Here is a 57,671-nt window from a genome sequence, read left to right as displayed (position 1 = left end):
CGCGAGCGCGATCCCGCTCCGGGCGGTCGCCTGGATGTCCTCCAGGGTGTTGTCGCCGTAGGTGGACAGGCCCGAGGCCACGTAGGAGGACACCGGGCCGTGCAGGCTCTCCAGGATCGTCTCGAACCTGCCGCCGAGGAGGGCCATGGTCTCGGCGAGCAGCTCGGCCGCCTCCGCCTGGGGGAGGGCGTCGACACTCACGCCGGCTTCGTCGGACATGGGGATTCCCGGAGGATGGGGGACAGGAGTCACGCCGACCGTACTCATCGGAAAGCACATGAGGGAAGCGCTCCTCTGTCTCGCGTCTCTGCCCTGAGCTGCGGGGATGACTTCTCGATGGAGAACGCAAGACCGGGGCCGATTGTGGCCACCCGCCGGTGGGGAGGGACCAAGGCCCCTGGACGGGTTCCGCTAACCGGATCCGCCGCCACCCCCACCGGACGGGCACGAGTCGACATGACGACTCGACGCGGTGTCGACACAGCGACTGGTCGACCCGGTCAGTCCGCCTGCCCGCGCGTCCCGGGCCTGACCAGGAGCACGGCGATCACCAGGGCGACGGCCAGCAGACCGGCGCTGGCGAGGAGGGCGACCTCGTAGCCGTGGGTCAGTCCGGCTGCTGAGCCCGGGTGTACCTGACGGACACGGCCTGGGCGCATCGGAGGCTCCACGCCGCCCATCCCGGCCTCGCGAGGAGATCACCGGCCTGCGGATCACCGCACCGGCCCTGGTGCGCCGCAGCAACCGTGGACATGCTGGCCGAGCTGGTGACCCAGGCCTTCCTCGGGTCGCCTCCGCAGTGCAGGACCCCGGGACCCTCTTCGAGGAAGCGCAACGGCGCCGCCGGGAACTGACGGAGCCCTGGTGGGACCTGTACGACGAGCGCCTGCGCGAGCCACTGGCCGAGGCCATGTCCGGCCCGCCCTCGGCCTGGTTCGAGCGGAAGCTGGCCCTGTTCCTGGACGGCGTCGCCACCCGCCGTCCGGCTGACTGAGAACCCGGGACACGAAAAAGACCCACCAGCGATCTGGTGGGTCTCTCGTACGGTGGGCGTACCAGGACTTGAACCTGGGGCCTCATCCTTATCAGGGATGCGCTCTAACCGACTGAGCTATACGCCCGCGTTCCGTCAGGAACTCTACCGCATCCAGAGGGGCGGAGCGAACCGGAATCCTCGGGGTGGGGAGGAGGTGCGCGGCCCGGCCGCGTCCCTCTTCACCTTCGATTTTAGCGGGCTTCGGGAGTGCTCGGGACGCGTCGGGCCCGGCACCTCGGAGAGGTGCCGGGCCCGGACGGGGAGGCGGGCTACTCGGCCTCGGAGAGCGTGACGTCCACGCCGCCGACCAGGTCGGAGACCAGGTTGTAGAGCATCGCGCCCACCGTGGACAGGGCGGTGATCAGCACGACGTTCAGCGCGCCGATCACACCCGTGTAGCCCAGCACACGGCCCGGGGAGAACCAGGCGGCCGGGTTCAGGCCCAGCTCGTCCTCTCCGCCGTCGCCCTCCAGGAGGGCGCTGATCATGTTGGTGAGTTCGTCGAACACACCCAGCATCGACAGGGTCGCGTAGATCACCGCGACGGCGACGAACAGGATGATGAAGCAGACGAGGGAGACCACGAAGGCGAACTTCATGACCGACCACGGCTCCACGCGGGAGACGGTCAGGTGAGCCTTGCGGCTCGCCAGGGTCGCCTTCACCGCGCTCGGTCCCGCCGGGGTGGGATCCCCCTCGGGCTCGGACGCCGACTCGGTCACCTGGGGCTCCGCGATGGTGGCCTCCGAGGAGCCCTCAGCGGTCTCCCCCGCCGTCTCCACGTCCGCGTCACCGGCGGTGGCATCCGCGTCGGACTCGTTGCTGGTGTTCCGCTGGTTCTCAGACATAGAAGCGCTACCGCTGGACTTTCGTTGAGACGGGTCGATCCGTGTGTCCCGTGGGGCCGTCGAAACGCACCCCACGGGACGTACTGGTCTTAACGCGCAGTCTAGGCGTCAGGGTTGCCTTCGCCCGCGACCTGCTCGACCGTGTCGGCGTTGGCGGCCTCGACGGCGTCCGCGACCTCCTCGGCCTCGGCCTCCTCGGCGGCCTCGGCGTTCGCGGCGACGGCCACGATCTTGTTGCCCTTGTCCAGGTTCATCAGCCGGACACCCATGGTGGTGCGCCCGGACCGCTTGACCTCGGCGGCACCGGTGCGGATGACCCCGCCGGCGGAGGTGATCGCGAAGATCTCGTCCACCTCCGGGTCCACCATCAGGGCGCCGACCAGCTTGCCCCGGGCCTCCACGACCTTGGCCGTCAGCACGCCCTTGCCGCCGCGGTTCTGCACCGGGTACTGCTCCGAGGGGGTCCGCTTGGCGTACCCGTTCTCGGTGGTGACCAGCACGTCGGAGGAGCCGTCGTCGGGGCGGATGACGTCCATGGAGAGCAGGTAGTCGCCCTCCAGGAACCGCATGCCGATCACACCGCTGGTCGCGCGGCCCATGGGCCGCAGCGACTCGTCGGAGGCCGGGAAGCGGATCGCCTGGGCGTCACTGGAGATCAGCAGCAGGTCGTCGTCGGCGAAGACCAGGCGCGCCGCGATCAGCTCGTCCTCCTCGCGGAGGTTGATCGCGATGATGCCCGCCGCGCGCGCGGAGTCGAAGTCCTCCAGGCGCGACTTCTTCACCAGGCCCTCGCGGGTGGCCAGCACCAGGTACGGCGCCGCCTCGTAGTCGCGCAGCGCCATGATCTGCGCGATCTCCTCGCCCGGCTGGAAGGGCAGCAGGTTGGCGACGTGCTGGCCGCGGGCGTCGCGAGCGGCCTCCGGCAGCTCGTAGGCCTTCGTCCGGTACACCCGGCCCTGGTTCGTGAAGCACAGGATCCAGTGGTGGGTGGTGGTGACGAAGAAGTGCTGGACGATGTCGTCCTGCTTGAGCTGGGCACCCCGCACGCCCTTGCCGCCGCGCTTCTGCGCGCGGTAGTTGTCGATGCGGGTGCGCTTGGCGTACCCACCGCGGGAGATCGTGACGACCACGTCCTCCTCCGCGATGAAGTCCTCCATACGCATGTCACCCTCGAACGGGATGATGTGCGTGCGCCGCTCGTCGCCGTACTTGTCGACGATCTCGCCCAGCTCCTCGCGGATGATGGTCCGCTGGCGGGAGTCCGAGCCGAGGATGTCGTTGTAGTCGGTGATGAGCGCCATGAGCTCGTCGTACTCGGCGGTGAGGGCGTTGCGCTCCAGAGCCGCCAGCTTGCGCAGCTGCATGTCGAGGATGGCGCGGGCCTGGATGTCGTCGATCTCCAGCAGACCCATCAGGCCGGTGCGCGCGTCGTCGGCCGAGGCGCTGCTCCGGATGAGGCTGATGACCTCGTCGATCCGGTCCATCGCCCGGAGGAGGGCACGCAGGATGTGCGCCCGCTCCTCGGCCTTGCGCAGCAGGTACTTCGTCCGGCGGACGATGACCTCGACCTGGTGCTTGACCCAGTGGCGGATCATCTGGTCCAGGCGCAGGGTGCGCGGCACCCCGTCGACCAGGGCCAGCATGTTCGCGCCGAAGGTCTCCTGGAGCTGGGTGTGCTTGTACAGGTTGTTCAGCACGACCTTGGCGACGGCGTCGCGCTTGAGCACGATGACCAGGCGCTGACCGGTACGGCCGCTGCTCTCGTCGCGCACGTCCGCGATGCCGGTGATCTTGCCGTCCTTGACCAGGTCGGCGATCTTCAGCGCCAGGTTGTCCGGGTTGACCTGGTAGGGCAGCTCGGTGATGACCAGGGTCTGGCGTCCCCGGCCGTCCTCCTCGACCTCGACCACGGCGCGCATGGTGATGGAGCCGCGCCCGGTCCGGTAGGCCTCCTCGATGCCGCGCTTGCCCACGATGAGTCCGCGCGTGGGGAAGTCGGGGCCCTTGACACGGGCGATGAGCTGGTCGAGCAGCTCCTCGTCCTCGGCCTCGGGGTTGTCGAGGTACCAGTTGACGCCGTCCGCGACCTCGCGCAGGTTGTGCGGCGGGATGTTGGTGGCCATGCCGACCGCGATGCCCGAGGAGCCGTTGACCAGGAGGTTCGGGAAGCGGGCGGGCAGCACGACGGGCTCGGAGGAGCGGCCGTCGTAGTTGGGCCGGAAGTCGACGGTCTCCTTGTCGATGTCCCGGAGCATCTCCATGGCCAGCGGCGCGAGCTTGCACTCGGTGTAGCGCATGGCGGCCGCCGGGTCGTTGCCCGGTGAACCGAAGTTGCCGTTCGGGTCGACCAGCGGCATCCGCATCGACCACCACTGGGCCAGGCGGACCAGGGTGTCGTAGATGGCGCTGTCACCGTGCGGGTGGTAGTTGCCCATCACGTCGCCGACGACGCGGGCGCACTTGAAGTAACCGCGGTCGGGACGGTAGCCGCCGTCGTACATCGCGTACAGCACGCGCTGGTGGACCGGCTTGAGCCCGTCACGGACGTCGGGGAGGGCCCGGCCGACGATGACCGACATCGCGTAGTCGAGGTAGCTGCGCTGCATCTCGACCTGGATGTCGACGGGTTCGATCCGGTCGGTCACGCGCGAGAGGGACTCGACACTGGAGTCCCCGCCCTCAGGGGCGTCGGGGTTGTTCGCATCCGTCACGGATGTCGATCCCTTCTACGAGGCTTGCTTGGGGCACGGGTGGGAACGGGGGACCTAGATGTCCAGGAAGCGGACGTCCTTGGCGTTGCGCTGGATGAAGGCGCGCCGGGACTCGACGTCCTCACCCATGAGCACGCTGAACATCTCGTCGGCCTGGGCCGCGTCCTCCAGGTTGACCTGGTCGAGCACGCGGCGGTCCGGGTCCATCGTGGTGTCCCACAGCTCGTTGGCGTTCATCTCGCCCAGACCCTTGAAGCGCTGCACCATGTCGCGCGGGCGCGGGTCCCTCTTGCCCTCGGCGATCCCGGCCTCGATGACCCGGTCGCGCTCGGCGTCGGAGAAGGCGTAGCTCGCGTCGCTGCCCTTCTGGTCCCACTTGATCTTGTAGAGCGGCGGGCGCGCCAGGTAGACGTTCCCGGCCTCGACCAGCGGCTTCATGAAGCGGAACAGCAGGGTGAGCAGCAGCGTCCGGATGTGCTGACCGTCGACGTCGGCGTCGGCCATCAGGATGATCTTGTGGTACCGCAGCTTCTCGGCGTCGAACTCCTCGTGGATGCCGGTGCCCAGGGCGGTGATGATCGCCTGGACCTCGTTGTTCTTGAGGATGCGGTCGATCCGCGACTTCTCGACGTTCAGGATCTTGCCGCGAATGGGCAGGATGGCCTGGTTGTGCGGGTTGCGACCACCCTTGGCGGAGCCACCGGCCGAGTCACCCTCGACGATGTAGACCTCGCACTCCTCCGGGTTGGTGGACTGGCAGTCCGACAGCTTGCCCGGGAGGGAGGTGGTCTCGAGGAGGGTCTTGCGGCGGGTGAGGTCGCGGGCCTGGCGGGCGGCCACGCGGGCGCGGGCGGCCTGGCTGGCCTTGGACACGATGTCCTTGGCCTCGCCGGGGTTGCGCTCGAACCAGTCGCGCAGGTGCTCGTTGGTGACCTTCTGGACGAACGACTTGGCCTCGGTGTTGCCGAGCTTCGTCTTGGTCTGGCCCTCGAACTGCGGGTCCGCGAGCTTGACCGAGATGATCGCGGTCAGGCCCTCGCGGATGTCGTCGCCGGTGAGGTTGTCCTCCTTGTCGCGCAGCAGCTTCTGGTCACGGGCGTACCGGTTGACCAGAGTGGTGAGCGCGGAGCGGAAGCCCTCCTCGTGGGTGCCGCCCTCCGCCGTGTTGATGGTGTTGGCGAAGGTGTGCACGGACGAGGTGTAGGACTGGTTCCACTGCATGGCGATCTCGACCGCGATGCCGTCGCCGTCCTCCTCGAAGGAGATGATCGACGCGTGCGCCGGCTCCTTCTTGGCGTTGATGTGCCGGACGTAGTCCGACAGCCCCTCCTCGTAGTGGAAGGTGTTGACCACGGGACCGTCGTCGGTGTGGTCGGGCCGCTCGTCGCGGATGGTGATGGACAGCCCCTTGTTGAGGAAGGCCATCTCCTGCATCCGGCGGGCCAGCGTCTCGAACGAGTACGTGGTGGTCTCGAAGATGTCGCCGTCGGCCCAGAAGGTGATCTCGGTGCCGGTCTCGTCGGTCTCCTCGGCCTTGACGAGCTCACCCGTGGGCGCGGTCATCTCGTAGTGCTGGCGCCAGACGTGCCCCTGCTGGCGGATCTCCACGTCGAGCGCCGTGGACAGCGCGTTGACGACGGAGATGCCGACGCCGTGCAGACCGCCGGAGACCGCGTAGGACTTGCCGTCGAACTTTCCGCCCGCGTGCAGCGTCGTGAGGACGACCTCGACCGCGGGGCGCTGCTCCACGGGGTGGATGCCGACCGGGATGCCCCGGCCGTTGTCGGCCACCCTGATCCCGCCGTCGGCGAGCAGGGTCACCTCGATGGCGTCGGCGTGACCCGCCAGCGCCTCGTCGACCGAGTTGTCGACCACCTCGTAGACCAGGTGATGCAGACCCCGCTCACCGGTGGAGCCGATGTACATACCCGGGCGCTTGCGTACTGCCTCAAGCCCTTCGAGAACCGTGATTGATCCTGCGTCGTAGGCCAAGTGGGAACACCCTCCTGCTGGGGACGCCTGTCGGCAGCGGCCGAGCGGACGACGGTCAACCCACGACAGGGTGATCGGAGGGCCGACTTGCCGCGACACCTGGGGGATCACCGTTCGCCGCACGGGCCGTCCGCCCACCCTCTACATGGGAGCGTGATACCGGCTACAGGCGTCTGAAGAACCGTCTCCATGATACCCCGCCCAGTGCGACAAAGTGGCATTCGCGGCCCTGTGCCGCTCCAGAACGAACGTTCGGGGCGGGACCCGAGTCCCTACACGCGGGCGACCCCTTGCGCAAGTCCCGGCGCGGTTCAGTGGCCTTCGCAGGGCCCCGGCACCCCCACTGGGCCGTGTCGCGGGAGGAGAGGCGTCCCGCGTGACGGGGCACGTGCCCGGAACGGCCACCGAGGACCACACGGGACCCCCAGGTCACAGACGTGTCGGGGCGAGACGGGGCGAACCGGGCGGGGTCACCGACGGCGGAACCCCGGCCCCTTCACCTTGATCGCGATGACGGTGCCGTCACCGAGCTCCTCGTTCAGACGGCGCATCAGATCCCGAACCATCGCTCGCGCGTGGGCCGCCATCGTCGGCGAATCGGCCACCACGACGAGTTCACCCTCCGAATAACTCTCCGGGCGAAGGTGTTCGGCGTTGAAATCACCGACGATGTCGGCCCATCGGCCGAACACGCCGCCGATGGCCACCTGCTCCTGCCAGCCGTGCTCGATCAGCCAGGTGCGCACCGCGTCACCGAACAGCTGGGGCTCGTTCCGTGACCGCAACCGGCCACGCCCGCGCTTCCGGTTCATGCCCCGGGGAACGGCGCCGCGCTCGCGCGCCTCCGCCCGGGCCCGGGCCAGCGCCTGGCGGGCCAGGTCCGCCCCCGAGACCGGAGGAGGCTCCGGGACGTGCGGGGCGGCCGGGAGGTGCGGGGCGGCGCCGTCCACAGGCTGTGGACGGACCGCCTCGGTCGCGTCGGCCAGCGCGTCGCGACCGGCGCCGGTGTCCACAGGCTGTGGACGACCCTCACGCATCCTCGACCACTCCCCGCCGGACCCCGAACCGCGCGCCGTCCAGTTCCTTCGGGATGTCCTCCGCGACCGCCGCCGTCACCAGCACCTGCTCGGTGTCGCGCACCCGCTCGGTCAGCCTGCGGCGGCGCTCGGAGTCCAGCTCCGCGAAGACGTCGTCCAGGATCAGCACCGGATCGTCGCCCTCCTCCCGCAGGAGCTCGAACGCGGCCAGCTTGAGCGAGAGGGCGTAGGACCACGACTCGCCCTGGCTGGCGTACCCCTTGGCGGGCAGGTCACCGAGGTGGAGGTGCAGATCGTCGCGGTGCGGCCCGACCAGGCTGACGCCCCGCTGGAGCTCCCGGTCGCGCGCCCCGGCCATCGCCTCGCGCAGGACGTCCACGAGCTGGGGACGGTCGTGCGGGAGCTCCACCCCCTCCTCGACCGAGGAGCTCCGGTAGCTCGGAACGGCCGGGCCGCCGGAGTCGGTCAGGCCCGCGTAGGAGTGCGCGATCAGCGGGCGCAGTTCCTCCACCAGCGCCAGCCGCGCCGCCAGGAGCTCCGCCCCGGCCTCGGCCAGGTGGGAGTCCCAGACCTCCAGCGTGCTCAGGTCCGGGGTGGCCCGCTGACGCATACGCGCCGAGGCCGACTTCAGCAGGGCGTTGCGCTGCTTGAGCACCCGCTCGTAGTCGGAGCGCACCCCCGCCATCCGGGGGGCGCGCGCCACCAGGAGGTCGTCGAGGAACCGGCGCCGTTCCCCGGGGTCCCCCTTGACCAGGGCCAGATCCTCCGGGGCGAACAGCACCGTCCGCAGGATGCCCAGTACGTCGCGGGGGCGCCCGGCCGCGCCGCGGTTCACCCTGGCGCGGTTGGCCCGGCCCGGGTTGATCTCCAGGTCCACCAGCATGTCCCGGCCGTCACGGACGACCTTGGCGCTGACGATCGCGCGGGGAGCGCCCTGGCGCACCAGAGGGGTGTCCGAGGACACCCGGTGGCTGCTGAGGCTGGCGACGTAGCCGATCGCCTCGACGAGGTTGGTCTTGCCCTGGCCGTTGGAGCCGACGAACACGCTCACGCCGGGTTCGAGTCGCAGCTGGGCCGTCTCGTAGGAGCGGAAATCGGCCAGTTGCAGGTGGGAGACGTACATCCGGCCTTCCTCCTGGAACGGGGGAGCGGGAACGGTGGGGGAGGGGCGGTGGGAGAACGGTGCCGGGGTCGGTCCGGGGATCCCCGGACCGATCCCGGGAGGAGCGGGCGCGGTCAGCCCTGCTCGGCGTCCGTGGGCGCGGCCTTCGTGACGGCGTGGCCGCCGAACTGGTTGCGCAGGGCGGCCACGACCTTCATGGCCTGACTGTCGTCCTGGCGGGAGGCGAACCGCGCGAAGAGCGAGGCGGTGATCGCCGGGGCGGGGACCGCGAGGTCCACGGCGGCCTGGACCGTCCAGCGGCCCTCGCCGGAGTCCTGCACGTATCCGCGCAGCTCGGAGAGGTCCGGGTCCTCCTCCAGCGCGCGGCCCAGCAGGTCCAGCAGCCAGGAGCGCACGACAGTGCCCTCACGCCAGCTCTCGAAGGTGCCGGGAACGTCCTTGACGATCCCCGAGGCCACCATCAGCTCGTAGCCCTCCGCGAAGGACTGCATCATGCCGTACTCGATGCCGTTGTGGACCATCTTCACGAAGTGGCCCGCGCCGACCGCTCCGGCGTGCACGAAGCCGCCGCCGTCGTCGGGGGTCAGGGAGTCGAAGACGGGGCGCAGGCGCTCCACGTCCTCGGCCCCACCGCCGACCATGATCCCGTAGCCGTTCTGGCGGCCCCACACGCCGCCGCTGACACCGGCGTCGACGTAGCCGACGCCCTTGGCGGCGAGCGCCTCGGCGCGCGGCGCGTCGTCGACGTAGTGGGTGTTGCCGCCCTCGACGACGATGTCGCCCTCGGAGAGGAGGTCACCGAGCTCGGAGACGATCGCGGCCGTCGGTTCGCCGGACGGGACCATCACCCACACCACGCGGGGGGCGTCGAGGCGGTCGACCAGTTCCGACAGGGTCTCGACGTCGCGGGCGCCGGGGGAGACGTCGTAGCCGACGACGTCGTGCCCCTTCTCACGCAGGCGGGCGGCCATGTTGCCGCCCATCTTGCCGAGACCGATCATTCCGAGTTGCATGTGTACTCCCCTGGGGCACCTGTGGACATGTGGAAGCCGACCGGCCCGTGGCGCTGTGCACGGGCCGGGCGGCGGACGCTCGTCGGTGGAACGGGCGTTCCGGTCAGCCGGAGAGGCGGACCGGCATGATCAGGTAGCGGTACTCGGGGGAAGCACCCTCCTCAGCGGGCTTCCCGGTGAGGATCGCGGGCTTGGTCGAGGTGGTGAAGTGCAGGCGGGCCACGTCGGTGCCGATGGCGCCCAGCCCGTCCAGCAGGAACCCGGAGTTGAAGGCGATCTGGATGTCCTCGCCGTCGAGGTCCGCCTCCAGGGTCTCCACGGCCTGCGCGTCCTCACCGGTGCCCGCCTCCAGGACCAGCGCGCCCTGGGTGAAGGCGAGCCGCAGCGGGGTGTTGCGCTCGGCGACCAGCGAGACGCGCTTGACGGCCTCGACGAACTCGGAGCGGCTGACCTCCGCGACGGTGTTGAAGGTGTCCGGCAGCAGGGCGCGGTACTTGGGGAACTCACCGTCGAGCAGACGCGTGGTGGTGCGTCGGCCGCCGCCCTCGAAGCCCATCATGCCCTCGCCGGTCTCGCTGCCCGACAGGGCGATGGAGACCTCGGCGCCCGAGGTGAGCGACTTGGCGGTGTCGTGGAGGGTCTTGGCCGGAACCAGCGCGACCGCGGACAGGTCCGGGTTCTCCGGCTTCCAGTTCAGCTCGCGGACGGCGAGGCGGTAGCGGTCGGTGGAGGCGAGGGTGATGGTCTCGCCCTCGATCTCGACCCGGATGCCGGTGAGCATCGGGAGCGTGTCGTCACGGCCGGCCGCCACGGCGACCTGGCTGACGGCGGCGGCGAAGGCGTCGCTGCCGACGGTCCCGCTCACGCCGGGCATCTCCGGGAGGGACGGGTAGTCCTCGACCGGCATCGTGTTCAGGGTGAACTTGGCGCTGCCGCAGCTCACGACGACCTTGGGGCCGTCCGTGGAGATCTCCACAGTCTGTGGAGGAAGGTTGCGGGTGATCTCGGCGAGGAGGCGTCCGGAGACCAGGGTCTGCCCGGGCTCCTCGATCTCGATGTCGACGGAGACCTGCGCGGAGACCTCGTAGTCGAAGCCGGACAGGCGCACCCGCTGTCGGCCGTCGATCTCACCCGCGTCCAGCAGGATTCCGGCGAGGACCGGTACAGAGGGACGCGAGGGCAGTGTGCGCGCTGTCCAGGCGACAGCGTCGGCCAGTACGTCGCGTTCGACCCGGAACTTCACTCTCCGACTCACTTTCCGCCCGACCGGGGACCGGTCGCAGCCTCAACGTTGCAGCTCGTGGGTGTCTCGTGGATCCGCCGGGGGCGTGTCCCCAGGGTGTGGACAGCGTCCGCGACGAGGGCGGACCGTGCCGCTGGAGCGGTCTCGGACTCCGTAGGGGTCACCGCTCAGATCCGGGCGGCGGAGGACAGGGGCGAGACCACACGTTACCCGGATTCACCCGCTGCCGCTGACAGCTCGGGACTGACCCGCCGTCACCTCGATCTCAGGCGTTTGTCCACAGATTTTCCGCGAAGCTGTTTTGACGCCACATCTTGGTTAATGAAAGTGCGTCGTAGTAGTAGGGCCTGTGGATAGTGTGGATAACCCTTGTTCTCGCAGGTCAGACTGCGAATTTTTGTCCACAGGGCCTGTGGATGACCCTGTGCGTAACTCGGGCCCGCTGTGGACAACCAGAGGGCCCCTCAGCTTGTCCACAGAGCGTCCACAGGTTCGTCCACAGCTTTTCCCCAAGTTGTCCACAGTGCCTGGGGGTTCCGTGGTCCGATCATCGGTGGCCGTGTCCACAGGGCGACCCTGGGTTACCCACAGGCGCGGGGCTGTTGTCCACAGGTTATCCACAGGGTTGTCCACAGAATTCGACCCCTCTCTGTGGATAACTCCGCCGAGAAAACCCCAAACTTTTTTTCGGAGCCCGGCGCAGAGCGCGCGAACCTGGACAAAGAGTCTGTGCACAGGGTTTTCCACAGGTCCTTCGCGAAGCGCTGGTCCCGTTCCTCGTCACGGCCCCTGACCGGCGACCTTCACCCCCGCTGTGGCCAGCGCAACAGGCTCCGCACACCCGGGAAACCAGGGGAAACAGTGCGTGTCCGGTACGCACCGTACTGCTCGGCCATGACACGGACGTACCTCTCCCCAGGGTGCCAACACCCACACAAGCCTGTGGATAACTCGGCCCGGGTGGTTTCGGGGGAGCCCCGGAGACTGTGGACAGGCGCGAGCGTGCGCACGGAGGCCCACCGGCGCGGTCACGGGCCTCCCGACGGGCGCGGGACGGGGAGAGAAGTCGACACGTCGACTCGGGGACACGTCGACAGGCGGACACGGAGACACGGGGACACGGGGACAGGCGCACGGACCGGGGGCCCGCGGGTACCCGGAGACACCCCCGGACACGGCGGAGGGGCGGGCCGCCGCACTGGCGGGCCCGCCCCTCCGGTCGTCGTACGCCCGGCACGTCGGTCAGGTCAGCGAGGGCTGGTCCTTGATCCGGCTGGTCAGCTCGTGCACCTGGTTGTAGATGGAGCGGCGCTCCGCCATCAGCGCCCGGACCTTGCGGTCGGCGTGCATGACCGTGGTGTGGTCCCGGCCGAACTGCTGCCCGATCTTCGGCAGGGAGAGGTCGGTGAGCTCACGGCACAGGTACATGGCGATCTGCCGGGCCGTGACCAGGACCCGGGACCGGGAGGTCCCGCACAGGTCCTCCAGGCTCAGCCCGAAGTAGGCCGCGGTCTGGGACATGATCGCGCTGGCCGTGACCTCCGGGACCTCGGCGTTGGGGACCAGGTCGCGCAGTACCTGGCCGGTCAGGTCCAGGTCCACGGACTGCCGGTTCAGGCTGGCGAAGGCGGTCACCCGGATCAGCGCCCCCTCCAGCTCCCGGATGTTGGTGGAGATCTTGCTGGCGATGAACTCCAGGACCTCGGGCGGGGCCGCCAGGCCCTCCTGCGCGGCCTTCTTCCGCAGGATCGCGATGCGGGTCTCCAGCTCCGGCGGCTGGACGTCCGTCAGCAGGCCCCACTCGAACCGGCTCCGCATCCGGTCCTCCAGCGTGGTCAGCTGCTTGGGCGGCCGGTCACTGGAGATGACGATCTGCTTGTCGGAGTTGTGGAGCGTGTTGAACGTGTGGAAGAACTCCTCCTGCGTCTGCTCCTTGTTCTCCAGGAACTGGATGTCGTCCACCAGGAGCACGTCGATGTCCCGGTAGCGGCGCCGGAACCCGTCCGCCTTGCCGTCCCGGATCGAGTTGATGAACTCGTTGGTGAACTCCTCCGAGCTCACGTACCGCACCCGTGAGCCCTCGTAGAGCCGGTGCGTGTAGTGGCCGATGGCGTGGAGGAGGTGGGTCTTGCCCAGTCCCGAACCGCCGTGGATGAACAGCGGGTTGTACGCCTTCGCGGGGGCCTCCGCCGCAGCGACCGAGGCCGCGTGCGCGAACCGGTTGCTGGAGCCGATGACGAAGGTGTCGAAGGTGTACTTCGGGTTCAGCCGCGCGTGCTCACCGGGCGGGATCTCCTGGGACCGCCCGGGCGGAGAGGTCGGGGCGGGTGCCGGTGCGGACGGTGCGGCGGGTTCGCTCTCCTCCGCCGCCGGGGGATCAGCCACGGGCTCGACGGGCGCGGGGGCGGCCTCGTGCGCGCTCGGGGCCGGTTCCGCGACGGGCGCGGGCTCCGGGCCGGGCCTCGGGGCCGGGCTCTCCCAGCGGTTGGGCTCGTCCCACGACGCGTCCGACCAGCTCTGCTGCTGCCACAGCTGCTCCTGGGCGGGCTGTTCCCATCCGGTGGCCGAGGCCGCGGGGAACGCCGTCCGGTGCCCCTCCTGGGGGCGCGCGGGGGGATCGGGGAGCGGCTGCTGGGCGCCGTGCGCGGGGAGGTCCGTGGCGGGCCGTGCCGGTGCGGGGGCCGGGCCCTGGGAGGACCGCTCCGGAACGTGCGGGGCCCGGCCGTCAGCGGTCACGTGCCCGTGCTGCTGGGGCGCCGGTCCCTGCTGGGGCGCAGGTCCGCGTTCGGCGGGCCGCGGGCCCTGTGCGGAGGAGGCGGGGCCGAGCAGGTCGGCCTGCGCCTCCTGGGCACGCGCGTGCCCAGGGTGGGCGCCGAGCGCCTCGGACGGGTGCGGGGCCTGCGGCCGCTGGGGTGCGTCGAAGGGGTGCGGTCCGGCTGGACGGGCGTGCTGGCCACGGGGTTCGTGGACGGAGGGCTGGTCGGCGCGGCCCGGCGCCGGGGGCTGCTCGGGCGGCGCGGAGAGCGACGTGTGCGCGCCCGTGTCCCTGCTCACTCCGTAGGGGGAGGGAGTCGGGGGAGGGGTGGGCACGGCGGTGGGGTCCACGGTGACCGCGACCCGGATCTCCCGTCCCAGGTGTGCCGAGAGCGCCTTGCTGATCGCCGGGTAGAGGCGCGTCTCCAGGACCTTCTTGGTGAACTCGTTGGGCGCCGCGATCAGCGCCGTGTCCTCGATCAGACCCAGCGGACGGGTCTGCGGCAGCCAGGCACGCTGGTGTGCGGGGAGGGAGTCGTGGTCGATCCCGTCCAGCACGCTCGACCAGACCATTGCGAGGTTGACCTGTGCTTCAGCCAAGGTGACCTGCCATGGTTGCTGTCCCTTCGGTGCGGATCTGTTCGGTGCGGTGGGAGGCGGTGAGGGGACGGGGGCGTTCGGTCCGGCGTGTCTCTGGGGGCGGGGACCCCACGGGGCCCACACGTCCCATTGTCCTCCCCTGAGGGAGGTGCCGGGCCGGGGTTCCGGTTCGCGGGCGGTCGTTCGGGTCGTGCGCGGCCTGTGGACAACGGACGCGAAGTCTGGAGTCCAGGAGTGTGACTACCTTCGGGTATCCACAGCTTCCGGAGGTTGTCCACACCTTGTCCACAGGTTTATCCACAGGATGGCAGACCCCTGTGTGTATCGGGAGGTTATCCACAATCCCCAGTTCAGGGGGTGTGTACAGCGATTGTCCACAGGTTTGGGGTGGCTGTGGACAGTCTCGGGGGCGAGTTATCCACAGGTTGAGGTTATCCACAGCCCCCACCCCTTGGGGAAGTCTCACACGCTGTGGACAACCGGTTGTCCACAGGGAGGCGGGTAGACTGTGGCCGGTGGCGTCCGCCACCGGTCGAGCCGGGCCCGGCCTCCCCTCGCTGGACGGTCAGCGGGGCCGATTTGACCACGACCCGACCAGGTCGTATGTTCTTTATGCTTATGCCGACGATTCTGCCTGCGCTCGTGCCAGCCACGAAGTCGCGGCCTCGTCGCACGCACTGTAAGGCCCCGCATATCCTGGGGGTCTGTCGTAGTACTTTCCTGACACGCCCCTGGAGCCAGTAGTGAGCAAGCGTACGTTTCAGCCGAACAACCGGCGTCGCGCGAAGGTCCACGGCTTCCGGCTGCGCATGCGTACGCGCGCCGGTCGCGCCATCATCGCCTCGCGACGTCGCAAGGGACGCGCCGCGCTGACCGTGAGCCACTAGGCCACGTCAAGCCTCAAGTCTTCACTGGGACCGGTCCGGCCTTCTCGCCGGTCGGTCCCTTTGTCGTGGGGCACGGAACCGGTAGCCGGGGGCCGTGCCGCACCCCTCTCCCGGAGGAACCCCGATGTTGTCGCCGGAGAACCGGATGCGCCACAGCGCCGAGTTCGGAACGGTCATGCGTTCCGGTCGGCGCTCCTCGCGTGACGCTTTGGGCGTCATCTACCTCGCTCCCCGGAAACCGTCCGGCGACAGTGACCACACCGACGCACCGGCACCGCCGCGCGTCGGTTTCGTCGTGAGCAAGGCCGTCGGGGGAGCCGTCGTCCGCAAACGCGTGCAGCGGCGCCTCCGGCACCTGATGCGCTCACGGTTGGCTGTTCTGCCAAACGGTAGCCTGCTGGTAGTGCGGGCCAGGCCCTCGGCCGCGAACCTGCGGCAGGCGGACCTGGCGGTACAACTCGACAGCGCGATCGCCGCGGCGCAGCGTCCCCGTGGGGCCGACAAGCGTCGGCGCGGCCGCGGGGGCCCACGCCCCGAACCGGTCGGGTCGGCGAAGAGTGAAGCAGACGGTGACCGTCGCCCCCAGGAGGGCGCAGAACGGTGGGCGCAGCAATGACCGAGCACAGACCGACGTCGTTCGCACGGCTGCTGATCCTGCCCATCCGGGGGTACCAGCGCTTCATCAGCCCGCTCTTCCCCCCGGTCTGTCGTTTCTACCCCTCGTGCAGCGCGTACGGCGTCGAGGCGCTGCGCGTCCACGGGGGGCTTCGCGGGTTGTGGCTGACGGTCAGGCGCATCGCCCGCTGCCACCCGTTCAACCCGGGGGGTCTTGATCCGGTTCCGCCGCCCAAGGGGCGCCGGAACGAGGAGTCCGAGGAGTCTACGGGCGGAACCGGGCACACCGGCACCGCTTCCGGGGACCAGTAGCTGAACCGAATCACCGAGGAGTTGGCCGGTGCTGGACTGGCTTTACAACATCATCGGCCACGTGTTGGTCTGGATCCACTCGGGTCTGACCATCGTTGGCCTGAACCCCGACAGCGGGTGGGCGTGGGGCCTGTCCATCGTGCTGCTGACCTGCCTGATGCGTCTGCTGATGGTGCCGCTGTTCGTCAAGCAGATGAACACGCAGCGCAAGATGCAGGAAGTGCAGCCGAAGATCATGAAGCTTCGGGAGCGCTACAAGCACGACAAGGAGCGGCTCCAGCGGGAGTCGATGAAGCTCTACCAGGAGAGCGGCACCAACCCCATCATGGGCTGCCTCCCGCTGCTGCTCCAGATGCCGGTCTTCTTCGCCCTGTTCAGCGTGCTGCGCAGCGTGGCCGAGGGCAAGGTGCAGTTCGGCTTCACCCAGGAGCTCGCGGACAGCGCCCGTGAGGCGCTGATCTTCCACGCCCCGATCGCCGCCCAGTTCAACACCCCGGCGGACGAGCTGCGGGCGCTGGGCGCGACCGACCCCATCATGGCCAAGGTCGTCATCGCCATCGCGTGTGTGGTCATGGGCGTCACGACGTTCCTCACCATGCGTCAGAGCATCAAGCGCAGCATCGCGCAGCAGCCTGACAACCCGATGATGCAGACCCAGAAGATCATGATGTACATGGCGCCGGCCTTCGGGCTCTTCGGCCTCATGATGCCGATCGGTGTGCTGGTCTACTGGGTCACCTCCAACGTGTGGACGATGGTGCAGCAGCACTTCCTGTACCGGAACCAGCCCGCGCCCGGCACGGACACCGAGTCCTCGAAGGGCTCCTCCTCCAAGGGTTCGGCCAAGGGCATGCTCGGCCGCAAGAAGGCTCCGGAAACCGCTCCGGAGCCGGTGGAACAGCCTAAGATCGAACGCAAACAGCCGAAGAAGCAGACGCGTTCCAAGCGCGGCGGCGGCGCCAAGTAGGGCCTCCCTGTTTCGTGTCGGCGTTCACGACTTTCGAGTGCGCAGGCGAGAATGCCCCTGAGGCGTACGGCGGCCAGGGACTGACGGATAGAGGAGACGGGATCGCTGTGGGACGTAGCGAGGAAGAGAGCGGTGGTGTGGCGGTGGCTGACGCACCTGAGGCGGGAGTCGACGTCGAGGCCCTGGAGAACGAGGGCGACATCGCCGCGGACTACATCGAGGGTCTGCTCGACATCGCGGACTTCGACGGCGACATCGACATGGACGTCGAGGGCGACCGCGCGATGGTCTCCGTCGTCGGGGCGACCCTGGACGAGCTGATCGGTCAGGACGGCGAGGTCCTGGAGGCGCTCCAGGAGCTGACCCGTCTGGCCGTCCACCGGGCCACGGGTGAGCGCAGCCGACTGATGCTGGACATCGGCGGCTACCGCGACGGCCGCCGGAAGGTGCTCTTCCAGATCGGCGCCGAGGCGGCCACGAAGGTCAAGGAGACCGGCGAGGTCCACCCGCTGGAGCCGATGACGCCGTTCGAGCGCAAGGTGGTGCACGACGCGGTCGCCGCGGCCGGACTGCGCAGCGAGTCCGAGGGCGAGGAGCCCAACCGCTACGTGGTGGTCCACCCCGCCGACTAGGCGACGGACGGGCGGTCGAGGGGCGGTGTTTCACGTGAAACACCGCCCCTTCGTCATGCCCGGAGGGGCGGTGGGTCACCGGCGCGGGACCCACCCGGACGGAGGTCCCGGGACCGAGTCGGACGCAAGGGGTGTTTCACGTGAAACACCGGTGCGGCCCCCGCGTAGGATCGTCTGCGGGGACCTTCCCACCACGAGTCGTCCCACCCTCGGTACCCCCGGGGTGGCTCCGCGAGTGGAGTCGCGAACCACACGATCCGTGTGGGGGAGGGACGAACCCCCATGCGCGCGGTCGGCCGCGATCCGACGCGCGCTTCCCGCGTCGTTCGGTCCCTGTCCCCTTGTGGACAGGTCGACATGACGACCCAACGGTTCATGGAAGTGACGATGGACGAGTTCCGACAGGTGGTGACCGATGACCTCGGGCACTGAGGAGCCCGGCGCCACGCTCCCCGCCCCGCCCCCGGAGGCGGTCGCGGTCTTTGGCGACACCCTGCCCGTGGCGACCCGCTACGCCGAACTGCTCGCCGACGACGGGGTGCGTCGCGGGCTGATCGGCCCGCGCGAGGTGCCCCGCCTCTGGGAGCGGCACCTCATCAACTGCGCCGTCGTGGAGGAGCTGATCCCCGAGGGCGCCGAGGTGGTGGACATCGGTTCCGGTGCGGGCCTGCCGGGGCTGGTGCTGGGTCTGCTGCGCCCCGACATCAGGATGATCCTCCTGGAGCCCCTGCTGCGGAGGACGGTCTTCCTCGACGAGGCGGTCCGGACCCTGGGGCTGACCAACGTGGAGGTGCGCCGGGGGCGCGCCGAGGAGGCGCACGGCGAGCTGTACACCGACTTCGTGACGGCCCGTGCGGTGGCTCCGCTGGCCCGGCTGGCCGGTTGGTCGCTCCCCCTGCTGCGCAAGGACGGCAGCCTGTTGGCCCTCAAGGGGGAGCAGGCGGAGGCCGAACTCGCGGAGGCCCGGGAAGACGTTTCGAAACTGCGCCCTGGCGTGAGCGATGTGATCAGGGTGGGGCGGGGTAAAGTCGATCCCGCTACCACGGTCGTTCGCGTCACGGTGACATCCGACGGTGGCCCGCCCGCGTCGGGAGGCTCCCAGAAGAAGGCGCGGAACGGCAAGAAGAAGCGCGGACGGAAGAGGTGAACTCATTCGTGCCCCAGAACCCAGCCGACGACGCCGGTGTTTCACGTGAAACACCGGCGGGCGCCTATGGAGACCTGCTCGATGTTTCACGTGAAACACCGATCGACTCCACGGCGGGCCAGCCCCCTGTTTCACGTGAAACATGGAGTGGCGAGGCGGCCCCCGACAGCGTCCCCGACACTCCTCTCGCCCGGGCGGCCCGAGCCGCGATGACGGGCCGTGCGCACGAGGACCCCTGGCCTCGTCCCAAGGCCTGCCGGATCATCAGCGTCGCCAACCAGAAGGGCGGGGTCGGCAAGACCACCACGACGGTGAACATCGCCGCCGCCCTCGCCATGAACGGACAGCGCGTCCTCGTGGTCGACCTCGACCCGCAGGGGAACGCCTCCACCGCTCTCGGCATGGAGCGCGACACCCAGACCCGGTCCATCTACCACTGTCTCGTCGAGGACGAGGAGATCCGCAAGCTGGCCCAGCCGGTTCCGGACATCCCCAACCTGTGGTGCGCTCCGGCCACCATCGACCTCGCGGGCGCGGAGATCGAACTGGTCTCCCTCGTGGCGCGGGAGGCCCGACTCAAGCGGGCCTTCGCGGCCTACGACACCTCGGACCTCGACTACATCCTCATCGACTGCCCGCCCTCGCTCGGCCTGCTGACGGTCAACGCGATGGTGGCGTGCGACGAGGTCATGATCCCGATCCAGTGCGAGTACTACGCGCTGGAGGGGCTCGGCCAGCTTCTGCGCAACGTGGAACTGGTCAAGTCGCACCTGAACACGGGACTGTCGGTCAGCACGATCCTGCTGACGATGTACGACGGTCGGACCCGGCTCGCCCAGCAGGTGGCCGACGAGGTGCGCTCGCACTTCGGAGAGCTCGTCCTGAAGTCGCTGGTACCGAGGAGCGTCCGTGTCTCCGAGGCGCCCAGCTACGGGCAGTCCGTCATGACCTACGACCCGGGATCGACCGGCGCCGTGGCCTACCTGGAGGCGGCGCGAGAGATCGCCTTCCGGGCCGAGGGGCTCAACCCCGGCTGACGGTGGTTGTTTCACGTGAAACACTCCGCCCGGTCGGCGCGGCCGACCGGGCGGGCGGAAACTCACAAGGAGTGTGGAGGGAGTTGCCGGTGAGCCAGCAGCGGCGCGGACTGGGCAAGGGGCTGGGGGCGCTCATCCCGCAGGGGCCGGCGGCCCCCGCGCCGGTGGACGTCCGCGACACGGTGGTGTCCGTCCCCGAACCCCCTGCGGCCCAGGGGCCGACGGAGATGCCGGACGGGACCTACCTGGAGGAGGTCGAGCTCGGCTCGATCACCCCCAACCCCCGTCAGCCCAGGACCTACTTCGACGACGAGGCTCTGGACGAGTTGCGGGACTCGATCATCGAGGTCGGTCTGCTCCAGCCCGTCGTGGTCCGCAAGCTCGAAGGCGGGGAACAGCCCCGCTACGAGCTGATCATGGGGGAGCGGCGGTTCCGGGCGAGCAAGCTCGCGGAGTTGGACCGCATCCCCGCGATCGTGCGTCGGACGGACGACGACGAACTGCTCCGGGAGGCGCTCCTGGAGAACCTGCACCGGCAGCAGCTCAACCCGCTGGAGGAGGCGGCCGCGTACCAGCAGATGCTGGACGACTTCGGCACCACCCAGGGGGAGCTGGCCCAGCAGGTCGGGAAGTCGCGTTCGCACATCGCCAACACGCTGCGTCTGCTCAACCTCCCGGGGAGGGTGCAGACGCGGGTGGCGGCCGGGGTGCTGAGCGCCGGTCACGCGCGTGCCCTGCTGTCGATCGACGACCCGGAGGCGCAGGAACGCCTCGCGAAGAGGGTCAACGACGAGGGGCTGTCGGTCCGGTCCCTGGAGGAGATCGTCGCGCTCCGGGAGATCCCGGACGAGGACAAGCCCCGAAGGGCCTCCGCCGGGCGGATTGACAACCCCCCGCAGATCGAGGAGTGGGCCACCCGTCTGGGTGACCGGCTGGACACCACGGTGAAGGTGGACATCGGCCGGAAGAAGGGCAAGATCGTCGTGGAGTTCGCGACGATGGAGGACCTGGAGCGGATCATCGGTCAGATGGACCGCGAGAACTGACCTCTCCACCCTCGCGAGTGATGGCGGTGTTTCACGTGAAACACCGCCATCGTCGTGTCCGCCGTCAGGTGACGGCGGTGTTCGGAGGGCCTGTTTCACGTGAAACAGCCGGTCAGGGGGTCGCTGGCCCACTGATTGCGCCCTCAGGTCGCCCGTGAGTGGCCCAGGGGGTGCAACCCTGGGGTGAGTCCGACTGGACGCCAAAAGGCCCCCAGGCTTCGCCTGAGGGCCTCTCGTGCGTGTGTGCGGTGCTCCGGGTCAGAGGAACTCCGCCAGCTCCTTCTCCAGGAGTCGCTTCGGCTTCGCGCCGATGATCTGCTTCACGACCTCGCCGTCCTTGTAGACGTTCATGGTCGGCAGCGACATGACGTTGTAGGCGCGGGGCGTCTCGGGGTTCTGGTCGGTGTTGACCTTGACGACCTCGATCTTGTCGCCGTGCTCAGCGGCCAGCTTGTCCAGGACCGGGGCCATCTGCTTGCAGGGACCGCACCAGTCGGCCCAGAAATCCACCAGGACGGGCTTGGCGCTCTTGAGGACGGTCTCCTCGAAGGAGGCGTCGGTGGCGTTCTTCACGGTGGACACTGCTTGGTTCTCCTTGGTTCGACGAAACCGGGTGAGGGGGGCCGGGGAGTCTAGTTGCCGAGGGCTGCGAGGAAGCGCTCGGCGTCCAGCGCTGCGGAACAGCCGGTACCCGCGGCGGTGATCGCCTGACGGTACTGGTGGTCGACCACGTCGCCCGCGGCGAAGACGCCTTCGAGGTTGGTCCGCGTGGACGGGGCGTCCACCTTCACGTAGCCCTCCTCGTCCAGCTCGACCTGCTTCTGGAAGAGCTCCACGCGCGGGTCGTGGCCGATGGCGACGAACAGGCCGGTGACGTCCAGCGTGCTGGCCTCGTTGGTCTTGTTGTTGACGAGCTTGAGGCCGCTGACGCGGTCCTCACCGACGACCTCGACGACCTCGGTGTCCCAGAGGAAGCTGATCTTCTCGTTGGCGAGGGCGCGCTCCGCCATGATCCGGCTGGCGCGCAGCTCGTCGCGGCGGTGGATCACCGTCACCGACTTGGCGAAGCGGGTGAGGAAGAGGGCCTCCTCCATGGCGGTGTCGCCGCCGCCCGCCACCGCGATGTCCTGGTCGCGGAAGAAGAAGCCGTCACAGGTCGCGCACCAGGAGGTGCCCCGGCCGGACAGTTCCTTCTCACCGGGCACGCCGAGCTCGCGGTAGCCCGAGCCGGTGGCCAGGATGACGGTGTGCGCGAAGTAGGTGTCACCGCCGACGGTGACCTCCTTGACCGGCTTGGTCAGGTCCACGTCGGTGACGTCCTCGGGGACCAGCTCGGCGCCGAAGCGCTCGGCCTGCTTGCGCAGGTTGTCCATGAGGTCGGGGCCCATGATCCCGTCCGGGAAACCGGGGAAGTTCTCCACGTCGGTGGTGTTCATGAGCGCACCACCGGCCGTGATGGACCCCTCGAACACCAGCGGGCGCAGTTCCGCGCGCGCGGCGTACACGGCAGCGGTGTACCCCGCCGGTCCGGAACCGATGATGATGACATTGCGGACGTCACTCACGCTCTAGGCCCTTCACACAGTCGCTGCCCGGCCACGGTGGTGTGACAGGGAAAGATGGTTAGCACAACCGATGGTAGGCGCACGCCATTCCCGGTCCGACATCCGTGCAGCGTACGGGGGTGGGGTATGGGACTCAGCCCTTCCCGGACCCCGGCCACCGGACCGCCCGGACCGCGAGGGCCAGGCCCCCGGCGAGAGCCCCCCACACGGCGTTCACGGTGAGCACCGAGAGCACCGCGAGGGGGTGAGTGAGCGGCACCCGGAACCCCTCACCGAGGAGCGGCGACAGCACCGCGCCGAGCAGGACCGCGAGCACCCCGTAGGCGACACCCGCGCAGACGAGGGTGACGAAGGGCCGGGGCACGTGCGCCACGACCACGGCCGCAACCCACGCCACCGTCACCAGCAGCGTGACGCCCAGCTGTGCCCAGGGGGCACCGATCGTCTCCGTGACCCCGGTGACACTCATCAGGGGGCGTATCAGGGCCAGTGCCCCCAGGCTCAGGACCAGGGGCCAGGGCACGCCGGGCGGGGCTCCGGTGGCCGGGGCCGGACGGTGGTTCATGGGGTCCCCCTCGTGGATTCTGGGGCGGCGGACGCCGCGACGACCTCCCGCACGCTACGGACGGGGCCTGCTCGGGGCGTCCGTCGCGTATCCCCTCCGGGTACGTCGAAACGCGTAGCCGGACGCGCCCGCGAACAGGGGTGCCGACGGGGCCGGGCTCCGTAGAATCACGGCATGCCCGACCGCCCCGGCCCGCGCGGCCAGCAGGACCCGTCCGGCTCCACCGACCGCACCGGCCGCCAGGCCGTCGTCGTCGACGCCCTCCTGGGGTTCGCCGTCTTCGCGGTGGTGGCGATCGCGATCGGGGCCGGGATCGGCGGGGGAGACCTCCCACCGACCGTGGCCTACGCGTTCGCGACCGCGCTCGGACTCCTCATGCTGGTCCGGCGCCGCTGGCCCCTGGCGGTCCTCCTGCTCACCGCCGTCCTGCTCATCGTCTACTACGTGGCGGATCTGCCGGTGATCGGGCTGGCCGTGCCCGCGGCCGCCGCGCTGTACTCCGCCGCCCTCTTCGACCGCACCCGGTGGGCCGTCGGGACCGCGGCGGCGCTCGTCGTCGTCTCCACGACGGCGAGGCTGGCCGAGGGCCAGGACCCGGCCTTCCTCCTCGGGTACGAACTGGTGTCGACCGTGGCCATCATGGGTGCGGCGATCGCCCTGGGGGACGGGGTCCGCCAGAGGGCGGAGGGCGCCCGCCAGCGCGAGTTGATCGCCGTCCTGGACGCCCAGGCGAGGGAGGCGGAGTCAGCCGAACTCCTGGCCCGCGAACGCGCCCGGATCGCGCGGGACCTGCACGACGCGGTCGGCCACCACCTCTCCGTGGTCTCCCTGCACACCTCGGTGGCGGCCGAGGCCCTGGAAGAGGGGGCGGTGGACGCACCGGTGGCCCGGGCCGAGCTGGACCACGTCTCCCAGGCGGCCCGGGAGGGACTGCGTGACCTGCGTTCCACGGTGCGGGCGCTGCGCGACCCCGGGCCATGGAGCGACAACGGGGACGGGGTCGAACGGGTGGCCGGGCTCGCGCACCTGGACGACCTGGTGGCCTCCGTGCGCGCGGCGGGGCTGACCGTGCGGGTGACCGGCGAGGGTGGTCCCGAGCTGCCCGGTCTGGTCGACGCCACCGCCTACCGGGTGGTCCAGGAGGCGCTGACCAACACGCTCAGGCACGCGCGGGCCGAGACCGCCGAGGTGGTGCTCGAACGCGCGGAGGAATCGCTCACGGTGACGGTCTCCGACGACGGGACCGGGCCCCTCCCCGGCGGGGCGCGCCGGGAGCCGCTCGACGGCGGGCGCGGCGGAACGGGGCTCGCGGGGATGAGGGAGAGGGTCCGGATGGTGGAGGGGACCCTGGAGGCGGGGCCGGTGCCCAGGAGCGGGTACCGGGTCCGCGCGCGGCTGCCGCTCGGGGGCGGGGAGTGAGCGCGCCGACGAGGGTCCTGCTCGTGGACGACCAGGAGCTCGTCCGCGCCGGTGTGCGCTCCCTGCTGGAGCGCGAGGGTGACATCGAGGTGGCGGCGGAGGCCGAGGACGGCCGCGCGGCGCTGGTCGAGGTCGACCGCCACCGCCCGGACGTGGTGCTGCTGGACCTCCAGATGCCCGTCATGGACGGGCTCGCCGTGCTCCGGGAACTGGAACGTCGACGTGTCGACACGTCGGGCCGCCGACATGTCGACACCCGGGTGGTGGTCCTCACCACCTTCGGCGAGGACGCCAACGTGTTCACCGCGCTGCGCCTGGGCGCCGCCGGTTTCCTGCTCAAGGACGCCAGGCCCCGTGAGCTGCGGGACGCGGTCCGCACGGTGGCGGCGGGGGAGGCCCTGCTGTCGCCCGGCGTCACCCGGCGCGTCATCGAACGCCTCGCCGGGAGCGAGCCGCCGCCCGAGGCCGTCGCGCGGCTGGAGGCGGTCACCTTCCGGGAGCGCGAGGTGCTGGCCCTGGTCGGGCGGGGGATGTCCAACCAGGAGATCGGGGCGGAACTGCACCTGAGCCCGGCCACCGCGCGCACGCACGTGGGCCGCCTCCTGGCCAAGCTCGGGGTGCGTGACCGCGTGGGGCTGGTGGTGCTCGCCTACGAGAGCGGGCTGGTGCGCGCGGGGGACGGCCGCTGAGGACGGGCCGCGCCACCGGTGGCGCGGTCGCCTACAGGGGACGCTCGGAGAGCACGCCGCCTCCGGGGTCCCCGTCCGTGCAGCTGCTCGGGTCGAGGACCACCACTCCGGCTCCGTCCTCGTCCCGGGTGAAGAGGACCCACGCGGGTCCGGGACCGTCACCGGCGTCGTAGAGGGCGTCGTCGACCAGGGTGACCCGTGTTCCGGCGTCCTTCTCGAAGCGGGTGACGCACTCCTGCGCGTCGGCGGTCAGCTGCGTGAGCTCCTGGGTGCCGGTCTCCTCCTGGGCGCCCTCCGTCGCGCGCGAGGCGGCCAGGACCTCCGCCGCCTGGGAGCCGAGCCGGTCCTCCGTGTAGACCGTGCCGCTCGCCACCGAGGTCGCGGAGTAGGACTGGGCGGTGTCGGGTGCCGACTCGGACTCGGACTCCTCCAGCAGCGGCGACGCGGCGGTGGACTCCTGCTGGTCGTTCATCTGCCCGTTGAGGATCGCGGCGCCGCCACCGACCACGAACACGGTCACGGCGGCGATCGCCATCAGGTGGGGGAGGCCGAAGCCGCGCCGCCGGTTGAGGGGGACCACCGGTGCCAACGTCTCCGCCCCGGGGCCCTCGGACGCGTCCGACGCGTCGGAGGCCGAGGAGTCGGCGAGAGGGGGTTCCCCGGCCGCCGGGGTCGCGGAGCGTTCGCGCACCGCCTCGGCCACACGCCCGTCGAGGAGGTCCGCGACGTCCTGCGGCAGTGCCGGAACGGGCTCGTCGGCGAGGACGCGGGTGACCCCCGAGAGTTCGTCGAGGACCGTGGCACAGGACGCGCAGGTCTCTATGTGGGTGGCAACGAAGCGTTCCTCGTCGGGGTCCAGAAGGTCCTCCGCGAAGAAGGCGAGTGCCTCCACGTCAGGATGGGACGTCACGATGGGTTGGCACCTCCTCTCCCAGATGTGACGTCTCGGGGAGGCTGAGGGTTCCTTAGATGGGCCAGTGAGGGAAGAAGTTTGGCGCGACCTCGCGCACACCGGCTCTTGACGGTGCCCGACGCGACCTCGAGGATCTCCGCCGCCTCGTCCACCCGGTAGCCGAGCATGTCCACGAGGGTCAGCGCCATCCTCTGGTCCAGCGGGAGGAGTTCCAGTGCGGCGTGCACGTCCAGCCGGGCCTCGGTCTGCGCGGCGTGGTCGTGTCCGCCCCCGGAACGGCTCAGGCGGTCGTTGGAGATGACGTCGAGGGTCTCGTCCTCCGTCGGGGTCGCCGGACGCACCTTGCGGCGTCTGAGGCGGTCGTGGCAGGCGTTCACCACGATGCGGTGCATCCAGGTGCTCACCTGCGACTCGCCACGGAACCGGTCGGCGGCGCGGAACGCGGACATGAAGGCGTCCTGGAGGGCGTCCGAGGCCTCCTCGGGGTCGCCCATCATCCGGACGGCGACAGCCCACAGGCGCTCACGGTGACGGCGAACCAGTACCGCGAACGCCTGTTCGTCACCCTGAGCGTGCCTCGACAACAGCTCCGTGTCAGGAAGCTCCTGGGCCGCGTCCATCAGCGCTGATCACATACCCCACAAAGTAGAACTAGGTCCCGCGAACCTCGACCTCGTTAATGGTCCCACGGAAGCGTCCGTCGTCCGAGGGCAGGTCGGTGAACCAGACGAGGACGTACCGGCCGGTCGCGGCCTCGTCCAGGGTGACGGTCTGCTCACCGCTGACCTCGCCCTCCCACGCGGAGGGGAGGTTGGCGTCCAGGCTGGCGTCGTCGGAGACGGCGTTGCTGTCACCGACCCTGATCTGGACCCCGTAGGAGCTCGAGGGCACCACCAGGTCGACCTCGTGGACCTCCTGGCTGGAGCCCAGGTCCAGGAGCAGGCCGACACCGGACTTCTCGGTGCCCATCGGGTCGTTGTAGCCCTCGGTGTTCCAGGCCGTGCTGGGATCGCCGTCGTGGGCCAGCGGCGCGTTCTGCCCGTGCTCGGAGTTGTCGCCCAGCGGGTCGAAGCCGTCGGAGTCGGAGATGTCCAGGACGCTCAGTTCGGCGTCGGCCGGGGTGTCCTCGGTCGCGCTGACGCTGGGGTCGGCCTCGCCGTCCGTGCCGGAGTTCATCATCGAGCCGAACGACCAGGCGCCGACGACGACCGCCACGAACAGCACCACCGCGACCGCGCCGACCAGGACGCGTTTGGTGGACGAGCCCTCCTCACGGGAGGCGCGCTGGTCCATGCGGGAGGGTGCCGGGCGGGAGGCGCCGCGGGCCGGGGCGGCGGCGGTGCGGCTGGTGCGGCGCTGGTTGTTGGTGGCGTCGAACTCGCCCGTGCGCCGGGAGGTCCCGGGCTCGGGCGGCGCGGCCTCGGCCGGGGAGACCGGCAACGGGATGAGCCGGGGGACCTCCGCCATGGCGGCGCAGAACTCGGCCGGGCTGGAGATGGGCGGGCCGGGCACCATCTGACCCACCAGCTGCGGCAGGGCCGCGCGGGTGGTGATGGAGGCCAGGGGTTCGCCCACGCCCTGTCTGAGCTGACCGGGCGGGTAGGGGCCCATCGGCCCCTGGGGTGCGCCGGGCAGACCGCTCTGCGGACCGCCGGGCCAGTACCCCGTGAGGGCCGCGTAGAGCAGGTTGCCCAGGCCCTGGGCGTCGACGGCGGCGGGCTGGGGGACGTTGTTCCCCAGCAGGGCGGCGTCCACCCCGATACCGGTGACCTTGACCGCTCCGCCGCTGCTCCACATGAGCTTGCTCGGGGTCAGGCACAGGTGGTGCAGGCCTCCCGCGTGCGCGGCGGCGATGGCCTCGGCGGCCTCGGCCACCAGACCGGCGGCGCGCTCGGGCTCCATCGGGCCCTGCGCGAGGAGTTCGGCGAGGGAGGAGCCGATGACCCACTCCTCGACGACGTAGGGGACGGGGGTGGTGTCGTCGGCGTCGAAGACCTGGGTGACGCGGGCGTCGGGGATACGGCTCGTCGCGCGGGCGGCGCGCACCACTTCGGACGTACGGGGGAAACCCTCCGCGAAGGTCCACACCGCGACGGGGCGCGCGAGCGTCTCGTCGGTGGCCTTCCAGCGGGTCGCGCCACCGGTCTCGCTCACCACGGTGTCGAGTCGGTAGCGGTTGGCCAGCTTCGCCCCGGGTTCGATCAGGAAGGTGCTCATGATGGGAGTGACGGGTGACAGTGCCGTGGTTCGCGTGGCGCCGTCGCGGGCGCACGCGCGGGGGTTCGGCGCTGTCTGCTGTCCCCAGCCTCCCTTCGGGCAGCTCGGATAAACGATGCTCTGGCGGTAAAGCGGTGTCTGTCCATGCTAGGACGCTTGAACAGCCTCTTTGGAGGACACCGGATGGTCACGCTTCTTCCGGGACGTACCCGGGCGCGACCACCCAACGTCATCCATTACAGGTGATCAGCGGCGTCGTAGCCGGGTTCTGACCAAATCAAGGAATGCTGTGACTTCAGTCACATTGAGGAACTTGGCGGCAACCACGAACAGTACGGCACCGACCAGTCCTCCGGCCACCATCGACGCGAGGGCGGGCCACACGTCGCCCGGCAGGCCGCCGAGGGCGAAGATCATCAGGACGCCGAACGCCGCCGCCGGAACCGTGGCCACGTGCAGCTTGAACAGCGTCACCGCGGTCCGTCGGCCGTCGAGCCCGTTCAGCCTCCTGTTGAGGAGGTACCACATGATGGCCGAACCGACCACGTAGTAGAGACCGTAGGGCACCGGCAGCCACACGACGATGTCCTGCGGGTTGTCGGCCATGAAGTACAGCAGGCTGAGCGCCGTGACCGCGTGGGCGATCTCGGACGGGATCGACACCAGCGCCGGGGTCCGCGTGTCGCCCAGCGCGTAGAACACGCGCATCTGGAGCTGGAAGAGCGTGAAGGGGATCAACATCACGCAGAACACCATGAGGATGCGCCCGATCGCCGCCGCGTCCTCGGCGCTCGTGCTGCCCTGCGCGTAGATCATCACGCAGAACGGGACCGCGAAGACGATCATCGCCACCGCGATGGGCACGATCAGGACCGACGAGAGCCGGAAGCCCCGGGAGAAGTCGCTGCGCACCTGGTCCTTGCGCCCGGCCGCGACGTGCTCGCTCATCCGGGGCAGCAGGGCGGTGATCACCGAGACCGCGATGATCGCGTACGGAAGCTGGAACAGCATCGACGCGAACTTGTACGCCGCGATGCCCGAGCCGGTCTCGTAACCGAGGTCGGCCGCCATCGAACCTGCGCGCGTGGCGACGTTGGTGGAGACGAGCGCGCCCACCTGGGCGACGACGATGTAGAGCATCATCCACGAGGCCGCGCTGGCGGCCTCGCCCAGCCCGGAACCGCGCAGGTCCAGGCGGGGACGCCAGCGGAAGCCCGCGGCGGCGAGCGCCCAGACCAGCACGCCCGCCTGGACGACCTGGCCCACCGCGGTGCCGAGGCCCAGCAGGGCGAGCTCGCCGGAGGTGATGGTGTCCGGCGTCCGGCCCGGACCGGCCAGGGACAGGAACCACAGGCAGACGCCGATGATGACGACGTTGTTGAGCACCGGCGCCCACATCGGAGCGCCGAACTTGTTGCGCGCGTTCAGCATCGCGCTGGCCAGGCCGCTGGCGCCGATGAAGAAGATCTGGAGCACCAGGTAGCGGGCGAGGATCACGGAGACCTCGTACTGGGCCCCGCTGAACCCGCCCGCGTAGATCCGGATGAACCACTCCGCGATCAGCACCGACACCAGCGTCAGCACGAACAGCGCGAGCAGCATCAGGGTGACCAGACGCTGCTCCGTCCGGTCACCGCCGTCCGCGTCCAGCTTGCGCCGCTTGACCAGGAAGGGCACGAACACGCTCGCCAGCAACCCGCCGATGAGCAGGTCGTAGATCATGTACGGCACCATGCCGGCGGTCTGGTACGCGTCACCCAGCAGCTGGGTGCCGATCGCGGCGGCGAGCACGATGGTGCGGACGAAGCCCGTCACACGCGAGGCGATGGTGCCGACCGCCATGATCGCCGTCGACTTGGCGATGTTGCCCGGACCGGTGTGCGTCGCACCGCCGATCTCGTCGCCGTCCTCCAGGCCCGCGCGGTCCGCCGTGCCGACGTCACCGATCTCGCTGGGATCCCGGACCGTCCTCAGGCCGGTCTCCGGCTCGATCCGGGGTTCGGCGCGCTCGTAGGCGTCGAGCACGTCCTCGGGCATCACCAGGTGGTGCCGGGGCGCGCCCTCGTGGGTTTCCTCGGGTCCGGGCTCCGGACCGTCGGCGTGCTGGCGGGGATGATCGCTGGACACCGTGGGGTGGTCCTCTTCCTCTGACTCTTGCGGCTGGGGTGTCCGGCGGGGGCGGGGCCGGAAGGGCTCACGGCATCTATCGACGCAGGCGGCCGCGGATGAGTTCCACGGCGGAGCTCAGCTCGGGGACGCGCAGCAGTCGGGCGGAGAGCAGGAACAGCAGGGCGCCGACGGCACAGCCGACGAGGGGGGCGCCGACGTTGGTGGCCAGACCGGGTCCGACCCGCGTCTCGAAGAACCAGAGCACACCGAAGCCCGCCGCGATGCTGGGTACGACGGCCAGGTGCAGCCGCAACAATGTGCCCATCACGTGCTTTCCGTCAAGTCCCCCGATCCTGCGACTGAGGATCTGACCCGCGATGGTCAGGCCCGACAGGAACGAGAGCATGAAGCCCGAGGCGACGCCGACGACGACCAGGTTCGGCGGCAGGAGCAGGTAGGCGACGAGGGCCAGACCGCTGTGAACGGCGAGGTTGGCCAGGCCGATCAGGGCCGGGGTACGGGTGTCGCCCATGGCGAAGAACACGCGCAGCATGAGCTGGAACACGGTGAACGGCAGCAGGCCGAGCGACATCACGGCGAGGATCTGGCCGATGGCGGCCGCGTCCGCGACCGACACCGAGCCCCGGGCGAACGCCAGGATCGACAGCGGTTCCGCGAACATCGCGACGGCGAAGGCGATCGGGACGAGCACGAACGCGGAGATCCGCAGCGTACGGGAGAAGTCGGAGCGGACGGAGGCCCAGTCGCGGTCGTCCGCGTGCGCGCTCATGCGGGGGAGCAGGACGGTGATCAGCGAGACCGCGATGATCGCGTACGGGAGCTGGAAGAGCTGGTACGCCAGGTTGTAGGCGCTGATACCGGCACCGACGTCCAGGCCCTGCTCGATGCTGGCCACGTTGGCGGCGTTGGCGATGTTGGTGGTGATCCACAGGCCCGCCTGGGTCAGGAGGGTGTAGAGCATCATCCACCCGGCGGTGCGCAGCGCCTCACCGAGACCGGAGCCGCGCAGGTCCAGGCGGGGGCGCCAGCGGTAGCCGGTCCGCGTCAGGGCGACGAACAGGACCAGGGCCTGGAGCGCCATGCCGGCGGCGGTGCCCGCGCCCAGCAGGGTGAGCTCGCCGGTGGAGACGGTCTCGGGGGTGCGGCCCGGACCGGCCACGATCAGGAACATCGCGGCGACGCCCATGATGACGACGTTGTTGAGCACCGGGGCCCAGACCGCCGCGCCGAACTTGCCGCGCGTGTTGAGCATGGCGCTCAACAGGCCGCTCAGGCCCACGAAGAAGATCTGCGAGAGCAGGAAGCGGGCCAGGTAGACCGACGCCTCGAACTGCAGGGGGGTGAAGCGGGAGCCGTACAGCCAGATCAGGGCCTCGGCGGCCAGGATCGCGACCGTGGTCACCAGCAGCAGCGCCAGCACCATGGAGGTGAACAGGCGGTCCTCGGTGGCCTTGCCACCGTCGGCGTCGCGCTTGCGCCGCTTGACCAGGAACGGGATGACCACGGAGGCCATCAGGCCGCCGATGAGCAGGTCGTTCAGGATGAAGGGGATCGTGTGCGCCGTGTGGTAGGCGTCACCGAGCAGGTGGGTGCCGATGGCGGCGGCCAGCACGATGGTGCGGGCGAAGCCGGTGATGCGGGAGGCCATGGTGCCGACGGCCATGATCATGCTGGACCGCATCATGCCGCCGGAGTCGGAGCCCTCCGGCGGGGCGGGTGCCTCGGGCTCGGGGAGCTCGCCCTCCTCGTAGGAGGGGGTCGGGCCGCCGGTGGGGCGGACGGCGCTGTCACCGGGCATGGGGCCCTCGTGGGGAGGCCTGGTGTGTTTGGGCGTGTGACGGGGGGACTGCTCGTCGCCGTTCGGGGAGTCGGTGACCACCGTGGATCAGGGTTCCTTTCGTCTGCGGGGAGGGTTCGGGCCGCGACGCCGTGGGGACGGCGCCGCGGATCAGGGTGTGGCGGTCACTTTCCGGAGCCGCTGCCGTCCGGGTCGTCCTTGGTCGTGGGGGAGTCGGCCGTGGTGTCGCCGTCCGCCGTTCGGTCCCCGTCGCCGGGCGTCGCGTCGGAGGGCCGCCCGGCGGCGGGGGCGTTCGGGGTGGTGCCCTCCGGCGTCCCGTCACCCTCGGGTGCGTCGGTCTCGGAACCGGCGTCGGCCTGGGACGTGTCGGCGTCGGGTGCGTCGGTCCCGGGCGCGCGAACGTCGGGATCGGAGCCCGTCCCGGCCGCGTCGGTCTCGGAACCGGCGTCGGTCTCGGAGCCGTCGGCGGACCGCTCGCCGTCCGCCGTACCGTCTCCGGCCTCGGCCGCCTTCGCCCTGGCCGCCTGCTTGCGGGCCCACTTGCGCAGCGCGCGCGGGGCCAGCGCCGCGACCAGGATCAACAGGCCGATCCCGCTGATCAGCAGGGCCTGCGTGCCCAGACCCGTGGCGTTCACCTGGATCAGCGTGTCCTGCGAGCTGATCGGCTCACCGTCGGCGTTCTGGAGGCTGACGTGCACGTTCGTGCTGCCGTTGATCCGGGCCGACAACGGGACGTAGACCGTGGTCTTGGCCCCCGGGGCGATCTCGAAGTGGTGCGTGTACTCGCCGATGCTCAGACGCTCGGAGTTCTCCGAATAGAGCGACAGGTACACGTAGACGGCCTCGTCCTCGAGGTCGTTGGCCACGAGCACGCCGGTGGTCCCGGTGCGGCTGGCCAGCGTGACCGGCTCACCCGGGATGACGCGCACGTCCTCCCGGCGGCTCTGCACCGACTTGACCACCAGGGTGCGGGTGGCTCCGGCGAGGGCCTCGCGGTCCCGCCAGTGGACCGACTCCAGGCGCACCAGCGCGGGCCGGAACGGGTCGCTGTCACCGACCAGGATGCTGTTGAACAACCGCACGTCCCGGCTGACGTCCTCGATCTGGCCGAGGTAGGTGGAGCTGAGCCCGTCGCCGTACGCCTGGTCCGGGTAGTCCAGCTCCTGACGGGTCTCCTCCCGGTCCTTGGAGTCGGGGAGCTCGACCCGGTCCAGGCGCTCGGGGGAGAGCCAGGGCAGGCCGTCCGTGGCCTCCAGCACCCCCGAGGCGAACTCGGGGCTGGGGTCCCAGCCGGGCTCGGGGGCGGCGACGACCACCCGGTCGCCCTCGCCGCTCTCCCCGGCGATCATCGCGGTCTCCGCCGCGAAGCGCTGGAGGGCCAGGGCGGACTCGCCCGGCTCCCACGAGGGCATCGACAGCACGTCGGTCAGACCGGAGTCCGTCACCAGCGCGTAGGGCTCCTCGTCAGCTTCCTCGTCCCCGCTCACAGGCAGGGGGGCCTGCGCGCTGGGGGTCGTGGAGATCCAGGAGGCGGGGGGAAGCGCCTCCTCGGACAGCAGGAAGCGGTCGGCGCCGTGCTCGGTGTACAGCTCCTGGACGCGCTCGTCCATCAGCCCCTCGGCCGGGACCGCGAACCGGTCGTCCGCCTCCAGGGCGAGCGCGCGCGCCACGGCCTCCTGGCCGAGCCGCAGCGAGGCCTCGGCGTCACCGTTCATGTCGTTGAGGAGCAGCGCGACCAGGTCGGCGTCGGCGTAGGGGGAGGCCACGACGGTGTCGGCGGCCAGGACCTCGCGGGCCTCGCGCAGCCACACCTGGGCGGCCACGTCCGCGGGGCGCCCCTGACGGCCCGGTTCCTCGGCCGGGTCGTCCAGGGGGCCCTCCAGGACCTGGTGCTCGGCCGCGGCCATGCGGAGGACGTCGTCGAGCGTTCCGGGGTCGACGGACCAGGTCACCGGGATGCCCTCGGTGCGCGTCGGCCTCTCCTCACCGCCGTCGTCCTCGTCGTTCCCGCCGTCCTCCTCGGGAGAGGCGGAGGGGTCCGCCTCCTCGTCGGTGCCCTCGTCGGACGCCTCGGGGGAGACCGAGTCGGCGCTCTCCTCCGCGGTGACCTCCTCCCCGGCGGTCGGTGAGCTCTCGTCGGTCGGCTCGGGGCTCTCCTCGACGCCCTGGTCCTCCTCCAGCCCCAGTTCCTCGACGAGGTCCTCGTCCCCGGCCTCGAAGGACAGGGGGACCTGCGCACCGGATTCCAGGAGCCGTCCGAGGCGCCCGTCGGCGCCGACCGACCCGTGCAGCTCGTCGCTGAGGAAGGTGTCGTCGTCGGCGCGCTGGGGGGCGTCCATCAGCGGCCAGACCCAGGCCAGGTCCAGGGTGGGGACGTCGTCGTCGGCGGTGTAGGGAAGGAAGGTGTACTGCGCGCCGAGGGGGTCGCCGTCACCGTCGACCGCCTCGACGACCATGGGGTACACCCCGTAGGAGCCCAGGCCCAGATCCTCGGCGGGGGTGCTCAGCGAGTACTCCAGGGTGCCGTCCGGCTCCAGCTTCCCCTTGAACTCCTTGTCCGGCCCCGAGGCGCTCGGCTGCCAGTCCTCGCCGGTGGCGAAGTCGTCCAGCTCGTCGCGGGAGGTGAAGGGGTGCCGGGAGTAGCGCACGCGGACGGTGACGTCCTCGACGGTCTCCCCGGTGGTGTTGGTCACCTCGCCCGACACCCGCAGGGTGCTGTCCTCGTCCAGGGCGTCCGGGGTGATCCGGTCCACGACGAGCGGAGCGGCCGCCCCCTCGTCGTCGGGCTCGGCCGACGCGGGCGAGAGGGTGGCCGGTATCGGAAGCAGAGCGGCGGTCATGGCCATGACCGCGGCCGCGGAAGCAGTTCGACGCAACGCTTGGTTTCCTGATTCGGGTCCAGGTGTCCGTCCCGCCAGGGATACGGAAGGTGGGGCGGGGTCGGTCGGGGTGCCCGCGCGGCGCGCTCGGCCCAAGCGGGGCTGGTGGCCTCGGACTGACCGTGACATGCCACCACTTCACCCGAAGATACCGCGTTCCTCGAATCCCGGTTCTGACGCGGACCGTTGTTCGGGGTCGTGGTCGGCCCACCCTTTCATTGACCGGGGTCCGACACCAGGGCCGCCACAGGCCCTCAGCGGTATCGGACTGATTCGCGGTCACCCCGTGTGGCCGCCTAACCTGCGTGGTGTGCCGAACACAGAGCCTTCGCGTGAGAACGACGCCGCCCGGAACCCGTCCACGGGGGTGAACCCGCCCGCGGGTGAACTCAGTGGTGCGCAGCGAGCGGCGGTCGCCGCGTTGGTCGACGCGATCCAACCCGTGGCCGACGAACTGGGCGACCGTTTCGACGCCCAGGGGCAGCAGCTCGCCATCGTCGGCGGTCCGGTCCGCGACGCGCTCCTCGGCCGCGACTCCAACGACGTGGACCTCACCACCGACGCCGTGCCCCAGCGCGTCCTCGAACTCATCGACGGCTGGGCGGACTCCGTGTGGACCGTCGGCATCGAGTTCGGCACCGTCGGCCTGCGCAAGCGCGGGCTCCAGCTGGAGATCACCACCTACCGCAGCGAGGCCTACTCGCCCAAGTCCCGCAAGCCCGAGGTGGCCTACGGCACGAACATCCACGACGACCTGCTCCGCCGCGACTTCACGGTCAACGCGATGGCGGTGCACCTGCCCAGCCGGGAGTTCGTGGACCCCTTCGGCGGTCTCGCGGACCTCAGGGCCAAGGTGCTGCGGACCCCGGGCCGCCCGGAGGACTCCTTCAGCGACGACCCGCTGCGCATCATGCGCGCGGTCCGCTTCGCGGCGCAGCTCGGCTTCTCCCTGGCACCCGAGGTGGCCGAGGCCGCCCGGAACATGGCGGACCGGCTCGCCATCGTCTCGGCCGAGCGCGTCCGCGACGAGCTCACCAAGCTCATGCTCAGCCCGGACCCGCGCCGGGGGATCGAGCTCATGGTGGACCTCGGCATCGCCGAGCACGTGATGCCCGAGATCCCGAGGATGCGGCTGGAGATCGACGAGCACCATCGGCACAAGGACGTCTACGAGCACTCGCTCACCGTCCTGGACCAGGCCATGGACCTGGAGCGCCGACGCGGTCACGAACCCGACCTCGTGCTGCGCCTGGCCGCCCTGATGCACGACGTCGGCAAGCCCCGGACCCGTGCCTTCGAGGGCGGCAACAGGGTCACCTTCCACCACCACGAGGTGGTGGGCGCGTCCATGAGCCGCAAGCGGCTGTCCGCTCTGCGCTTCCCCAAGGACGTGATCTCCCAGGTGAGCACGCTGGTCGCGTTGCACCTGCGGTTCCACGGCTACGGCCGGGGCGAGTGGACGGACTCGGCGGTGCGCCGCTACGCCAGGGACGCCGGTGACCAGCTGGAGCGCCTGCACATCCTGACCAGGGCCGACTGCACCACCCGCAACCGGCGCAAGGCCGCCGCGCTCGCGCGTTCCTACGACGACATCGAGCGTCGCATCTCCGAGCTGGCCGAGCAGGAGGAGCTGGACCGTATCCGGCCCGACCTGGACGGCAACGAGATCCAGGAGATCCTGGGTGTGAAGCCCGGTCCGCTGGTGGGCAAGGCCTACCGGTACCTCCTGGAGCTGCGCCTGGAGAACGGCCCCATGGAGAAGGAGAAGGTCGTCGCGGAGCTGCGCTCCTGGGCGGCGGACCACCTGGAGCAGGACGGCCGTCAGGACGGGTAGTCCGCGCGGGCGCCGGGAGGGGTGGTCCGGCGCCGCTCAGAGCCCCGGCTTCACCGCGGTGACCGCCATGCCCGCGCCGAACACCCGCAGCGGCGTGCCCTCCAGGGCGCCCGACACGCTCGGCAGGGCCGGCGGACGGCGGTCGAGGGACGGCATGAGGTAGTCGATCGCGCGCACGCGCAGCCCGTGGCCGCGCAGCAGGCGTCCCAGCTCCTGGCTGCTGAAGGACCGCGTGTCCGACATCCGTGTGTGCAGGGGCCGCACCCAGGGCAGGAACGGGGCGGTGACGGCGGGGCGCCGCCGTACCCCCCAGAGGACCCCGTGCGTCTCGAAGGGGAACCAGCGGTTGGACGTGGTCAGGGAGAACGCGCCGCCGGGCCGCAGCACGCGGTGGATCTCCGCCAGGGCGCCGTCCAGGTCGTCCAGGTGCTCGACCACGTCGAACGCGGTGACCCGGTCGAAGGTGTTCGTGTCGAAGGCCAGGGAGTCGGGGGTCATCTTGTGCACCCCGATCCGGTCCTCCAGTTCGGTTCCGGCGATGCGCCCGTTGATCGCGTCGAGCAGCGCGGGGTCGGTGTCGATGGCGTCGACGCGCACGTACCCCGGGGCGAGCGCGACGGTGTGGGAGCCGGCACCGCAGCAGACGTCGAGGAGTCGGTCGCCGCGGACGGGCAGCTGGCGGGTGACGGCCCCGACGCGTTTGGCCACCCCTCTGTCACTCCCGGACCCGCCCCTGGACCCGTGCGAAGCACCGCCGGTTCCGAAACCGCCGCTCATGGCCACCATCTCCTGCTCGTGCGCGAATGCCTGCGGGGGAGACTACATTAAGTGTCGCTTTGACTACTCGTAGAGAGGGTGACATGTCGACTCGTGGTCAGGGGGCCTGACGGCACCGTCTCCCGGAAGGACCCGCACCCGGGAAGCCGATCCGCCGGTGCGAGGATGGCGCGATGACGATCACCACCTGGTACCTGGAGACGACCGACCCCGCCGAGCTGCGGCCCGGCCGCGAGCCGGAGGGCGCGGTGACCCTCGTCCGCGCGGAGGTGCCCAGCCCCGAGCTCTCGCGGTTCCTCTACACGACGGTCGGCGGCGACTACCAGTGGATCGACCGCGCCCGTTGGAGCACCGACGAGTGGCGTGCGCGGGTGGCGGACCCGAACGTGGAGACCTGGGTCCTGTACGACCGGGGCACGCCCGCGGGTTACGCGGAGCTGGAGTCCCAGCCCGGAGGGGAGGTCGAGGTGGTCTACTTCGGCCTCCTCCCCGGGTTCCTCGGACGGGGCCTGGGCGGGCACATGCTCACCGAGGCGCTGCGCCGGGCGTGGGACCTGGGGGCCCGCCGGCCGGACCGCGAGGCCACGCGCCGGGTGTGGCTGCACACCTGCTCGCTGGACGGGGACCACGCCCTCGACAACTACCGGGCCCGGGGTCTGCGCCTCTATCGGGAGACCACCGAGGAGCAGCCGGTGGCCGAGGGTGTCGGGGGCTAGGGGCCAGGGGCCAGGGGCCAGTGGCCAGGGGCGCTGGGGTCGACTCGTCGACGAGTCGGCACGTCCACGAGTCGACACGTCGACCCAGCCCGGGGGGCTCGTGACCGGCGTCCTCCAGGGGAACGGACGACGTCCCCCGGGTCCCCGCGCCCCGGGTCCCCGCCGGGACACGCACGGGCCCATGAGGAAGGACACGGCCCGAAGAGGGACGTGTCCTTGTGGGGGGCGTGCCCGGGGCCCACGGGCCCCGGGCAGGGGAGCGGCTACTCGCCCGCGATGAAGCTCTCGACCTTGTCGTGCGCCTCGGCGTCGCTGTACTGCTCCGGAGGCGACTTCATGAAGTAGGAGGACGGCTCCAGGATCGGGCCGCCGATGCCGCGGTCCTTGGCGATCTTCGCGGCGCGGACCGCGTCGATGATGATCCCGGCGGAGTTGGGGGAGTCCCAGACCTCCAGCTTGTACTCCAGGTTCAGCGGGACGTCACCGAAGGCACGGCCCTCGAGGCGGATGTAGGCCCACTTGCGGTCGTCCAGCCACGGCACGTGGTCCGACGGACCGATGTGCACCGCACCGGCGTTGAGCTCGTGCGGGATCTGCGAGGTGACCGACTGCGTCTTGGAGATCTTCTTCGACTCCAGGCGCTCGCGCTCCAACATGTTCTTGAAGTCCATGTTGCCGCCGAAGTTCAGCTGGTACGTGCGGTCGACGATCACGCCCCGGTCCTCGAACAGCTTGGACAGCACCCGGTGGGTGATGGTGGCGCCGATCTGCGACTTGATGTCGTCACCGATGATCGGCACACCGGCCTTGGTGAACTTCTCGGCCCACTCCGGGTCGGAGGCGATGAACACCGGGAGCGCGTTGACGAAGGCCACGCCCGCGTCGATGGCGCACTGCGCGTAGAACTTGTCGGCCTCGTCGGAGCCCACCGGGAGGTAGGAGACGAGGACGTCGGCCTTGGCGGCCTTCAGGGCGGCGACCACGTCCACGGCGTCCTCGGGGGACTCCTGGATCATCTCGCGGTAGTACTTGCCCAGACCGTCGTAGGTCGGGCCGCGCATGACGGTCACGCCGGTCGGCGGGACGTCACAGATCTTGACGGTGTTGTTCTCGCTCGCGGTGATGGCGTCCGCCAGGTCGTGCCCGACCTTCTTCGCGTCCACGTCGAAGGCGGCGACGAACTCGATGTCGCTCACGTGGTACGGGCCGAACTGGACATGCATCAGGCCGGGGACCCGCGACTCCGGGTCGGCGTCCTTGTAGTAGTGCACACCCTGGACGAGCGACGCCGCACAGTTGCCGACACCCACGACGGCTACACGTACCGAACCCATTGGTCCTTGCTCCTTCTTCTCCGCGAACATGGATTCCACAGCGCACGGCGACGGGCCCGCTCCGACGGCGGTCCGGGGCTCGTCATCCTGCGTCGTATTCCGTATGTGATCAGCAGCGCGCACGGCGGTTCTGTTCCCCCTCATGGCCGTCGAATCAGGGAGAACTGTCCATGTCTGGCTGGTTTGTTCTGATCTGACTCTATCCACGACCGGTGGTGGGGACGCAGGCGGTCAACGGTCACGAAGACACCGGAGTGACCACTGGTGACCACGGTGCGGGGCGGTCCCGTTCGATCCCGTGCGTGATCCCACACGAACACCCCGAACGGGGACGACACCGGACCGCACCGCACGGGTGACCGCAGTCACACGCTGCGCCCCTTTCGGCTCCGCGTCGCTGAACTGCCAGGACCGGCGGTTCCCGGCAGACGGTGACGAGGTCTTCCAAAGCGAGCGATACCCTCGCGCGTGGGTTGTGCTATATCGTTCGATCGCTCTAACGTGACCTTTGATTTGCGTGCGAAGCCGGTCCAGACCCCCGAACGAAGCCATGCCGCGGCGACGTTGACGTCGGCCCAGAGCACCGACGCGACCGGGGAAGCGCTCCCGCAGGCCAACGATCAGGAGGAAGTAGCGGCCAACGTCTTCGCGACCTGTTGAAAACCTTCACCCCCGGGTGGGCGTCTCTTTATCAAGCCTTGAACCACAGGCGAAAGCGGCGGAACCGGGTCGAACCACACCCGAGCGTGCCGCTCCACGAGTACAGGTCGTGAATCACCGATCCCCCAGGGGGACCGACCCCCGTTTCCACCAAGGAATCGTCAGGCCGAGCGGCCGTGAGAGGCAATCGAGGACCACGTGAGTACCGAACGACGACGGAATGCCGACGGCGGCCGTCGCCGGGCCGACGGCCCGGACGACGGTCCGCGCGGTGACGGCGGAAGGCGCAGGGCCGGTGGCCCTCCCCGGGAAGAACGTGCGGGCGGACGGCGCCGACCTGACTCCGAGGACGGCCTTCGGGGAGACGACAGGCCCGCTCCGCGCTCCCGCAGAGCCCGCCCCCCCGGGGACGAGGCTCGCTCCGAGGGGCGCCCCCGCCCCGAGGGCGGCCGCCGCCGCGCTGAAGGAGAGCGGCCCCGCCGCCCCGACGGCGAACGCCGACGCCGCCCCGAGGGCGACGGAGAGCGCCCGCGCAGGCGCCCCGACGACCCGCGCTCCCGACGACCCGAGGACGGCGACCGCCCCCGTCGCCGCCCCGACGACCCCCGGGCCGGCGGACGCCGCCGCTCCGAGGGCCCCCGCGACCCCCGCGACCGTGAACACGGCTCCCGATCCGAGGGACGCCGCTCCGGAGGGCGCGGCGCCCGCGCCGCCGCCGCCTCGGGCGGACGCGGCGGACGAGGCGGCGGCGGAGGCCGCCGTCGTCCCCGCGAGGACGAACCGGACGACCGCCCCTGGTTCAAGCGCTTCCTGTCCAAGGCCTGGAAACCCGCGCTCGCCTTCTGCGGTCTGATGATCATCGCCGGGGTGGCCGCCTTCGCGGTGCTCTACGCGATGGCTCCCGATCCGGAGGAGCTGGAGAAGAACGCGGAGAAGGACGCCTCGGCCACCCAGATCCTGTGGGCCGCGACGGGCGACGCGGAGAAGGGTGAGGTCGCGCTCACCACCGGCGAGGTCCAGCGCGTGGCCATCCAGCGCGAGGACATCCCGGAGGAGGTCGTCGACGGCGTGCTCGCCGCCGAGCAGGCCACCTTCTACGAGGACCCGGGCATCAACATCAAGGGGATCGGCCGCGCCATCCTCTCCGGAGGCGACGCGGGCGGTGGTTCGACCATCACCCAGCAGATGGCCCGCAACTACTACAGCGACCTCGACGGCGACCCGCCGCTGACCCGCAAGATCCGCGAGATCTTCATCTCGATCAAGCTGGGCCAGAAGGTTCCCCCGGACGAGATCCTCACGACCTACCTCAACACGATCTACTTCGGCCGCGGCGCCTCCGGCATCGAGATGGCGGCCCAGAAGTACTTCGGCAAGAGCGTGAGCGAGCTGGACCGGGCCGAGGGCGCGTACCTGGGCATCATCATCCAGATGCCCAGCAACTTCGAGAACCCCGAGCCGGACTCCTGGACCGCGAACTACCTGGACAAGGAGCGCTGGCCGTACGTCCAGCGCCAGCTGGCCGCCATGTACGAGAACACCGGCGGCGAGCGCGGCCTGCCCGAGGCCGAGGCCCAGCAGCTCGAGGTACCGGACTCGATCATCCCCTACGAGCCCGAGGCCGACCTGGACGATCCCCGGCAGGGGTACATCCGTCAGGCCGTGATCAACGAGGTCGAGCGGCGGTACTCGGAGCGGAACATCACCGGCGCGGACATCGCCACCAAGGGGCTGGTCATCCAGACCTCCCTCGACCCGGATCTGATGACCGCCGCCGAGGAGGCCTTCGACGTCCTGCCGGAGAGCGCGGCCGACGACACCATGCACGGGCTGACCGCGGTCGACCCCAGCACCGGTGAGATCGTCGCCTTCAACGGCGGACCGGACGTGTCCACGGTGATCAACAACTCCCTGGTGCACCAGACCCAGGCGGGATCGGCCTACAAGCCCTACGTGCTGGCGCGCGCGCTCGCGGACGACATCGGTCTGCGCAGCCAGTTCAACGGCGACAGCGGGTTGGAGTTTCCCGGTCTGGCCAGCCCCGTGATCAACTCCGGTGAAGTCGACTACGGCGAGGTGGACCTGATCCAGTCCACCGCCGACTCGGTGAACACCAGCTACGTGGACCTGGCGATCAAGGTCGACCCGGGCCGCGTGGACGAGCTCGCGGTCGAGATGGGCGTCCACCCCGACCGGCAGACCACCTCCCAGGTGGGTCCGCTGGTCGCGCTCGGCACCCACCAGGTGAACGCGCTCGACATGGCCAGCGGCTACGCGACCTTCGCCGCCGAGGGCCGCCACTTCCCGGCGCACATGGTCACCCAGGTGACCACCGCGGACGGCGAGGTGATCGACCCGGACGACGAAGCGGAGCTGGAGAGCGGCACGGAGGTCATCTCCCAGGCGGTCGCCGCGGACGCCACCTACGCCATGCAGCAGGCGGTCCTGGAGGGCGGCGCGAAGGAGGCGGCCCTCTCCGACGGGCGCCCGGTGGCCGGTAAGACCGGTACCTCCTCCGACGCGGTGTCGGCCTGGTTCGTGGGCTACACCCCGCAGTTGTCGGCCTCGGTGGGGCTGAGCCGCGCCCAGGGCGATCCGCTGGACTTCGGTCCGGAGATCGGTGACGTCTTCGGCGGCACCACCTCCGCGAAGGTCTGGAAGGCCTTCATGGAGGTCGCCATGGAGGGCCAGGAGCACCAGCAGTTCCCGGCCCCGCAGTGGGTGGGCGAGGACCAGCGGTTCCTGCCGACCCCCACTCCGAGCGAGACGCCGGAGGAGACCGACGAGCCCAGCGACGAACCCAGCGAGACTCCGAGCGAGGAGGAGTGCGTGCCGGGCGAGCCCGGCTGCGAGCCCGAGGAGTCTCCCGAGGAGTGCGAGTGGTGGGAACCGGGTTGCGACACAGAGGAGAGCCCCGACCCGGACGAGTGCGACACCATTATCGGCAGGCCTGCGCACTGCGACGATGAGGAGCCCAACCCGGGCGGCCCGCCGCCCGGCAGCGACCAGAGCAACCAGGCCAACAGCAGCAACAGCCTGATCAGGCCGAGAGACTGACCGGCTGACGGTCACGGCACGGCGGAGGGCCGGTGCGCGGAGGGGAGACCCTTCGGCACCGGCCCTCCGCCGTGTGGGGGAGAGGGGCCGCCGCGGTCCGGAGCCCAGCACCGGTGGTACCCCGCTGCTGGTAGCCTTGGTTCCCGTATGGCTCAGAGCCTGAGCGATGCCCCCGGTGGGACCGGGCGGCGGAACGCCGGGCTCCTGCCCTCCTGCCATGGAGATTCCATGGCCGCGACAGTCCAGAGGAGGAACGTACGCTCATGCGTCGTTACGAAATCATGGTCATCCTCGACCCCAACCTCGACGAGCGCACCGTCGCCCCGTCGCTGGAGAACTTCCTGGGCGTCGTCCGCAACGACGGCGGCTCGGTCGAGAAGACGGAGATCTGGGGCAAGCGTCGCCTCGCCTACGACATCAACAAGAACTCCGAGGGCATCTACGCGGTCATCGACCTGACCGCCAAGCCCGCGACGGTCAAGGAGCTCGACCGTCAGCTCGGCATCGCCGAGGCCGTGCTCCGCACCAAGGTTCTGCGTCCCGAGGTTCACTAGGCACCCCGGTGCCCTGACTCCCTGAGCCCCGATCGTTCCGCCCCCAGGACTGTTTTGTCTCTGGGGGCGCGGATGATGTGGGGAGCAGGCGAAACCGCTTGATCCCGAACTATCTCGAACCGGAGCCGATCCATGGCAGGCGAAACCCAGATCACGCTCGTCGGCAACCTCGTCGACGACCCTGAACTGCGCTTCACGCCCAGTGGAGCCGCGGTCGCCAACTTCCGTGTGGCCTCGACGCCCCGCACCTTCGACCGCGCGTCGGGGGAGTGGAAGGACGGAGAGTCCATGTTCCTCTCCTGCACCGTCTGGCGTCAGTACGCGGAGAACGTGGCCGAGAGCCTTCAGCGTGGCATGCGCGTCATCGTGCAGGGCCGCCTGAAGCAGCGGTCCTTCGAGACCCGCGAGGGTGAGAAGCGGACCGTCTTCGAGATCGACGTCGAAGAGGTCGGCCCGGCCCTGCGCAGCGCCACCGCCAAGGTGACGAAGACGCAGCGCCAGGGTGGCGGCGGCTTCGGCGGCAACCAGGGCGGCGGCGGTTTCGGCGGTGGCCAGCCCCAGGGCGGACAGTCCCAGGGCGGCTACGGCAACCAGGGCGGCGGTTTCGGTGGCCAGCAGGGTGGTCGGGGCGGCGCCCCGGCCGACGACCCGTGGGCCACCAACGGCGGCGGCGGTGGTTTCGGCGGCGGCAACAGCGGAGGATTCTCCGACGAGCCCCCGTTCTGACCAGCGGCTTCCCCACGTAACACCGACCCGGCCCCTCCGGGGGTCGCGTCACCTTTCCATTGTCCCAGCCCATCCCCGGGAGGACCCCGGGGCTCTTGCGAAGGAGCACCACGATGGCTAAGCCGGCAGCGCGCAAGCCCAAGAAGAAGGTTTGCCTCTTCTGCCAGGAGAAGCAGTCCTACATCGACTACAAGGACACCACGCTTCTCCGTAAGTTCATCTCCGAGCGCGGCAAGATCCGTGCCCGTCGGGTGACCGGCAACTGCACGCAGCACCAGCGCGACGTCGCGACCGCGATCAAGAACGCGCGCGAGGTGGCCCTGCTGCCCTACACCAGCACCGCTCGCTAGCGGCGATATCCGAGGGAGGTCTTTGTCGTGAAGCTGATTTTGACCCACGAGGTCAACGGTCTCGGAGCCCCCGGCGACGTCGTCGAGGTGAAGAACGGTTACGGTCGCAACTACCTGCTGCCCCGAGGGTTCGCCATTCGGTGGACCCGCGGTGGTCAGAAGCAGATCGACCTCATCCAGCGTGCCCGCAAGGCGCGTGACATCCGCACCCTGGACGAGGCCCAGCAGGTCGCCGGCCAGGTCGGTGCGCTGAACGTGCGCCTCAAGCAGCGCGCCGGTCAGGGTGGTCGTCTGTTCGGTTCGGTCACGCCCGCGGACATCGTCGAGGCCGTCAAGGCCACCGGCGGTCCCGAGCTGGACAAGCGCCGGATCGAGATCAAGAACCCGATCAAGTCCGTCGGTGCCCACAAGGTCCAGGTCCGCCTGCACCCCGAGGTCGCCGCGACGATCAAGCTGGACATCGTCGGCGCCTAGTACGCGCTGACCGTTCCGGTCGGAACCCCGTCCCTCCTCGGAGGGGCGGGGTTCTTCTGTTCCCCCTGAACACGCCGATGGGGCGAAAAGCCCCCTTTGATTACTCTTTGTAATCTATCGTGTTCTCTGTGTCGCGTCACTTTCAGTGACGCTCCGCACGGAGAGGACAGCATACCGATGGCCGTTGAAAGACTGCCCGAGACAGACCACCCTCTCGCGGTGGACCGTAGGACGATGCTGCGAGGGGCCGCCCTGACCGCCGGGGGAGTACTGATCGGCGGAGCACTGGGTGTGTCGGTGACCGGCCACGCCACCGCGGCGACGACGCCCAAGGTGTACACGCGGTCCGACTGGGGGGCCCGCGCTCCCAAGAGCGCCATCCAGGTGCTCGCCAACGGGCCGACCCACATCGTCGTGCACCACACCGCGACCTCGAACGTGTCCGACACCTCCACCAGCCACGCCGCCGCGCTCTCCCGGTCCATCCAGCGGTACCACATGGACAACAACGGCTGGAGTGACACCGGCCAGCAGCTGACCATCAGCCGGGGCGGCCACATCATGGAGGGCAGGGACAAGTCCCTCCAGGCCATCCGCGACGGCAAGCACGTGTTGGGCGCGCACACCGCCAACCACAACTCGCACACCATCGGCATCGAGAACGAGGGCACCTACACCTCGTCCACACCGCCCGGTGCGCTCATGAGCTCGCTGGTCGACACCTGCGCGTGGCTGTGCCTCGTCTACCGCCTGAACCCGCAGGAGGCGATCGTGGGCCACCGCGACTACAACGCCACCAGCTGCCCCGGCGACCAGCTCTACTCGATGCTCCCCAAGCTCCGTAGCGACGTGGGGAGCAAGCTGAGGCAACAGCTCAGCCAGCTGAGCGGGCCCGCCGGACAGGAGCTCAGCCTGGAGCAGCTGCCGAGCTACCCGACCGTCCCGCAGTCGGAACGGGTCGCGACCTTCTACCACGGGCCCACGGTGGGAGACCTCGACACGGGCTTCTAGAGAGTCCGTTCCGCGACGAGCCGTCCCTGTTCCCTCGCAGGGGCGGCTGTACCCTTTTGCACCTCCGCTTCGCTTCGGTGCGTGTTCGGCGCCTTTGCAGAGGGATTCTTCATCCTCGTCCACGCCTGACGCTCGTTCCTCGCTGGCGGCTTGACTCGTCTTGCAGAACCCTCTCCGGCGCTCGAACGGGGCACCCCGCAGGAGTCACTCCTGTGGCTGAGGCATCGGGTCGCCTGTGCGACTACGCCCTTGTGCATCCGAGCTGAGGTGGGGGTGAACCTCGTGCCCGTGGCCGGAGTCGACTTGGGGACTTGGGGACTTGGGGACTTGGGGACTTGGGGACTTGGGGACTTGGGGCTCAGGGGCGGTGGGCGCCGGTGACGAGCCAGGCCTCGCCTCGGGCACGCAGGCCCAGGGTGACGGCTCGGGCGAGGATCCACACCGCGAAGGCGATCCACAGGCCCACCAGACCGCCGGTCTCCGAGGTGGCCAGGCTGGGGATGACCAGGGCGAACGGCAGGAAGGCGAGCATCGTCCACAGGGAGGCCCACGCCAGGTAGCGCTGGTCCCCGGCGCCCATGAGGACGCCGTCCAGCACCATGGTGACCCCGCTCAGCGGCTGCATGAGGGCGACCACCACGAGGGAGGCCATGATGAGCGCGGCCACGCTCGGGTCGGAGGTGAAGGGGACGTGCGCCCAGGGCAGGACCAGGAACACCACAACGGTGAACAGGAGCCCCGACATCACCCCCCACTCGACCATTCGCCGGGTGGCGTGCCTGGTGCCGCGCACGTCACCGGCACCGAGGTAGCGCCCCACAATGGACTGCCCGGCGATGGCGATGGCGTCCATCGCGAACACGAGCAGGGCCCAGATGTTGTAGCTGACCTGGTGAGCGGCGATGGACTCGTCACCGAGCCGGGCGGCCACGGCGGTGGTCACCAGCGCCACGACGCGCATGGAGACGCTGCGCAGGAACAGGGCGAAACCGGCCGACGCCGAGGCGCGCAGACCCGCCAGTGAGGGCGCGAGCGAGACCCCCTCGCGCCGGGCGGACCGGGCGATGGCGGCCACGTACCAGAACGCCCCGCCGCCCTGGGCGATCACCGTCGACCAGGCGGATCCGGCGATGCCCCAGTCGAACACGAACACGAAGGTCGCGCACAGGGCCGCGTTGCCCACGTAGGAGGCGACCGCGACCACCAGTGGGGTCCGGGCGTCCTGGAGCCCGCGCAGCACCCCGGTCCCGGCCATGATGACCAGCAGGAACGGCGTGCTCAGCAGACTGATGCGCAGGTAGGTGAGGGCGTAGGGGGCGACCTCGGGCGAGGCGCCCAGGAGGTCGATCATCCACGGACCCAGGGGCCAGCCGATCCCGATCGCGGCGATCCCCAGCAGGATCGCGAGCCAGAGCCCGTCCACCCCGTCGCGGACACCGCCGGGGACGTCCCCGGCACCGAACTTGCGGGCCACCGCGGCGGTGGTCCCGTAGGCGAGGAAGACGCACACCGCGGCCAGGGTCAGCAGGACCTGGCCCGCGATCCCGAGGCCGCCCAGCGCCTGGGTGCCCAGGCTGCCGACGATCGCGGCGTCGGTGAGCAGGAACAGCGGCTCGGCGATCAGCGCGAAGAACGTGGGGACGGCGAGGGCGAAGATCTCGCGGTCGTGGCGGTGCCGGAAGGGGGCCGCCGAGAGCAGTGTGGCCATGACGAAGCCACAGTACCGGACAGACGTTCGACGGCCTCTGTGGCGTCGGGCACCGAAGCGGCCAAGCCTGTGGATAACCTGTGGAAAGCCGTCCTGTGAGACATCTTGCACCTCCCGGCTGTGAATCGTGTTTTCCCAGTTCAAGTGGGTCATTGGCGACTCGCGGCAAAGTTATCCACAGGTGATGTGCATAACCTCTGTGCGCAATGCCCCACGGGGCTTCGGTTGTGGTGGTAGGGGGTTGTCCACAGGCGCGCCGAGCGGCGTCTTCGGCACCCCGGATGGGGCATCCTGGAAGAGTCGGTCCGATCCGGGCCGACGCACGCGGCCGGTGTGGGGAGAAGTTCGTGAGTGTCGCTGAGCAACCACCTGAAGAGGGCGGATACGAGCGCACCCCACCCCACGACATCCAGGCCGAACAGAGCGTTCTGGGCGGCATGCTGCTGTCCAAGGACGCCATCACCCAGGTCGTCGAGATCATCCGCTCCGCCGACTTCTACCGCCCCGCGCACCAGATCATCTACGACAGCGTCGTGGACCTCTTCTCCCGGGGCGAGCCGGTGGACGCCATCTCGGTCAACGCCGAGCTGACCAAGCGCGGCGAGGCCACCCGGGTCGGCGGCGCCCCCTACCTGCACACGCTCACCGAGGCGATCCCCACCGCGGCGAACGCGGGCTACTACGCCAAGATCGTCTCGGACCGCGCGGTCCTGCGCCGCCTGGTCGAGGTCGGCACCCGCATCGCGCAGATCGGCTACGCGGGCGACGGCGAGGTGGACGACCTCGTCGACCACGCCCAGGCCGAGATCTACAAGGTCGCGGAGAAGCGGACCGGCGAGGACTACGTGGTCCTCGGCGACATCATGCCCGGCGCCCTCGACGAGATCGAGGCGATCGGCGCCAACGACGGCAGCATGACCGGTGTGCCCACGGGCTTCGCCGACTTCGACGCCCTGACCAACGGCCTCCACCCCGGCCAGATGGTGATCATCGCCGCCCGCCCGGCCGTGGGTAAGGCCCTGGCCCTGGACACCCCCCTGCCCACGCCGGAGGGGTGGACGACCATGGGGGAGGTCAGTGTCGGTGACGAACTGCTCGCCGCCGACGGGACCCCGACCCGGGTGGTGGCGGCCACCGACGTCATGCGGGACCGCCCCTGCTACGAGGTCACCTTCGACGACGGCACGGTGGTGGTGGCGGACGCCCAGCACCAGTGGCTGACCGACACGCGAGCCTCGCGCCGAGCGGCGCAGGAGGCCCGGGCGAGTGGTGGCGCCCCCCGGGTGCTGCCCGGCGTGCGGACCACGGAGGAGATCGCCCGTACCGTGCGTCTGGAGACCGCGGACCGGAGACTGAACCACTCGGTGAGCAACACCGAACCCTTGGAACTGCCGGAACGGCGGCTGCCACTGCCGCCCTACTTCCTGGGCATGTGGTTGGGGGACGGGGCCTCCCACTCGGCGCGGATCACCACCGTCGATCCGGAGGTCCTCACCAACATCGAGGCCGACGGACTGGTGACCAAGCCGGTGGGGAACGCTTCGTGCACCTACGGTGTCTTCCTCCCGGCGGAAGAGGTCGAGGTCGCGGAGAAGACCTGCGTGGTCTGCGGGGCCAGCTTCGTCCCGAAGTTGCCGCACGTGCGCACGTGCGGCCAGTCCTGTGGCGGGCGGGCCCGCTTCGTGTCGGAACCGGTTCCGCACACCAGTTGCCCCGACTGTGGCCGGACCTGCTTCTCCAGCGTTCGGTGCCGTCAGTGCCAGGACGGCCACGGGAGCGTCCAGGCCCTGCTGCGGACCCTGGGCGTTCTGGGCGACAAGCACATTCCCGCGGCTTACCTGCGTTCGTCGCTCGCTCAACGCCGGGCACTCCTGGCGGGGCTCCTGGACAGCGACGGAACCGTCAACGCGGCTGGGTCGGTCCAGTTCGCCGTCACCAACGAGCGCCTGGCGGCGGATTTCCGGGAGCTGGCCCACAGTCTGGGGTACCGCACAGGTCTGTCGACCAAGCGGGTCAGGGGGCGCTCGGAGGAGAGTTCGACCTGTCACACCGTGACCTTCGGTTCCGAGCGGGAGGTCTTCGGTATCGAACGCAAGCGGGCCGCGCACCGGGAGCGGTCCGCCGGGCGGGCCTACTCCCGCGTCGGAACGAGGTTCGTCACCGACGTTCGCCCAATCGACGGTGTCCCCGTGCGGTGCGTCCAGGTCGACCACCCGGACCACCTCTTCCTCGCCACGCGTTCCATGGTGCCCACGCACAACTCGACCCTGGCCCTGGATTTCGCGCGGGCCGCGTCCATCAAGAACGAGATGGCGTCCGTCTTCTTCAGCCTGGAGATGGGGCGCAACGAGATCGTCATGCGTCTGCTCTCCGCCGAGGCGCGGGTGCCGCTGCACACCATGCGGTCCGGTCTGATGACCGACGAGGACTGGGCCCGGCTGGCCAGACGGATGGGCGAGGTGGCCAGCGCGCCGCTGTTCATCGACGACTCCCCGAACATGTCGATGATGGAGATCCGGGCCAAGTGCCGCCGCCTCAAGCAGCAGCACGACCTCAAGCTGGTGATCGTCGACTACCTCCAGCTGATGAGCTCACCCGGCCGGGTGGAGAGCCGCCAGCAGGAGGTCTCCGAGATGTCGCGTTCGCTCAAGCTCCTCGCCAAGGAGCTCGAGGTGCCCGTGGTGGCGCTGTCCCAGCTGAACCGTGGCCCCGAGCAGCGCACCGACAAGCGCCCACAGGTTTCTGACCTGCGCGAATCCGGGTCCATCGAACAGGACGCGGACATGGTGATCCTGCTTTACCGCGAGGACGTGCACGACAAGGAGTCCCCGCGCGCGGGCGAGGCCGACATCATCGTGGCCAAGCACCGTAACGGCCCCACCGCCGACGTGACCGTGGCCTTCCAGGGCCACTACAGCCGCTTCGTCGACATGGCCCCGGGCTAGGCCGATCCGGCCAGCCCCGAGCGGCATCCTTCCGGTGGGCGCCGTTCGTGCGGCACCGCCTCCTTGACGGACGGCCCTTCGTGGGGGAGCGGGCCGGGTGGACCATGCCGCGCTGATCTCGGTGAGTACGGGGCGTGACCTTGGGTGGCTGGATGCGCCCCCTTCGGTCACGCCCCGTTGTATCGGTCAATCCATTAGTCGACTTATGGGCTAGCCGTAATGTCGACAAAGAGACACGTCGACATTACTCTGCGGAGTCGCTGGTCACGGCCCCCTCGCGGAGCTCCAGACGGCGCCCGGTGAACCGCTGGCGCGCTCTCCGGTCGTGCGTCACCAGGAGCAGGGCGCCCGTGTACCGGGACAGCGCCTCCTCCAGTTCCTCCACGAGACCGGGGGAGAGGTGGTTGGTCGGCTCGTCCAACAGCAGCAGGTCGTGGGTGCCCGAGGTCAGCCGCGCCACCTCGATCCGGCGGCGCTGCCCCACGGACAGCGAGGCCACCGGCTGGTCGAGGTCGCCGCTCCGGAACAGTCCGAGCGCGGCGAGTTCGTCCCGGTACTCCTCCGGAGGACCGGGACGCCCGGCCGCGTAGGCCTGGAGCACGGAACGACCCTCGGGTACCGGGGCGTCCTCCTGGCGCAGGAGTCCCACACTGCCGGGCAGCGCCACCCGGCCGGAGTCGGGGACCAGCTCCCCGGAGAGCACCCGGACCAGGGTGGTCTTGCCCGCCCCGTTCGGGCCGGTGACCAGGACTCGTTCGCCCTGGGCCAACGACAGCGCGCCGACCTCCAGCCGATGGTCCACCCGGACCCGCTCCAGCTCCGCGACCGGGGCGTCCTCCGGTGCCGGGCCGACGAACTCGGCTGTCATCCGGAGCGGGACCGGTGGCGGCGCCACCGGATGCGCGGTCAGCCTGGCCATCCTCTCCTTGGCGTTGCGGATCCGGCCCATCGACCCGTGCGCCGCCCCACGCAACCGGAAGGCCCCGTGCCCGAAGGCGGCCTTGTCCATCATGCGCGGGATGGCCCGCAGCGCGGCGATGTTGTTGTCGGCCAGGCGTCGCTGCCGGGCCAGGTCCCGCTTCCAGTCCTCGTGCTCGCGGGCCCAGCGCGCCCGCGCCGCCGCCTTGGCGGCGAGGAACCCGTCGTACCCGTCGCCGTACCTCCGGACCCGGTGCGTGTCCGCGTCCACCTCCAGCACCGTGTCGGTCACCGCGGCCAGGAAGGCCCGGTCGTGGGTGACCGCGACGACCGTGCCGCGATGGTTCCGGAGTCGCGCCTCCAACCAGGCGACCGCGTGGTCGTCGAGGTCGTTGGTGGGCTCGTCCAGCAGGAGGAGTTCGGGTGAGGCGGCGAGGGTCGCGGCCAGCGCCAGCCGTGAACGCTCTCCGCCGGACAGGGTCCGCAGCGGCCGGTCGCGGTCCAGTGAGGGCAGGCCCAGGCCGTGCAGCCCGATGTCGACACGTGTGTCGGCGTCGTAGCCGCCGCGCGCCTCGAACTCCGCCAGGAGGTCGCCGTAGGCGTCCAGGTCCCCGGGGGTGGCGCCGCCGAGGGACGCCTCGGCGGCGTGGACACGCGCCTCCAGGACCCTGAGGTCCCGGAGCGCCTGGTCCACCGCGTCGGCGACGGTGCCGAGCGGAACCCCGTCGGAGACCCGTTCCAGCGTCTGGGGCAGGTAGCCCACGCCGCCCGGGGCGCGGGCCGTGAGCTCCCCGTTGTCGGGGTCCTCCACGCCCGCGAGGAGACGGAGGAGGGTGCTCTTGCCGGAGCCGTTGTCCCCGATCACGCCCACGCGTTCGCCAGGGGCGATGGTGAGGCTGACTCGGTCGAGGACCGTCTGGTCCCCGTAGCGTTTGGTGATCTCGCTCAGGGCGAGTTGGGAGCGGTGTCGCATGCCTGTTCCGAGCATGGGTCCTCCTGTTCTGCGTGGTTCCTGGGAAGGCCACGGAGCGCAGGGGCGGCCCGGTGTTTCGGTCATGGGCGCACAGGTGTGCTGATGGACCGGAACTCGGAAGAAAGGAGGCTGCCCGTGCGCGACCGCGGTGTGGGGACGTCGACGGAGCGGGCCCGGACCGCGGTGCGGTGGGGCGCGTGCTCGGAACGTGGACGTCCGGCGCGGGTCACAGGTGGATGTACAGCCTCATGTGCAAGACGATACGTCTCGTTGCCGAGGCCGTCAAGCCCTCCGGGTGAGACGGGGATCACCGGGGAGGGGCGCCCGAGAGGCTAAATAGAGACGTCCACATCTGGATTTATGGTCTTGCCGATTTATCGACATAGCGACGAAGGGGCTCCGGAGTGTGAGCGGTCCGGGCATGACGAAGGGCCGCCCGCGTGGTGCGGGCGGCCCTTCGTGAGCTGTCGTCGTCGTGGCCTAGAGCCAGCGGGCCTCGGGCCGGGTGCGGCCACGGTCGTCGGTGACCAGGACCCAGTGCATGATCGGGTGCTCCGAAGTGGTGTCGGTGTCCTCTTGGTCCGTGCGCGGACGCGGGACCAGCGCGGGTTCGGGGGCCAGGCCGGAGAGTCGGCGGCTCGCCGCGGTGGACCGGGTGCGCCGAGGGGTGGTCGCGGAGTGAGAGAGGTGCGGGCCGTGCTCGGTCCTGCGTGCCATGAAGCCCTCCTCGTTTCCTTATCAGATGACCCAAGTTAACCCTATGTTCACCTTCGAGTCAATTGGGTTCCTTCGTGGCGCGTCCGCTGCGCAGGGCCCGAGCCTTGGTTCGGGCTCCAAGGTGAACGGGAGGTGAACGGAGCGGTAACTGGTTCGTACCCGCGGCGCGCCCGGTTCACTCCGCTCCCGGACACGAAGAAGCACCCGCCGCTGGGGCGGGTGCTCCGTGAACGTCCGTGGTCGGCGCGTCCGGCTACTCCTTGAAGATCAGTCCCACGACCTCCAGGTAGAGCTGCTCCGGGTACGGGATGAAGGCGATCTTGCTGAGCGCCTGGTCCTGACCGGCGGACTCCATCACGAAGGTGCCGTAACCCAGGAAGCGGCCGATCAGCGTCCGCTCGAACCGCATGTCGGTGACCTTGCCCAGCGGCATCATGTTCACCTGCCGGGTGATCAGCCCCGTGGTCAGCAGCAACCGCGCCGACGTGATCACGAAGTAGTCCACGGACCACTCGGCGACCCGCCAGACGAACCACACCAGTACGAGCAGCCACAGCCACCACACGAGGGCCAGGGTCGCGGCGCTGTTGGCGCCGATCGTCTGACTCAGGATCGCCGCGAACACCAGAGCCGCCAGGACCGCCCCCACGGGTCCGATGAGGACCGCGGGGTGCCGACGGATGGTCACGACGTCCTGCTCGTGCGGCAGGAGATAGCGGTTCACCGATGCCGGAGCCGCGTTGCTTGAGGCTACGAGCTTCATGAAACCCGACCCGTCCCCGACTACGACAGCAGCGTGTTGACGAACCGGGACATCGACTCGGCGCCGCCCACCAGGAGATCCAGTCCGCTCTGGATCACGCCGGCCGCGCTTTCAGGTTGCGTGAGCAGATAAAACGCCACGAAACCGATGAGCGCGTAACCGCCCCATTTCTTCAACTTCGCCACGACTGACTCCCCTTGGAATCCACCTGACCCACCAACCCAGCAGCGATTGTCGCACCGACCATCTTGCCCGTAAAGCCTGAAGCGCACTCTCGGCGTGGCGGTATGTCGGACGTTCACCCCTTGCGGGCTGTGTCCGGTTTCGGTGGTGTTGGTAACCGAGTGACTGACGGTCCGGAAAGAGTTCCCGTTCTGACGCAGGTCAGGGCGGTGGAATCGGGGCGCGGTGCCGTTCCTCTCCGTGCTGGGAACAGGGCACGGGGCCCTCGGCCCGGCTCCGGAGGAGGGGTCACCGGTCCGTGAGGACGGGTGACGGAGAGCCAGGTTCTTCGCGAGCCGAAGAGGCGAGTAGTGCGCGCCCGAAACCGATACGGGAGTGCCGCGTGGGCTCTAGCGCTGTTCCGCGAAGGCCAGGGCGAGTACCTGGAGGTGCTGCCGGGCGATCCGCTCCACGAGGTCCGGGGTGGCCCGCCCGGTCACGTCCTGGGCGCCGTGTCTGGCCGCGTCCACGCACCGCGAGACGGTGGAGGAGTGGTGCACGTCGGAGAACTCCGACGACAGGCGGTTGACGACGGGGCTGAAGTGCGGGTCGCGGGCGGCCTGGGCGGTCGAGGGGGAGGTGTTCTCGGGCATCTCACTCCTTGGGGCTGCGGGGCTGCGGGGGCGGAACAGCACGGCGCGTGTACGGCTGGGGGCTTTGAGTAGCCACTGGAGGGTTGCCGGAGCGCCGCGCCGGAAACGGGCGGCGACGTTCGGTTATCAGTGGGCTGAGCCCCTTGTGGGGTGGTTTCGGCCTGGCAAGTGCACCCGGTTACGGGTAGTCAGGAACCATGATCACTCTAATCTGTTACGTTCCAATCTCGAAATGAATTCGGCTAATGCAACACCGTGTCGGTAGCCCTCCGGGCAAGCCAGCTCCACCTGGGGAGACACCTCGGGGTGAGGGTGCGTGATGGGACCAATGCCCGATTTTCGGGCGTTCATTCACCCCAGCAGAAAAAGAGCCGAAAAAGCGCCCAACCGGTGATCCGGTTGGGCGCTCGTGCCGCGCGTCGCGGGGTTCTGGTTCAGGAGCAGCCGTACAGACGGTCGCCCGCGTCGCCCAGTCCCGGGAGGATGAAGCCGTCCTCGTTGAGGCGCTCGTCCACTGCCGCCGTCACCACGCGCAGCGTGGCGCCGTGGTCGTCGGGCAGGGTTTCGGCCAGTTTCTGCTCGACGGCGACCAGGCCCTCGGGCGCCACCAGCAGACAGATCGCGGTGATGTGGTCGGCGCCCCGCTCCACCAGCAGCTTGAGGGCCGCGGCGAGGGTTCCGCCGGTGGCGAGCATCGGGTCCAGAACGTAGCACTGGCGGCCCGACAGGTCCTGGGGGAGGCGGTCGGCGTAGGTGGCGGGCTGGAGGGTCTCCTCGTCGCGCGCCATGCCCAGGAAGCCGACCTCGGCCGTGGGCAGCAGACGGGTCATGCCGTCGAGCATGCCGAGTCCGGCGCGCAGGATCGGGACGACCAGCGGCGTGGGGCGCGTCAGCTGGGTGCCGGTGGCCTCCACGAGCGGGGTCTGGATGGTGACCTCTGTCACGCGGACGTCCCGGGTCGCTTCGTAGGCGAGCAGGGTGACCAGCTCGTCCGTCAGCCGCCGGAAGGTCGGTGAGTCGGTCCGCACGTCGCGCAGGGTGGTCAGCTTGTGCGCGACCAAGGGGTGGTCGACGACCAGGGTTTCCAAAGCGTTCTCCGGGTGAGCTGGGATAACGGGACGGTGGATGGGGAGAGGGGCCTGCCCGAGTCTAACCGCGCGTATCACCCGAACCAGGGCTCCCCACGGCCCCCGCCTCCCCTTCCGCTCTCCCCCGGTGGCGTCGGGTGGGAAACAGGTGCGCACGGGTTCGGTCACGGGGGCGCGGTGAACCCGTGTCTCGTGAGAGCGTTAGGGCGTTCCACGGCGGACGAGGGACCACGACGCAGTGAGGGTGATCGTTACCATGGCACTCGCATGGGCGGGCCGGGCTCCTCTCGTCCGCACCGAAACACCGTCCGGGTTGGGGTGACGATGACAGTGCTCGATCATGGTGACGACGACTCGGGTGACTTCGCGGCCGTCGCGTACAGGGAAGAGGAGTACTGGGACGTCGACCTCCTCCCGATCGCGCTGACACACGATCTCAAGGGGCTCATCCACGCCCTGCGCCAACAGCCGAGCATCAGCGGATCCCTCGGGCTGGTGTCGGTCGGCGACGACTTCTTCATCATCGTCCGGGTGTACGGCGAGGAGGTCTCCCTCTTCCTGTCCGACGTGACCGCCTCGGTCGACTGGCAGGTGGCCCGGGACGCCCTGGACTACCTGGACATCGACCTCCCGGAGGACGACGACCTCGACCAGGTCCTGCCCGCGGGTGACCTGTCCGTGGTCGCGGACCTGGGCCTGGACGAGATGGAACTGGGCGCCCTCGCGGGCGACCTGGACCTGTATCCGGACGAGGTCCTCGCGAGCGTGTCCGAGCGTCTGGGATTCGCCCAGGCCTTCCAGCGTGTCCTGGACGGTATGGGGTAGGGCACGCCTGGAAGACCACCAGGGTAGAGATCAGGAGGGCACGCGGTGTCGACCTTCGCAGCCGTCTTCGCTCCGAACGGCAAGACGTGGCGGGGTACTGAGGTCGATCTCGGTGACGTGGATGCCATCGACGACATCACCGACCTCATGCTGGACCTCGCCACGGACTGGGGCAGCGAACTGACCCTTCTGTTCGTGGACGCGGACGACGAGTGGTTCGCCGTCGTCCGGATGGACGAGTCGGATCCGGA

At 69.9% G+C, this 57,671-nt stretch carries 50 protein-coding genes and 1 tRNA gene (2 of these 51 only partly in view); 22 read left to right on the top strand and 29 right to left on the bottom strand.

Going from position 1 to position 57,671, the window contains the following annotated elements; all coding sequences use genetic code 11:
- Together ACRWK8_RS02545 and ACRWK8_RS02540 are read right to left on the bottom strand one after the other, a co-directional pair.
- A protein-coding gene (locus ACRWK8_RS02545) for a hypothetical protein (protein ID WP_431868048.1) crosses the window boundary here: on the bottom strand, positions 1-219 show its 5' portion. Its footprint begins 105 nt before the window's first position; the window shows 219 of its 324 coding nt (coding positions 1-219); it begins with the start codon at positions 217-219; its stop codon lies off the left edge, out of view.
- A gap of 281 nt (positions 220-500) precedes the next feature.
- Positions 501-659 (bottom strand): hypothetical protein, encoded by a 159-nt coding sequence (locus ACRWK8_RS02540; RefSeq protein ID WP_431868046.1) that lies wholly within the window; start codon positions 657-659, stop codon positions 501-503.
- A 140-nt stretch (positions 660-799) separates the two neighbouring features.
- On the opposite strand from ACRWK8_RS02540, the gene ACRWK8_RS02535 reads away from it, so the two are divergent.
- A complete protein-coding gene (locus ACRWK8_RS02535) occupies positions 800-994 on the top strand; it encodes a hypothetical protein (RefSeq protein ID WP_431868044.1) in 195 nt (64 codons plus the stop codon).
- A gap of 53 nt (positions 995-1,047) precedes the next feature.
- Here the strand turns inward: ACRWK8_RS02535 and ACRWK8_RS02530 are convergent.
- The 9 genes from ACRWK8_RS02530 to dnaA form a co-directional block, all read right to left on the bottom strand.
- A tRNA-Ile gene (locus tag ACRWK8_RS02530) sits at positions 1,048-1,121 on the bottom strand.
- Positions 1,122-1,305: 184 nt separating this feature from the next.
- On the bottom strand, positions 1,306-1,884 hold the full coding sequence (locus tag ACRWK8_RS02525; protein WP_378747067.1) for a DUF3566 domain-containing protein: 579 nt from the start codon (positions 1,882-1,884) through the stop codon (positions 1,306-1,308).
- A 101-nt stretch (positions 1,885-1,985) separates the two neighbouring features.
- Positions 1,986-4,595 carry a DNA gyrase subunit A gene (gene gyrA, locus ACRWK8_RS02520; protein WP_378747066.1) on the bottom strand — a complete coding sequence of 870 codons (2,610 nt, stop codon included), beginning with the start codon at positions 4,593-4,595 and terminating at the stop codon, positions 1,986-1,988.
- Positions 4,596-4,649: 54 nt separating this feature from the next.
- Entirely contained in the window at positions 4,650-6,587 is a 1,938-nt protein-coding gene (gyrB, locus tag ACRWK8_RS02515; protein ID WP_378747065.1) for a DNA topoisomerase (ATP-hydrolyzing) subunit B, read from the bottom strand.
- Positions 6,588-7,057: 470 nt separating this feature from the next.
- On the bottom strand, positions 7,058-7,537 hold the full coding sequence (locus ACRWK8_RS02510) for a DciA family protein (protein WP_431868087.1): 480 nt from the start codon (positions 7,535-7,537) through the stop codon (positions 7,058-7,060).
- Positions 7,538-7,616: 79 nt separating this feature from the next.
- On the bottom strand, positions 7,617-8,747 hold the full coding sequence (gene recF / locus ACRWK8_RS02505) for a DNA replication/repair protein RecF (protein ID WP_431868040.1): 1,131 nt from the start codon (positions 8,745-8,747) through the stop codon (positions 7,617-7,619).
- Between the two features lie 113 nt (positions 8,748-8,860).
- Positions 8,861-9,760 (bottom strand): phosphogluconate dehydrogenase (NAD(+)-dependent, decarboxylating), encoded by a 900-nt coding sequence (gene gnd, locus ACRWK8_RS02500; RefSeq protein ID WP_378735406.1) that lies wholly within the window; start codon positions 9,758-9,760, stop codon positions 8,861-8,863.
- A 103-nt stretch (positions 9,761-9,863) separates the two neighbouring features.
- Entirely contained in the window at positions 9,864-11,003 is a 1,140-nt protein-coding gene (dnaN, locus tag ACRWK8_RS02495; protein ID WP_378735408.1) for a DNA polymerase III subunit beta, read from the bottom strand.
- A gap of 1,242 nt (positions 11,004-12,245) precedes the next feature.
- Positions 12,246-14,330, bottom strand: coding sequence for a chromosomal replication initiator protein DnaA (gene dnaA / locus ACRWK8_RS02490; RefSeq protein WP_378736152.1), 2,085 nt, complete (start codon positions 14,328-14,330; stop codon positions 12,246-12,248).
- Positions 14,331-15,100: 770 nt separating this feature from the next.
- Here dnaA and rpmH point away from each other — a divergent pair.
- From rpmH to ACRWK8_RS02450, 8 genes are all read left to right on the top strand, one after another.
- Positions 15,101-15,244, top strand: coding sequence for a 50S ribosomal protein L34 (gene rpmH, locus ACRWK8_RS02485; RefSeq protein ID WP_014909187.1), 144 nt, complete (start codon positions 15,101-15,103; stop codon positions 15,242-15,244).
- Positions 15,245-15,368: 124 nt separating this feature from the next.
- Complete coding sequence (rnpA, locus tag ACRWK8_RS02480) at positions 15,369-15,860, top strand: ribonuclease P protein component (RefSeq protein ID WP_378735411.1); 492 nt, start codon at positions 15,369-15,371, stop codon at positions 15,858-15,860.
- Positions 15,857-16,171, top strand: a complete 315-nt coding sequence (yidD, locus tag ACRWK8_RS02475) for a membrane protein insertion efficiency factor YidD (RefSeq protein ID WP_017545702.1) — start codon at positions 15,857-15,859, stop codon at positions 16,169-16,171. The genes rnpA and yidD overlap by 4 nt, the downstream gene beginning before the upstream one ends.
- Before the next feature lie 28 nt (positions 16,172-16,199).
- On the top strand, positions 16,200-17,138 hold the full coding sequence (gene yidC, locus ACRWK8_RS02470; RefSeq protein WP_352388372.1) for a membrane protein insertase YidC: 939 nt from the start codon (positions 16,200-16,202) through the stop codon (positions 17,136-17,138).
- 143 nt (positions 17,139-17,281) lie between these two features.
- The gene (locus ACRWK8_RS02465; RefSeq protein ID WP_378735415.1) at positions 17,282-17,770 is read left to right on the top strand and encodes a Jag family protein; all 489 of its coding nucleotides are present in this window, start codon (positions 17,282-17,284) and stop codon (positions 17,768-17,770) included.
- Between the two features lie 415 nt (positions 17,771-18,185).
- Positions 18,186-18,917, top strand: a complete 732-nt coding sequence (rsmG, locus tag ACRWK8_RS02460; protein ID WP_378735417.1) for a 16S rRNA (guanine(527)-N(7))-methyltransferase RsmG — start codon at positions 18,186-18,188, stop codon at positions 18,915-18,917.
- Between the two features lie 209 nt (positions 18,918-19,126).
- Positions 19,127-19,954: a ParA family protein gene (locus ACRWK8_RS02455; RefSeq protein WP_378735419.1), complete on the top strand. Its 828-nt coding sequence runs from the start codon at positions 19,127-19,129 to the stop codon at positions 19,952-19,954.
- A gap of 89 nt (positions 19,955-20,043) precedes the next feature.
- Positions 20,044-21,000, top strand: a complete 957-nt coding sequence (locus ACRWK8_RS02450) for a ParB/RepB/Spo0J family partition protein (RefSeq protein ID WP_431868035.1) — start codon at positions 20,044-20,046, stop codon at positions 20,998-21,000.
- 258 nt (positions 21,001-21,258) lie between these two features.
- On the opposite strand, the gene trxA is transcribed toward ACRWK8_RS02450, so the two are convergent.
- The 3 genes from trxA to ACRWK8_RS02435 form a co-directional block, all read right to left on the bottom strand.
- A complete protein-coding gene (trxA, locus tag ACRWK8_RS02445; RefSeq protein WP_378735423.1) occupies positions 21,259-21,582 on the bottom strand; it encodes a thioredoxin in 324 nt (107 codons plus the stop codon).
- Between the two features lie 50 nt (positions 21,583-21,632).
- Positions 21,633-22,565 (bottom strand): thioredoxin-disulfide reductase, encoded by a 933-nt coding sequence (gene trxB, locus ACRWK8_RS02440; RefSeq protein WP_378735425.1) that lies wholly within the window; start codon positions 22,563-22,565, stop codon positions 21,633-21,635.
- Between the two features lie 133 nt (positions 22,566-22,698).
- A complete protein-coding gene (locus ACRWK8_RS02435; RefSeq protein ID WP_431868033.1) occupies positions 22,699-23,130 on the bottom strand; it encodes a hypothetical protein in 432 nt (143 codons plus the stop codon).
- A gap of 174 nt (positions 23,131-23,304) precedes the next feature.
- Here ACRWK8_RS02435 and ACRWK8_RS02430 point away from each other — a divergent pair, with 174 nt between their 5' ends.
- Positions 23,305-24,549: a sensor histidine kinase gene (locus tag ACRWK8_RS02430; RefSeq protein ID WP_431868031.1), complete on the top strand. Its 1,245-nt coding sequence runs from the start codon at positions 23,305-23,307 to the stop codon at positions 24,547-24,549.
- The gene (locus ACRWK8_RS02425) at positions 24,546-25,238 is read left to right on the top strand and encodes a response regulator (protein WP_431868029.1); all 693 of its coding nucleotides are present in this window, start codon (positions 24,546-24,548) and stop codon (positions 25,236-25,238) included. Before ACRWK8_RS02430 ends, ACRWK8_RS02425 begins: the two co-directional genes overlap by 4 nt.
- A 31-nt stretch (positions 25,239-25,269) precedes the next feature.
- Here ACRWK8_RS02425 and ACRWK8_RS02420 read toward each other — a convergent pair whose 3' ends face one another.
- From ACRWK8_RS02420 to ACRWK8_RS02395, 6 genes are all read right to left on the bottom strand, one after another.
- Positions 25,270-26,130: an anti-sigma factor gene (locus ACRWK8_RS02420; RefSeq protein WP_431868085.1), complete on the bottom strand. Its 861-nt coding sequence runs from the start codon at positions 26,128-26,130 to the stop codon at positions 25,270-25,272.
- Between the two features lie 14 nt (positions 26,131-26,144).
- Entirely contained in the window at positions 26,145-26,771 is a 627-nt protein-coding gene (gene sigM / locus ACRWK8_RS02415) for an RNA polymerase sigma factor SigM (protein ID WP_352388541.1), read from the bottom strand.
- A 31-nt stretch (positions 26,772-26,802) separates the two neighbouring features.
- On the bottom strand, positions 26,803-28,368 hold the full coding sequence (locus ACRWK8_RS02410; RefSeq protein WP_431868026.1) for a protein kinase family protein: 1,566 nt from the start codon (positions 28,366-28,368) through the stop codon (positions 26,803-26,805).
- A 246-nt stretch (positions 28,369-28,614) separates the two neighbouring features.
- Positions 28,615-30,405 (bottom strand): murein biosynthesis integral membrane protein MurJ, encoded by a 1,791-nt coding sequence (gene murJ, locus ACRWK8_RS02405; RefSeq protein WP_431868083.1) that lies wholly within the window; start codon positions 30,403-30,405, stop codon positions 28,615-28,617.
- 166 nt (positions 30,406-30,571) lie between these two features.
- The gene (gene murJ, locus ACRWK8_RS02400; RefSeq protein ID WP_431868024.1) at positions 30,572-32,377 is read right to left on the bottom strand and encodes a murein biosynthesis integral membrane protein MurJ; all 1,806 of its coding nucleotides are present in this window, start codon (positions 32,375-32,377) and stop codon (positions 30,572-30,574) included.
- 83 nt (positions 32,378-32,460) lie between these two features.
- A complete protein-coding gene (locus ACRWK8_RS02395; RefSeq protein WP_431868081.1) occupies positions 32,461-35,142 on the bottom strand; it encodes a DUF6049 family protein in 2,682 nt (893 codons plus the stop codon).
- Between the two features lie 343 nt (positions 35,143-35,485).
- Between ACRWK8_RS02395 and ACRWK8_RS02390 the strand changes: the two genes are divergently transcribed.
- Positions 35,486-37,009: a CCA tRNA nucleotidyltransferase gene (locus tag ACRWK8_RS02390; RefSeq protein ID WP_378735439.1), complete on the top strand. Its 1,524-nt coding sequence runs from the start codon at positions 35,486-35,488 to the stop codon at positions 37,007-37,009.
- Between the two features lie 36 nt (positions 37,010-37,045).
- Here ACRWK8_RS02390 and ACRWK8_RS02385 read toward each other — a convergent pair whose 3' ends face one another.
- Complete coding sequence (locus ACRWK8_RS02385) at positions 37,046-37,786, bottom strand: class I SAM-dependent methyltransferase (protein WP_431868022.1); 741 nt, start codon at positions 37,784-37,786, stop codon at positions 37,046-37,048.
- Positions 37,787-37,959: 173 nt separating this feature from the next.
- Between ACRWK8_RS02385 and ACRWK8_RS02380 the strand changes: the two genes are divergently transcribed.
- Positions 37,960-38,502 carry a GNAT family N-acetyltransferase gene (locus ACRWK8_RS02380; protein ID WP_378735444.1) on the top strand — a complete coding sequence of 181 codons (543 nt, stop codon included), beginning with the start codon at positions 37,960-37,962 and terminating at the stop codon, positions 38,500-38,502.
- Positions 38,503-38,765: 263 nt separating this feature from the next.
- Here ACRWK8_RS02380 and ACRWK8_RS02375 read toward each other — a convergent pair whose 3' ends face one another.
- Positions 38,766-39,836, bottom strand: coding sequence for an inositol-3-phosphate synthase (locus tag ACRWK8_RS02375; protein WP_378735446.1), 1,071 nt, complete (start codon positions 39,834-39,836; stop codon positions 38,766-38,768).
- 858 nt (positions 39,837-40,694) lie between these two features.
- Here ACRWK8_RS02375 and ACRWK8_RS02370 point away from each other — a divergent pair.
- From ACRWK8_RS02370 to ACRWK8_RS02345, 6 genes are all read left to right on the top strand, one after another.
- Positions 40,695-43,553, top strand: coding sequence for a transglycosylase domain-containing protein (locus tag ACRWK8_RS02370; RefSeq protein WP_431868019.1), 2,859 nt, complete (start codon positions 40,695-40,697; stop codon positions 43,551-43,553).
- A gap of 263 nt (positions 43,554-43,816) precedes the next feature.
- Entirely contained in the window at positions 43,817-44,107 is a 291-nt protein-coding gene (gene rpsF / locus ACRWK8_RS02365) for a 30S ribosomal protein S6 (protein ID WP_017545727.1), read from the top strand.
- A gap of 132 nt (positions 44,108-44,239) precedes the next feature.
- A complete protein-coding gene (locus tag ACRWK8_RS02360) occupies positions 44,240-44,833 on the top strand; it encodes a single-stranded DNA-binding protein (protein ID WP_378735451.1) in 594 nt (197 codons plus the stop codon).
- Between the two features lie 113 nt (positions 44,834-44,946).
- Positions 44,947-45,183: a 30S ribosomal protein S18 gene (gene rpsR, locus ACRWK8_RS02355; RefSeq protein WP_013155832.1), complete on the top strand. Its 237-nt coding sequence runs from the start codon at positions 44,947-44,949 to the stop codon at positions 45,181-45,183.
- Positions 45,184-45,210: 27 nt separating this feature from the next.
- A complete protein-coding gene (gene rplI / locus ACRWK8_RS02350) occupies positions 45,211-45,657 on the top strand; it encodes a 50S ribosomal protein L9 (protein WP_017579428.1) in 447 nt (148 codons plus the stop codon).
- 177 nt (positions 45,658-45,834) lie between these two features.
- Positions 45,835-46,668, top strand: coding sequence for a peptidoglycan recognition protein family protein (locus ACRWK8_RS02345; RefSeq protein WP_378735454.1), 834 nt, complete (start codon positions 45,835-45,837; stop codon positions 46,666-46,668).
- A 358-nt stretch (positions 46,669-47,026) separates the two neighbouring features.
- On the opposite strand, the gene ACRWK8_RS02340 is transcribed toward ACRWK8_RS02345, so the two are convergent.
- Entirely contained in the window at positions 47,027-48,376 is a 1,350-nt protein-coding gene (locus ACRWK8_RS02340; protein ID WP_431868015.1) for an MATE family efflux transporter, read from the bottom strand.
- A gap of 347 nt (positions 48,377-48,723) precedes the next feature.
- On the opposite strand from ACRWK8_RS02340, the gene dnaB reads away from it, so the two are divergent.
- Positions 48,724-51,321, top strand: coding sequence for a replicative DNA helicase (gene dnaB, locus ACRWK8_RS02335; RefSeq protein ID WP_378735458.1), 2,598 nt, complete (start codon positions 48,724-48,726; stop codon positions 51,319-51,321).
- 244 nt (positions 51,322-51,565) lie between these two features.
- On the opposite strand, the gene abc-f is transcribed toward dnaB, so the two are convergent.
- The 6 genes from abc-f to upp all read right to left on the bottom strand — a co-directional run bounded on the left by abc-f (position 51,566) and on the right by upp (position 56,595).
- On the bottom strand, positions 51,566-53,212 hold the full coding sequence (abc-f, locus tag ACRWK8_RS02330; protein ID WP_431868079.1) for a ribosomal protection-like ABC-F family protein: 1,647 nt from the start codon (positions 53,210-53,212) through the stop codon (positions 51,566-51,568).
- A gap of 480 nt (positions 53,213-53,692) precedes the next feature.
- A complete protein-coding gene (locus ACRWK8_RS02325) occupies positions 53,693-53,929 on the bottom strand; it encodes a hypothetical protein (protein ID WP_378735460.1) in 237 nt (78 codons plus the stop codon).
- Between the two features lie 253 nt (positions 53,930-54,182).
- Positions 54,183-54,692: a PH domain-containing protein gene (locus tag ACRWK8_RS02320; RefSeq protein ID WP_378735462.1), complete on the bottom strand. Its 510-nt coding sequence runs from the start codon at positions 54,690-54,692 to the stop codon at positions 54,183-54,185.
- Between the two features lie 20 nt (positions 54,693-54,712).
- The gene (locus ACRWK8_RS02315; RefSeq protein WP_017545737.1) at positions 54,713-54,877 is read right to left on the bottom strand and encodes a hypothetical protein; all 165 of its coding nucleotides are present in this window, start codon (positions 54,875-54,877) and stop codon (positions 54,713-54,715) included.
- A gap of 387 nt (positions 54,878-55,264) precedes the next feature.
- Complete coding sequence (locus ACRWK8_RS02310) at positions 55,265-55,507, bottom strand: hypothetical protein (RefSeq protein WP_431868011.1); 243 nt, start codon at positions 55,505-55,507, stop codon at positions 55,265-55,267.
- A gap of 434 nt (positions 55,508-55,941) precedes the next feature.
- Positions 55,942-56,595: a uracil phosphoribosyltransferase gene (gene upp, locus ACRWK8_RS02305; RefSeq protein ID WP_378735467.1), complete on the bottom strand. Its 654-nt coding sequence runs from the start codon at positions 56,593-56,595 to the stop codon at positions 55,942-55,944.
- 324 nt (positions 56,596-56,919) lie between these two features.
- Here upp and ACRWK8_RS02300 point away from each other — a divergent pair, with 324 nt between their 5' ends.
- On the top strand, positions 56,920-57,420 hold the full coding sequence (locus tag ACRWK8_RS02300) for a tRNA adenosine deaminase-associated protein (protein ID WP_378735469.1): 501 nt from the start codon (positions 56,920-56,922) through the stop codon (positions 57,418-57,420).
- Positions 57,421-57,465: 45 nt separating this feature from the next.
- Positions 57,466-57,671, top strand: the 5' end (the start) of a protein-coding gene (locus ACRWK8_RS02295; RefSeq protein ID WP_378735471.1) for a tRNA adenosine deaminase-associated protein. Its footprint extends 283 nt past the window's final position; 206 of the gene's 489 nt are visible here — the first part of the coding sequence; its start codon is at positions 57,466-57,468; the stop codon falls past the right edge of the window.

This window comes from Nocardiopsis eucommiae (assembly GCF_965344335.1).
GTDB lineage: Bacteria > Actinomycetota > Actinomycetes > Streptosporangiales > Streptosporangiaceae > Nocardiopsis > Nocardiopsis eucommiae.
This window is presented reverse-complemented; position numbering and strand designations above follow the sequence as displayed.

Excerpts from the sequence above, each read along its gene's own strand:
- ACRWK8_RS02540 (WP_431868046.1), bottom strand. The coding sequence starts at position 659 with ATGCGCCCAGGCCGTGTCCGTCAGGTACACCCGGGCTCAGCAGCCGGA.
- ACRWK8_RS02525 (WP_378747067.1), bottom strand. The coding sequence starts at position 1,884 with ATGTCTGAGAACCAGCGGAACACCAGCAACGAGTCCGACGCGGATGCC.
- recF (WP_431868040.1), bottom strand. The coding sequence starts at position 8,747 with ATGTACGTCTCCCACCTGCAACTGGCCGATTTCCGCTCCTACGAGACG.
- gnd (WP_378735406.1), bottom strand. The coding sequence starts at position 9,760 with ATGCAACTCGGAATGATCGGTCTCGGCAAGATGGGCGGCAACATGGCC.
- dnaA (WP_378736152.1), bottom strand. The coding sequence starts at position 14,330 with ATGGTCTGGTCGAGCGTGCTGGACGGGATCGACCACGACTCCCTCCCC.
- rnpA (WP_378735411.1), top strand. The coding sequence starts at position 15,369 with ATGTTGTCGCCGGAGAACCGGATGCGCCACAGCGCCGAGTTCGGAACG.
- yidD (WP_017545702.1), top strand. The coding sequence starts at position 15,857 with ATGACCGAGCACAGACCGACGTCGTTCGCACGGCTGCTGATCCTGCCC.
- rsmG (WP_378735417.1), top strand. The coding sequence starts at position 18,186 with ATGACCTCGGGCACTGAGGAGCCCGGCGCCACGCTCCCCGCCCCGCCC.
- ACRWK8_RS02455 (WP_378735419.1), top strand. The coding sequence starts at position 19,127 with ATGACGGGCCGTGCGCACGAGGACCCCTGGCCTCGTCCCAAGGCCTGC.
- ACRWK8_RS02435 (WP_431868033.1), bottom strand. The coding sequence starts at position 23,130 with ATGAACCACCGTCCGGCCCCGGCCACCGGAGCCCCGCCCGGCGTGCCC.
- ACRWK8_RS02430 (WP_431868031.1), top strand. The coding sequence starts at position 23,305 with ATGCCCGACCGCCCCGGCCCGCGCGGCCAGCAGGACCCGTCCGGCTCC.
- sigM (WP_352388541.1), bottom strand. The coding sequence starts at position 26,771 with ATGGACGCGGCCCAGGAGCTTCCTGACACGGAGCTGTTGTCGAGGCAC.
- ACRWK8_RS02410 (WP_431868026.1), bottom strand. The coding sequence starts at position 28,368 with ATGAGCACCTTCCTGATCGAACCCGGGGCGAAGCTGGCCAACCGCTAC.
- murJ (WP_431868083.1), bottom strand. The coding sequence starts at position 30,405 with ATGCCCGAGGACGTGCTCGACGCCTACGAGCGCGCCGAACCCCGGATC.
- ACRWK8_RS02395 (WP_431868081.1), bottom strand. The coding sequence starts at position 35,142 with ATGGCCATGACCGCCGCTCTGCTTCCGATACCGGCCACCCTCTCGCCC.
- ACRWK8_RS02385 (WP_431868022.1), bottom strand. The coding sequence starts at position 37,786 with ATGAGCGGCGGTTTCGGAACCGGCGGTGCTTCGCACGGGTCCAGGGGC.
- ACRWK8_RS02380 (WP_378735444.1), top strand. The coding sequence starts at position 37,960 with ATGACGATCACCACCTGGTACCTGGAGACGACCGACCCCGCCGAGCTG.
- ACRWK8_RS02375 (WP_378735446.1), bottom strand. The coding sequence starts at position 39,836 with ATGGGTTCGGTACGTGTAGCCGTCGTGGGTGTCGGCAACTGTGCGGCG.
- rpsF (WP_017545727.1), top strand. The coding sequence starts at position 43,817 with ATGCGTCGTTACGAAATCATGGTCATCCTCGACCCCAACCTCGACGAG.
- ACRWK8_RS02360 (WP_378735451.1), top strand. The coding sequence starts at position 44,240 with ATGGCAGGCGAAACCCAGATCACGCTCGTCGGCAACCTCGTCGACGAC.
- rpsR (WP_013155832.1), top strand. The coding sequence starts at position 44,947 with ATGGCTAAGCCGGCAGCGCGCAAGCCCAAGAAGAAGGTTTGCCTCTTC.
- ACRWK8_RS02345 (WP_378735454.1), top strand. The coding sequence starts at position 45,835 with ATGGCCGTTGAAAGACTGCCCGAGACAGACCACCCTCTCGCGGTGGAC.
- ACRWK8_RS02340 (WP_431868015.1), bottom strand. The coding sequence starts at position 48,376 with ATGGCCACACTGCTCTCGGCGGCCCCCTTCCGGCACCGCCACGACCGC.
- abc-f (WP_431868079.1), bottom strand. The coding sequence starts at position 53,212 with ATGCGACACCGCTCCCAACTCGCCCTGAGCGAGATCACCAAACGCTAC.
- ACRWK8_RS02325 (WP_378735460.1), bottom strand. The coding sequence starts at position 53,929 with ATGGCACGCAGGACCGAGCACGGCCCGCACCTCTCTCACTCCGCGACC.
- ACRWK8_RS02320 (WP_378735462.1), bottom strand. The coding sequence starts at position 54,692 with ATGAAGCTCGTAGCCTCAAGCAACGCGGCTCCGGCATCGGTGAACCGC.
- ACRWK8_RS02310 (WP_431868011.1), bottom strand. The coding sequence starts at position 55,507 with ATGCCCGAGAACACCTCCCCCTCGACCGCCCAGGCCGCCCGCGACCCG.
- ACRWK8_RS02300 (WP_378735469.1), top strand. The coding sequence starts at position 56,920 with ATGACAGTGCTCGATCATGGTGACGACGACTCGGGTGACTTCGCGGCC.